The organism is Kitasatospora sp. NPDC098663, assembly GCF_044760075.1.
GTDB lineage: Bacteria > Actinomycetota > Actinomycetes > Streptomycetales > Streptomycetaceae > Kitasatospora.
This window is the reverse complement of the sequence record NZ_JBIWAP010000010.1, coordinates 57672-113236: the sequence shown is the minus strand read 5'-3', so window position 1 is coordinate 113236 and position 55565 is coordinate 57672. Positions and strand designations below refer to the sequence as shown.

Genomic DNA, 55565 nt, shown 5'->3' with positions numbered 1-55565 from the left:
CGGCCGGTCCGCCAGCGACGGGCGGCCTTCAGCTGGACGTGGACGGCGGGTTCATCCAGCCCCATCAGCGCGGCCGCGGCGTCCGGTTCCAGGCCGAGGAGCTCGTGCAGCAGCGCAGCATCGGCGACCCGGTCGGGCATGACGCGGTGGAGGGCATCCAAGGGGGAGGCCGGCGCGTCCTTGCGGGCCAGGGTGACGGCCTCGCACAAGGCCTGCCAGGTGAAGGCCGCGGGATCGTCGCGCAGCGCCCACGCCCAGTCCGCCTCCGTCCTGCGGAGAACGAGCGCAACGACCTGCTTGGCGAGGCCGGCGTCGCCAAGGCGCGCCCACGCGTACATCTCGTAGTGACCGTAGTGCAGTTCGACGAAAGCGGCGTAGCCGACAGGGGCTAGGGACACGAGGGCTCCGTTCGGCGTCGATGTCGGGAGGAGCATGCCCGGCCGCAGCCGCGGGGGCGCGAAGGCGCGGACGGGGGCGCAAAAAAGGGTGAGCGCGGCGGCCGGTCCGGGTGCCCGCAGGCACCCGGACCGGCTTGCGGGGGCGGGCTCAGAAGCCGCGGACCCAGATCCACTCGAAGCCGGTACTGCGGCACATCCTCAGTACACCGAGGATCAACGCCGTGCGCGCCCACTCCGCCTCAACGGGCGACAGAACTGCCCACGCGAGCACCAACGGGGCGAGGGCTGCGTGCAGCTGTACCGCACCGCGGATAGCGCGCACTCCGCGCAATCCCGCGAAGGGGCCGCCGCCCCTGATAGCGTGGGCGAACACTTCGGGCAGAGCCCGTCCAGGAGCAGGTCGGTCATACATAGGTAGGCGTACCTCCATGGCTGGCCTGACAGCCTCGTCCGGTGGTGATGACACCGGGCGGGGCAACCCCCGTGTGGGGTAGGGCCGTTGCGAAGAAACGTAGCGCGCCACCTGGTCGCCGGTCGCCCTGGAAGGCCCCACGCAATCCTCCCCGTTTCGCCGGACACACTGACGCCGAACAGGGAGCCGGTTCCACATCAAACTGATCAAAATTGGTCGCAGGAGGGCGCCGCCCCGAAGCCCCAGCTCTTCTCCGAGAATCCGATCACCGTCGTCGGCCCGGCGGTGATCTGCGAACACTCGGGGCCTGCCAGTAGCGCACGCCTGGCAAGATCCGAAAGAGGGGCCTTAGGAGTCCGATGAAGATCTTGAAAGCGCGCCCGGCTTGCACCAGTTCGACCTGATTGATATTTACCGGCAATCTGGGGTGAATCAGGCAGTCGGAGCAAGATCTTCAGGAGACTCCTAGGCGGCATCCACCGTGACCCGCGTTCGCGGAACACAGCGGATGCCCCCATCCGGTGGGGCGGTGGAGCCGGTCGTTGAGAGCGGCTCTGTGGAGGCCGAGAGATGGGTTGTGCGGACGGTGTAGCGGTGCAGCGCCCCGTCTCACCGGCGCGAGGAGCATGGCGTCGAGGTGACGGCGCAGGGGATGGCCAAGGTCCGTCGGGCGATGCCTGGTTCGGCCGGGTGAAGCGCGGTGTCGGCCCGGCTTGCACAAGGGTGGCGGGGTTGCCCGGGGGACAGGTGTTGGGCGGCTATCAGGGCCCTGTGCACCGCCGTTGGGCACGATCGTCGGCCACGGGTTCCGGGCGGTACCGGTGCTGCCGGGGAAGGATCGCGGCAGCACCGGGCTGCGCTACAGCAGGACGGGCAGCGACTCCAGTCCTCGGATGAGGCGGGAGTGGCGCCACCGCAGCTCCTCGGCTGGCACGGCCAGCCGCATGCCGGGGAAGCGCTTCAGTAGGACCCGCAGCATGGTCTCGATCTCCGCGTGGGCGAGCGGTGCGCCGAGGCAGCGGTGGACGCCGTGGCCGAAGGCGAGGTGCTGGGCGGCATCGGGGCGGTTGAGGTCGAGCCGGTCCGGGTCGGTGAACTTGCGTGGATCGCGGTTGGCGGCTCCGGGACACACGAAGACCGGGGTGCCGGCAGCGACCTCGGTTTCGTCCAGCTGTGCCGCTTCGGGGGCGTGGCGCCAAGTAGCGATGCTCACGGGCGAGTCGTAGCGCAGCAGTTCGTCCACAGCGGTCGGGATGCGGTGTGGGTCGGCCCGCAGGTGCTCCAGGTCGTCCGGGTGCTGGAGCAGTGCGAGGGCGGCGTTGCCGATCGCCGCTGTGGTGGTCTCGTGGCCGGCGACCAGGAGCAGCAGGCCCAGGGAGACCAGCTCCTCCTCGCTGAGGCGGCCGCCGTCGCCGTCGCGTACGGCGATCAGCCTGGAGAGCAGGGCGGTGTCTGGGGAGTTGCGCTTGGCGGCGATCAGTTGGGTCATGTAGTCGGCGAGGGCGTGGGAGGCCGCGTCGATCCTCGTGTGGTCGCCGGTGGCGAACAGGTCGGTGGACCAGATGCGGATCGCAGCGCGGTCGGCTGGCGGGATGCCGAGGAGCTGGCAGATCACGGTGACCGGGAGCGGGCTTGCGAGGTGCGCGATCAGGTCGGTCTCGTCGCCTGGCTCCCACAGTCCCACCAAGTGCTCGGCAAGGGTGTGGATGTAGGGGCGCAGGCCGTCCACGGTGGTGGGTGTGAACGCCCGGGCGGCCAGGCGGCGAAGGCGGGTGTGCGCGGGCGGGTCGGTGTGAAGCATGGTGTGAGCGACCGCGGGGTGGAGCGAGCGTCCGGATGGGCGGTCAGCGAAGTAGGCCGAGGTGTCCTTGGACAGGTTGGCGGCGAATGCCTGGCGTGCCTGCTCGTAGCCGGTGACGACGACCGCCGCCCGGGTGCTGCCGTCCACGGGGATCTGCAGGACGGGGGAGCGCTCGCGTAGAGCGGCGTAGGTCGGGTAGCGGTCCTGGTAGAACGTCGGGTCGGAGAAGGGGGAGGCCATGTGCTCTTCTGGTCTTCCTAGGCCGTCTGGAATGCCGGGAACTGATGGTCGGCGGCGTGGCGGACGATCGAGTTGTTGGCGTAGTGCTGGGAGACCGAGCGTAGCCACAGGGTCTCGGCGCGAAGGTCGCCCTCGCGGGCGGTGGCTCCGGAGGCTTGGGGAGCGGGATCTGCTTGGAAGGGGGCGTCGGCTCGGGCGGCCCGAACCGCGCCGGCGATCACGGCGGCCTCAACAATTGCCTCGCCGGTTTCGGTCCCGATGTGCCGGGTTGTGGCGACGATTGCCGTGGCGGCCTGCTGGACCTCGCGGGAGCGGTGTTCGTCCAAGGTGAGGATCCCGTCGCAGACCTCCACGACCCTGCGGTGCAGGATGAGGTCGGCCTCGGTGGCACTGCCGATCGTTCGCAGCACCACGTTGGGGCACACGTCCGTCAGGTCGCGCCAGAGCGGTGCGAGATCGGTGATCGACTGACGTTCCCAGCGGTGACGGAGGAACTGGGTCAGCGGCCACAGAACGGCCGGCATGGTCAAGCCTGCCGTGATGAGCAGAACGCTGACGGCGGGCGCGGTCACGCCGAACGCGCAGGACACGGGCGTGACGAGGCTCGTGCAGCGATAACCGCCCGGGGTCGCGTTCCAACCAAACAACGCAGCGATGGCGTTGACTGCCTTGTAGGTGGCGTATACGAGGGCCACGACGCAGCCGGCGGCGGTCGTACGAAGGCCGAGCCGCTGGCTGGCCCGGGTTGCCCTGCGAGACCTGGTCCACGTCTGGGTGAGGCAGTCGTAGACGGCGTACGAGAGGAAGGCGATGTACGCCGCAGAGTAGATGTGAAGGGAGGCGGGCGCCGGGTCAAGGCCCCCGTGGGCCTTGGCCGTGCTCCACATCATGGCGCGCGGGGTGAGGGCGAAGGCGACGGCCATCGTGGCGACAGCCAGGCCAAGGAGGCGGAGCCGCCAGCGAACTCGCCGACGAGCTTCGGCTGCCTCGTAGTTGAGGTAGAGGAGCACCGAGGAGACGCTGGCTCCGGCTGACAGGGTCGCGGAGTTGCTCACCAGCCGGGAGAGGTCCAGCGCAACCGCGTCCTCTATCGCCCGGATAGTCGGCTGGTAGGCACTGAAGGCCAGCGCGAAGCACGCGAGGAATGCGGACAGGCTCAGAGTTCCGGCGGGGCGTTGGCCCGGTCGACGCCTGAATGCCCAGTAGAGCGAGGCAGCGAGCAGCATCAGGGGCATGCCGCCGAAGATGGCGCTGATCATTCGTTGTTCCTTGCAAGTCAGGCGAAAATTGCATCCCAGCGCTCATCGGCGGCGCTGGGGCGAGCGGCGGGCATGACGGTCCCGCGGTACATGCGCTGAAGGATGAGGGTGGCCATCATTTCCGCCTCGACTTCCGCGTCGGTCTCGTACGAGGTGCGCGCGGACACTCCGAGGACGCTCCAGTCCATCAGGCCGGCGAGTTCCTCGTCCGACATCAGGTCGGCGAGGTCGATTTCCCCTGTGTGGTCCCAGAGGATGTGGCCGAGTTCATGTGCGACGATCTGCCGCCGGTGCAGCGGCGAGGCACTTTGCTCGTAATAAATGACCTCGCGGTCCGCGTACCTTTTGCGCAGACCGCACGAGAAAGCGCCGCGCATGTCAACGGCCTCACAGGCGATGGTCCGTCCGACCAGCGAGGCAACTGCGGCGATCAGCTCCTCCGCACCGAACCGGTGAGATAGGTCCAGGCGTCCGAGCCGATCCTCGCAGGCATCCCGCAGGGAAATGGCATGCACGATCCCTCCCAAAAATGATCAAGGAATCCACTGGCGGTACGGCGAGGGGGAGACCCTGCGCCGCAGTAGCCGGATGATCGTAGGCAGAAGAGTGAAGATCATTTCTCAATTGATCTTGAAGGGTTCGATCAACCGGTCGGCGATGCCTGGAGAGATCCCACTCCTTGCTACGGAGCGTGCACGGGTCGGCCCTCTCCGCCCGTGGGATTCCAAGACAGACCGCACGGTCGGTTTGTTTTTCCATCACCGAAAGTAAATGGCATCATGGTCATGACAATTTAGGGTGAGCTGCGTCTCAATTTACATATCGACACTCGAGGGGGTGGCGGCTTTGATCTGAACGTCATCTATGCGCATAGATAATGTTCAAAAATAAATCACCCGATGGCTGGGGATTCCTACGAGGGGGGGATTGGCGGCAGGCCTTGGGATTCTCGGGCCATGTCGAGCATGTCCGTGATCCGCGCCATGTTCTTCGCGCTGAGGCCCTGGCTGCGCAGTGCGATCGACTGGACTCCGGCGTCCCTCATGGCGTTCACGAGATCTCGCTCGGCGAACACCTGCTCGGGATTGTCGGTGACCCAGTAGGTCGGTGGTACGTCGAAGAAGGCGGCGAGGGCTCTAAGGGTGTTGATCGTCGGATTGGCCTTGGCCCCGCTGCGCAGCTGCTTGATGGTGCTCTCGCTGACATCGGTGCCGGCGGCGGCCTCGGCGATCGTGTACGGCCCGCGGCCGGCGGGGTGGCGGTGCTTGAACAGGTAGTTCAGCCGCTTGGCGATCAGCGCCGGCCCCTGGTCCTTGTCTGTCTGCTGGGCCATCGTGCCGCCTTCCGTGTCGGATCGTCCCACTCGGATACTTTAGTGCCTGCCGGTCGCCCGGCATGCATCCCCCGGGGTGATTCAGTGTTCCCAGTCGGGCTTTTTGGTGTACGTTGATTGCGCCAAAGGGTTACTAGGGTGTCGAAACTGCTGGTGGGGGCGCTGTGCCACGTCCGTCAAGGGCGTGGACGATCCCGCCGACCAGTCGCACGGGTTGGCGGCAGCCTCCTCGGGCGCCCTCGACGGAGGCCTGAGAGTTGGCGCTCCCGGGTTCCGCGTACCGCGAGGATGTCGACGGCAGTACGCACCAAGGCCCGTCTCCACTGGTCAGGTTGGGGTTAAACGGGGTGGATGTGTGCCCCCGAGTCGCCCTATGGTTCTGGTCCCGCCGGGAAGGCCGGCGGGGCGCGAGAAGGGGGGAACGGTTGCGTAGCCACGGCCGGAAATGAGACCGGCGCCCTGGAGCTACCAACTCCGGGACGCCGGGCCAGCGCCCCGGAGGGCGCCGATTCACTACCACGCGTGCGGCGGGACTTCTTTTGCACGAGAGACCACCGCGCGCGCTCCTACGAACCACGGAGTATCGCATGCTTGCCATGCCGAAGGAAGCCCATTACCCGGCACCGAGCCAGAGCCAGCAGCGGCTCGCGGTCCAGCTGGCCGACATGATCCCGGGAGCGGTCACCATCCGCGTCAGCCTGGCCGATCCCCGACGCCAGTGGCCCCACCCCTACACGGTGGCCCTCAACGCCAACGGCGAGCAGCTCCCCCTGAGCCGGGCCACCATCAAGGTCGCCGCCCGATGGGTGCTGCGCACCTGGCCGGAGGCGGACTGGACCCGCCCGCACGCCCTCGACCTCACCACCGGACAGCTCAACGTTGGCACGCGTGCCGCGGTCCGGGGCCGCTGACATGGCCCGAATACGAGCGATCAAGCCCGAGACCTGGGTGAGCGAGACGCTCGCCGAGGTGGCCATCCCGGCGATGGTCACCTTCCTCGGCATAACCAACCACGCCGACGACCACGGCCGCCACCGCGACAACGCGGCGATCGTCTACGGCCTCATCTGGCCGATGCGCGAGGAGATCGGCCGGGCCGACGTCGAGAACCACCTCCAGCAGCTCGCCACCGCCGGAGCCATCTGCCGGTACACCGGCTGCGACGGCCGCCGGTACTTCCACTACCCGACCTGGCGCAACCACCAGAAGATCGACAAGCCCAGCCTGTCCCGGCTGCCCGCCTGCCCGCACTGCGAGCCGGAGCGGTGCGGCGTCTGCAAGGGCCCCTGCATCCAGCGGGCCACCCTCGCCGCCGCCCCGGCAACCGCAGCCGAGGACGCCGCGAGTGCTCCCCGAATGTTCGGCGAAACCTCGGCGAACACTCCAGCAGCCCCCGACCAGGGAACCGAGCCCTTCCCGTCGCCCCCCGCGCAGACGGCTCCCGCCGCCGCCGAAGCGGTGGACCCGGCGATCGACGCCGATCGCAAGCCCGTTCCGGCCCCCCGGAAAAGCGCAGGTCAGGCGGCATCTGGCGAAGCCTCCCCGAACCTTCGCCGAACCCTCCCGGAGCCCTCGGCGCCTGGATCTAGGATCTTGGATCCTGGATCTTCTTTCCCTACGGGGCGCCAGGCGCCCGACCCGGGCACCGTCTCGGCCAACCAGCTGATCGGCGAGTACGTCGCCGCCTGCACCGAGCGCCCCCCGGGTGACGTCCTTGGGCACCTGGGCCGCCTCACGAAGAAGCTCATCGACGAGGGCATCGCGGCCCAGCACGTCCGGGCCGGGCTGCAGCGGTTCGCCGAGATCCAGGGCCACCCGTCCCGGCTTCCGAGCCTGGTCAACGACGCCATGAACGCACGAAGCGTCGGTTTGGCCCGGCCGGGAATCCGGCCTAACGTGCCCGCCCACCAGGCGTGGACCAACCCGGTCGACGCCGTCGCCGCCTACGCCGAGGAGCTGTGATGCGCACCCACCGCGACCCGCAGACCTTCGCCGATGGCCCCTCGGTGCTCGACCAGATTGCCCGGATCCTCGCCACCCGGGGCATCAGCCAGGCCAGGGTCGACGCCCTCCCGGACGAAGCGGAGCCGTACTCGGCGGAGGAGGCGCTGTCGGCCGGGATGCCGCTGCGCTACCGCGACGCGGTCGCCGAGCACCCGCAGGTCCTGGCCTGGACCCGGCAGGTCGCCGACCAGGCCGCCGCCCCGAGCCTCGGCGCCCGCCACCAGGTCACCACCGGCCCCAGCCTGCTGATGGCCGGGGTCGTCGGTTCAGGCAAGACCCACGAGGCGTACGGCGCGGTCCGGATGCTGGTGCAGGCCGGCATCGGTGTGCGCTGGCGCGCGACTACCGCCGCCGACCTCTACGCCGAACTCCGCCCTGGCTCCGACACCGACGCCGAGCGAGTCCTCGCCGCCTACAGCCGGGAGCCGCTGCTGATCCTCGACGACCTCGGCGCCGCCAAGTCGAGCGAGTTCGTCGAGGAGCAGACGTACCGGCTGATCAACCGCCGCTACAACCACATGCTCCCGACCCTGATCACGACCAACCTGCCGATCAAGGACCTCCGGACCTGTCTCGGTGACCGTGTCACCTCCCGGCTCGCCCAGATGACCACCCGGGTCAGCTTCGAGCCGGTCGACCGCAGACGCCTCCAGCGCGCCGCCTGAGCCACCGCCACGGCGAGCCGCTCAACCTTCACCGACCCAGCGCACCTCTCCGCCGACGCCGCCCTGCGCGCGGAGAGCGATCGGAGCAACCCCGCATGACCACCACGACCAGCCCTGTCCGCCACCGCTCCCTTGGTGATCACACCTGGCAGGACCAGGCCGTCTGCACCCCGACCGAGTACAACCTCGTCGACCCCGAAGTGTTCTTCCCCGGACCGGAGGACGCGGCCACAATCGTCACCGCCAAGACCCTGTGCGGCCAGTGCCCCGTCGTCCGCGCCTGCCTGGACGCCGCCCTGGAAACGAACGACACCCACGGCATCCGGGGCGGCCTCACCGAGGCGGAGCGCGAACACCTGCACACCAAGATCGCCGACCGCCTCGACTACAGCCGCGTCAACGCCACCCTGGCCGGACGCGACATCCACCTCACCAAAGCCGAGCGCCGCGCCGTCGTCCTCGCCGGATACCGCCACGGAGTCCGGGTCGAACGCCTCGCCTGGCTCCTCAAGATCACCGACGAGCACGCCCTCAAGCTCTACCGCGAAACCCGCCGCGCCATCCGCCACCGGCAGATCGCCGAAGACGCAGCCCGCGCCACCACCGCCAACGAAACCGCCGACCAGCTCGGCCGCGACGACTTCGGGACGGCCGCATGAGCACCACCGTGACCACCTCGACGACCGCGCGCGTCACCGGCTGGGACCGGGCCGTCGTCATCGCCCTCGGCGCCGCCGGGTGCGCCCTCTCGTACGACGCCCTCCAGCAGATGGCCATCGCCATCCACGTCCGAGGCTTCCTCACCTACCTGTTCCCGCTCGTGATCGACGGGTTCATCGCCTACGGCGTACGCGCCCTGCTGGTGATGCGCGACGCCCCGCTGCCCGCCCGCGCCTACGTGTGGACGCTCTTCGGAGCGGCCACCGGAGCGAGCCTGTGGGCCAACGCCCTGCACGCGGTACGGCTGAACGAGCAGAGCACGACCATCGGCCTGCGGCTGGGCGACACGGTGGTCGCGGTGCTCTCCACCATCGCCCCGCTCGCCCTGGCCGGTGCCATCCACCTCTACATCCTCATCGCCCGCGGACAGGTCAGGCCCGCTGACCCGGACGGCCACGGTGACCGAACGGCCGAGGCTGACCCTGGTCAGACCATCGCCGAGGCCGACCTGGCCGGGCGCCCGGCCGTGTTGACCGGCGGTCAGGACAGCACCGGTCACCCCGCCGCAGGTCAGCCGGTCAGCCGCCCGGTCACCGCATCGAGGCCCCAGCCGCAGCCGACCCAGGTCACCCCGGTCAGCCTGACCAAGCCCGCTGACCTGGGCGGTCACCCGGACACCGCCGTGCCGGTCACTACCCCGCCGGTCGCTGACCCGGCCGACCCGGTGACCGGTGACCGCCGAAGTGACCTGGACACCGAGGACCTGCTGAAGATCGCACGGCAGGCGGTCAAGGAGGAGGACAAGCTGACCCGCAAGGTGGTCGCCCAGGCGATCCGAGGTCAGCAGATACCGCTGTCCAGCGACACCCTGACCCAGCTGATGGCCCAGCTCCGCGCCCAACACGGTCAGCCTGTCACCACCAACCGGGACTGACCGACACCCGACCGCCGGGGTGACCGACCAGGCCACCCCGGCCGGTCACCCACCCGCACCACCACCTACCTGGAGCACACCGCCATGCGCACCACCCCCGCCACCTGGGCCGAGGCGGACTCCTGGCTCGCCGTCCTGCACCAGCGAGGCCACCTCCACCACGTCGAAACCGGCCCCGACGGCACCCGCAGCGTGCAGCGCGGGCGGCACTCCCACCCCTGGACCTTCCACCACCCCGTCCTCGCCCTCGACTTCGTCGAGGACCTCCTCCTCGCCATCCGTCAGTGCGACAGCGAGGCCGGCCGGTGACCACTACCGAACGCGACGACACCACCCGGGGACCAGAGGGTGACCCCAACAGCGCTCCTGGCGGAGCAAGTTGTGGGGTAAGGAGTCCTTACCCCACCCGCGCCCCGAAGGGGGCGCAGGCACCCCGGTCGGTGGCAGACCCAGGGGGGCCTGCCACCGACCGGGGAGTCGGTCCAGGGGTGCCGACCACGAGGGAGGACGAGCAGCAGCCGATCGCCCTCCGCGCCGCGCCGCGCCGCCGCCTGCGCCAGAGCATGCCGCGCACCAACCGCATCTGCCCCCGATTCAGCGACCCCGAGTGGGCCCTCCTCCAGCGCGCCGCCGTCCGAGCCGACCTCGCCCCCGGCGGCTACACCGCAGCCGCCGCCGTGGCCGCCGCCGCCAGCACCGACCCGAGCGCGGCCGTCGCCGACTACCGGCGCGGCATCCAGGAACTCATGGAGTCCAACCGCCAGCTCGGCGCGGTGGGCAACAATCTCAACCAGGTAGCGCACTTCCTCAACGCCGGCGGCCAGCCGGGCGCCGACCTGCGCCGGCTCCTGGCTCGCGTCGAAGCCTCCATCGACGCGGTCGACGACGCGGTCGACTGGCTGGTCCGCCGGTGATCCCCAAGATCCGCACCGGCACCGACCGCGCTTTCCCGCTCATCGACTACCTCTTCGGACCCGGCAAGCACGAGGAACACACCGACCAGCACCTCGTCGCCTCCTGGAACGGCTTCGCGCCCGACCCGGGCCCCAACCCGGAACGGCACCAGGTCGCCAAACTCGCCAACCAGCTCGACCAGCCCGTCAAGGCCCTCGGCAAGCAGGCCCCGGCCACCAGGATCTGGCACTGCTCCGTCCGTACCGCCCCCGGCGACCGCCACTTCGACGACACCGAGTGGGCCACCATCGCCCGCCGCATCGTCCACGCCACCGGCATCGCTCCCGAAGGCGACACCGCGGCGTGCCGCTGGGTCGCCGTCCGGCATGCGCCTGACCACATCCACATCGCCGCCACCCTCGTCCGCCAGGACGGGCGCCTGGCTGGCCTCTCCTTCGACCGCCGCAAGGCCCAGGCCGAGGCCCGCCTCATCGAGAAGGAATACGGCCTGCGGCAGCTCAACCCCGGCGACGGCACCGCTGCCAAGAACCCCACCAGCCAGGAGCACTTCAAGGCCGAGCGCACCGGCCGCACCGAAACCCCACGCGAGACCCTGCGCGAAGCCGTCCGCCAAGCCGTCGCCGGAGCCGCGAACGAGGAGGAGTTCTTCGCCCGCCTGCGCGAAGCCGGCCTCCGCGTGAAGCTCCGCCGCGCGCCCTCCGGTGACGTGCTCGGCTACAACGTCGCCCTGCCCGGCGACCGCAACGCCAGTGGGGAGCCCATCTGGTTCCCCGGGTCCAAACTCGCCCCCGACCTCTCCCTCCCCAAGATCCGCCGCCGCCTCGACGCCGCACCCGCCACCGGCGCCCCCGCGCCGGACGACCACACCGCCCGTGCCGGCCGCTCCGCTCCCGCGCGCCGCCGCCGGGACGCAGCCCACGTCGCCGAGCGCGCCGCCGCTGTCCTCGACCAGGACGACGACGAGGCCGCCGCCCACCTTATCGGCGCAGGTGAACTCCTCGACGCCCTCGCCCAGACCTCCCCGGCCGCCACCCGCGCCGAACTCCGGGAAGCCGCCCGCGCCTTCGAACGCGCCACCCGCAGCCACGTCCGCGCCGAGAACGCCGACATCCGCGCCCTGCGCTCCGCCGCCCGCGGAATCGTCCACGCTGGCGGCGCACTTGGGCGTGGAGAAGACGGCGGCGCCACTGCTATGGTCCTGTCCACCCTCGTCCTGGCCACCCTGGCCGCAGCCCGCTGGCACTCCGCGAGGGGCCACGCCCAGCAGGCAGCCGCCTCCCGCCAGGCCGCCGACCACCTGCGCGCCGCCTACCAGCAGGCCGCAGCCACCCCCATGCGCACCATGCGCGAGATCGGCCGCGCCCTCCCGCAGGGCGAGCGGTTGCGTTACGACACCACCATCCGCACCGTCCTCGGCAACGCCGACGGGAGCCCGAAGGGCCCGGCCCGCGAGCACGACGCCCTGGCCGCCGTCCTCGCCGAAGCCGAGAAGGCCGGCCACGACCCCAAGGCCCTCCTGAAGAAGGCCGTCGATCGACGGGAGCTGGAAACCGCCCGGAACACCACCGACATCCTCGTCTGGCGCATCCGCCGCCTCGCCAACCTGCCCGCCAACCCCGAACACCCCCACGCCCGTACGGCCACCGACACCCGGGCCCGGACCGCGCCGGCACCGGCCCGCCCCGCGCAGCCGGCACCGGCCCAGCCCCCGGCTGACCCGCACCGCCCGACGCCACGCCGCTGACCCCGAAATCCCTCGACACCCGGTCCCACCAGGTGTTACCCAAGTACCCCGAACGGAGACCCCGTGACCAGAACCGCCGAGCACACCACCACCGCCCCGGCCCCGATCACCACCCCGGTCCCGGCCGCCTCCGACCCGCTCCTGCAACTGGAGTACGAGACCCAGCCACCCAGCGGCCCGGAGACCGTCCGTCTCGCGCAGTGCCCCTCCGAACTGGCGCTGCGCGGTATGCCGGTGACCTGCTCCAGCTGCCGCGCCCGCCGGGACTGGCTGCTGATCAACCACCGCCGCCACGTCTGGATCGGCTGCCGCTGCGGGGCGGAGTGGCTGGAACCGGAGCTCACCCGGCGGGACTTCGACGCCATGATCGCGGACCCGACCTGGACCCGGTACGGCAGCCTCACCGAGGCCAGAATCGTCCTGGGGTTCGACGGCATGTTCGCCGGGCTGTACCTGGAGTAATGAGCGGCGTTGCATCCGGTGCAACATCTCGCGTGCGCTGCACATCGTGCTGATCTGCGGCTCCCCGGGGAACTGGTTGAGGCTGGCCCCCCGTTTTGCGCCCCGGCCAGGGCGGCCGTCCCCGACGCAACGATGCTGAATCGGATGCAACCCGGAACGGATATGCCGGACCGGTCCCGGACGCCCCAGGGGCTCTGAAGCCCAGTGTTGGCTTGGTTCGTGATGGATCAGGCAGGTGCGGCGTAGCGTGGGGTGCGGCGTACGAGCTTGGTAGTGCCTGTGGGACTGGTGTAGGTGCTGACCCTGTCGCCGTACTCGCCCAGTCTGGTGGCTTCGTCCGTCTTGTACGCGAGCGCGTCGCTGATGCCGAGGTCTCGTAGTGCGACCAGCACTCGATGGACGTCTTCTTCGTCGTTGCAGTCTTCGGTGAAGACGACCACAGGTCGGCGGGTGGGGTCTCCGTCGAAGGGGTTACCGAGCGTGGCGACCTTGGCGACTGGCCCCAACTTGCCTTCATGCACAGCCTTTTCGACCAGATTCCATCCGGCATCGAGCGCGCGAACGGGCAGGAACCAGAGCCACTTTCCGTACGGTTTCACGGACGGCCTGCCGCTCGGAAAGGCTCCACCGCCAACAGTGGCCCAGAGCCACGGGTCGCTGGTGACGGCCGAAGGGCGGGCTCGGTGGCGTCGATGGGCCGTGCGAGTGGTGTGTGCGTGCACGAACGCAGCCTATGCCGTAGGACCTCTTGTTCGTGCTCCATCTTGTGCGTGTGGCGCTGACGGAATGTGACGACGTGCGGGTTCGCCGGGAGCAGGCATTGACCGCCTGCTGCCTGGCAGTAGCGGCTGAGACAGACGCCGGGCTGGAGAGCGTACGACGGGCAGCCATGTTGATGGACTGTCTTGGCGTGCTGCGCGCCGCCCACCCGCCTGGTCGGGCAGCGCAGTTGGGGATGAGGGAGTTCCGCCGGGGCCTACGTGGCCCGCTCGCTCCGCTTCTGCCGCCGCAGGGCGACGTCGATGACCGTTTCGGTGAGTTGCGGCTGTTGGACGCTGCCGGGTTGGTCCGTGACGCACTGGAGGACCTGTGCCGGGAGCATCTTGTTCCGCAGACGGCGCTGGACCGTCACTGGCCCTGGGCACGTGTGAGGGCGGAGCAGGAGGAGCGGCGTCTGTTCGAGGTGATGCGCCGGCTGGAACCGGAGGAGTACCGGCAGGCGCGGGCCCTTCTGGCGGAGTGCCCGGCCGGGCCGTTGAGGGTGTTGCGCAAGCGGTGGGATCGGTTGTGGATGCGCTTCGACTTCTTCGAGGCGGTCAGCGATTGGCCGTGGTGTCAGCTGGAGGGTTGGTGGTATCCGTGTCTGAAGTGCCGGTGGCCGATGCGGGTGGTGGAGACCGGCCAGGAGGTAGAGGTGCGCTGCGAGGCGCACCGTGCCCGGGGGGTGCACTACCGTCTGTCTCTGGAGCGGGGTGGGCGTGGGGTGGCGCCGATCCTGCTGGGAACGGGCAGGGCGTCGGAGCCGGTAGTTGGTCTTCCCGCCAGCGTGGATCATCTGGCGCTCAGTCGTCCGGTGTGGCGGTACGGGGTGCTGCCCACCCTGCTGGAGATCGAACTGCGTGACCGGTTGAAAGGCCATGCCCACGTACAGGTGGAGATGTGGCCGGGCGAACCGCGTCCCGACGAATACGATTTGAGGATCACGGTCGCGGTCCCCGGGCGGCCGGTCCGGACCTGGCGGGTGGACGCCAAGGACTGGGCGTCGGCTGACGCTCTCGCCAAGGCGCTGCTGGAACGCGAGCCGAAGCGCTATGTGCTCTACATCGTCCTTCCTGACCACCAGGCCCACGAGGTGGCGTGTCTCAACACTCGGCTGACCGGGCGGAGGACGAAGGTACTCACGCTCACCCGCCTCGTCGAGCAGGTCAAGCGAGCTGCCAGGGGGGCGCGGTGAGGGACAGGGCCGAGGAGGAGTGGGCGCTGCGGAAGCTGGGGCTGGCCATTCCACTGGCGCTGGCGGACGAGTACTTCGGGTTCGTCGACCCCAAGGGGCAGCGGATTGTCCCGCTGGATCAAGCACACGTCTTTGCTGCCGCGCGCACCGATCTGTGGGATCGCTGGACTCAAGTGCCCCGCCAGGTGAGGCAGATGGCGGGCACCTACTGGCACGTGCGGCCTCCCGCGCTGGCCGACCGGAAGGAATTCGAACAGCTCGCGTGCTGGTGGGCCTGCCAGCCGGACAGCTTCTACCGGATGCCGGAGGGCGTAGACCCGCGCAAGGCGACCCACCTGCTCGTTGCCCACGCGCAGCGACCGCTGGAGCTCGCGCGGGGCCTGTTGTGCGAGGCGGAGTCGATCTACTACGGCAGCCGCGGCCCGCAGCCCGTAGCTACTGCCGGGATGTGGGCGTTCGGCAAGGACTCCGTCGTGGCGATCCCGGAAGGGGAGGGCGAGGACGGAGTCACGCCGCTACGAGTGCGCACCTCCCCGTACCGAGAGGAGGTCGTCCTGTCGCGCCGCCGGATGCTTAGGGCGGTGGGCCGGCAGATGGCCGCGAACGCGCGCAACAGCTGGAAGCCCGGACTGATGGGCAGGTTCTTCGGACGGCTGCTGGACCTGGATGACCGCAAGGTCACCCGGCTGCGGATGCCCGCAGGCAAGGTCACGGTCGTCAACGCGCCGACCGGAGTCGGGAAGTCCGTGCTGCTCAGGGCTGCGGCGCCCCTGCTGGCCCAGACCCGAACCGGGTCGGTTGCGGTCGTCGTCGGCCAGATCCACGAGAGCCTGAGCAACACCGAGCACATGCGCGAAGCCGAGGGCGAACTCGCCCGGCATGCCCTCGATGAACAGATCCGGCGTGACGACGACCTCGTGCGCAAGACCGCCGCCGAGTTCGCCCTCGCCCACCCCACGCTGAAGGTCGTGCCGCTGGTCTCCGGCTCCCGGCTGGCCGAGCAGGCCGGCCGGGCCCTGGTTCAGGGCCGCGAGCAACGGTTCGAGGAACTGGCCTACGGCTGCGACCTGTCGACATGGCTCACAGACGGGGAGCCGGTGCGGCGCGGCGCGGAGCCATGCCTGTCCCTGAGGCCGGCCGACGCCACAGACGACCGCGAGGGACCGAGCCTCGCACACGCCTGCCCGCGGCTGGGCGTCTGCGGCAAGTACGCGTTGATCCGCGAGGCCGTGGACGCGGACGTGATCGTCACCAACCATCACAATCTGCTGGTCGGGGCAGTGCCGGTACCCGTGGAGACCGACAAGGGCGTGCTCGACCGCATCAGTCTCCTGGAGTTTGTGATGCGCCGGTGCCAGCTGTTGCTGGTCGACGAGGTCGACCGGATGCAGCAGAGCTGGTGCGAGATGGGCACGGACGAGTTCACCCTGGCCAGCCGGGGATCCCACAAATCGTCGCTGCTGGTGGAGGTCGACCGGCAGCGCGAGGGCCTGGACGCGGCCAGCGACCGGCGCCTGGTCCCCGTCCTGTTCAAGGCCCGCAGCCTGGGCGAGCAGTTCCTCAACTACGTCCTGGAAGGCGACCTATGGCTGGACCCCGCCGAGCACGATGACGACGACCGGCTGAACTCCGGCTGGCACGTGCCCGGAGCCTGGGACCGGTGGCTGCTCGACAAACTGCTGCACGTGGACGTGACCCAGCCGATCGACCAGGACGTCTACCGCGACTTCCGCAAGATCTTTCCCGACCGGAAGAAAAAGAAGAGCAACCCCCCACCGCCCCGTTACGCCGACCTGGCCGCGCTGCTGGACAAGGCCGTCAGCCGCGACGCCAGCCGCGACGTCCTGCCTCTGGCGAAGACTCAGATCGACAGAGCGCTGGGCAAGCTGGGAGTCCCCAAGCACGAGCGCCGCGAGATCACCAACGCTCTACTGGTGCGTGCCTGGCTCGGCAGCCTGAGCCAAGCCCTGCGCCACCTCAAAGCCGCCCTGGCCGGCATGGGGCGCCGAGAACAGATGACGGCGGGCCGGGACCTCGCCAAAGCCCTGGGGACATTCAGCCGCAACCCCGCACTGCCCTTCGGGCCACTGGGCTACCAGCTGATCGGCTTCAAGGTCGAGAAGGACCAGCGCGGCGGCGGGCGCCTGTCCGTACAGGCCCTCAGCGGCGATCCCCACACGAGCACCGTCCAACTCGGCGGAACCATCGCCCTGGCCACCGCCGGAGTGGAACGCAGCGTCCTGGCCCTGTCCGCGACCGCGTACTTCCCCGGTGCCGCCAAGGAACACCTGCACACCCTGCCCGCCTACGTGATGACCGACGCAACACCCGGGTCGGTCACCGCCCTGCCCGGCAACGTCTCCGACACCCCCAACGGCTGGAACCCCATCTCCATCGGCGGCCAGGACCAGGCCAGCAAGCCGGCCCGGCTTCGCGACCTCGGCGCCCGCCTCTGGACAGACCGCCTCTCTGAACACCTGAGGTATCTGGAGAACCACGAACCCGACCGGGTCCGCGCGATGGTCGTCTCCAACGCCTACAGCCAGGCCATGGTCCTCGCCACCGGCATCGCCGACGTGATCCCCGACCCGTCCTGGATCGCCGTGGTCATCCCAAAGGACGGGCCGCCCGGCGGCGTCGCCGTGCCCCCCGGGGTGGTCATGATCACCGTCGACCAACTCGAAGACCTCCCCTTCACCCACCCCAAGGTCAAGGTGATCTGCGCCCCGATGCGCCTGGTCGCCCGAGCCCTGAACATCCTCGTCCCCGGCACCGACCGCTCCGCCCTCGCCTCGGTCTGGGTCGCCACCCGCCCGCCCGCCGACCTCCACTCCCCGACATCGATGTACGCCAGCATCGGCGCCGCCGGCATCGCCGCCGGCCGTACGGGCCCCGACCCCGCCCGCATGCTCGACAACCAGCGCCGCGCCGCCCACAAACGCCTGTACCAGCTCCTCGGCGCCAGCCCGATGCTCTCCCGCCTCCCCAAGTTCCTGAAGATCGAAGTCCTCGCAGGGATCCTCGTCGACATGATCCAGCTCGCCGGACGCGCCCGCCGCGGCGGTACCCCCGTACAGCTCTACCTCGTCGACAACGCCTTCTTCGCCACCCACTTCGGCACCGACTACCCCTCCCTACTGCGCGCCTACTACGACCAACTCACCGAAAACCAGCAGCACCAGCTGCGCCGTACCTACGGCTCCACCCTCACCGCCTGGCTCGACCTCGCCCACTCCACCGACCAGCCCCACCTGGTCCACGTCCCCCTGCCCCGCGCCACCACGGCCGAGTACGAAAGACCCTGATGAGCACCCAGACCCGGCTGTCCCTGCTTGCCTCTCACGTCGACGAGAAGCTCCTCGGCACCACCTACCTCTACCCGCTGCCCGACAAGATCGACAAAGCATGGCCGGCCCTGCGGCAGATGTACCGCGGAATCACCGGATCCAAGGGAAACCTGCCCTACGCGGGACTGCTCACCGTCCTTCGCGCCACCGGCTACACCTGCGCGGCCCTGTACCCCCAGAGCAAGGAACACCCACCGAAGTACCTTGCCACCAGCCGCCCCATCGACCGCGACGACCTCCACGACGCGATCGTCCTGTGGGAACAGGCACTACTGCAGACCGAACGCGACCGCTTCTCCTTCGCCTACCAGAGCGACATCGCCGACCTGATCGCTGGCACCGCCCCCGAAGAAACCCTGCTGTGGGAGCACTTCAACCCCACCGGCGGCTGCATTGACGCCCCCGGCTGGGTGTGGAGGGCGGCCAGCTGGGCCGTCGCCAGCAAGCTCGCCGCCGAACCCTGGCAGATCGACGGCAAGACCGTCCGCTTCCGTCCCGACCTGGACCGCAACCTCCTGGTCTGGGACACCGACCTGCTGTGGACGAACACCTGGGGCGCCGCGTACGGCGACAAGGACACCGGCAGCCCCGGCGAGGAAACCCCGGAGTGGAAGACCCGCACCCACTGCGCAGTGCTACGCCTGGAGGTGGCCGTCAAGTCCTACCCCGGGCTGAACGTTCCCGTCGCCGCCATCCAGCCGGTCGTATCCCGTCTGAGTAACACCCTCCGCAGCGCCCGCACCGGCTGGTTCGCCCCCCGCGCCGCAGACGGACCCCTGCTCAGGCTCGCCTTCGGAGGCCGCGGCGACCACACCCACGTCGACCACACCACACGCCTCGCCCTGGACGCATGGACCCGTCTGCACGGCGAAGACGTCTTCCCACGCGCCGCCGACGAAACCGACTTCCTCGCCCCCAGCGCCTGCGACCTCACCGGGAAACCCGGCGACCTGCGCGCCCTCATCCCCTTCTCCGGCACGTACTCCATCGGCAAGGGCGACGGCATGCACTCCAGACGCGAAGTCGCCCGTTACGCCAGCGCCGCCCTCGACCAACCGCTACTGCAAGCCGAACAGGTCGCCGGGCGCGCCTTCGGCAGCCGCCGCAGCACTGACCAAGGCCGCGACAGCGTCCTGCTCGACGATCCCCGCCTGGGCGAGATCCTCCTCACCGCTGGCCGCGAACGCCTGCGGATCCTCGTCCTTTACCGCCACCAGGATGAGCGCACCCGCATGCAGCGCCTGCTCGCGTACCACTACAACCGCCCAGACCTCGCTGCCACCGGCATGCCCGAGGGCACACCGGTGCCGCTGAACGACCACGTCGAGGCGTTCCTTCAATCGGCGGATGACCTCCTCCGGCACGGTGATCATCACAAGCAGCGTCCCACCCTCGCTCGGCACCTCCAAGGACTCGATGCCCCCGAAGGCACAAGGCTGCTTGCCCTGTGCGAGACCGAGTACGACGCCAAGGCATGGGCCCGCCAGCGCCGCGAATCCCGTAAATCCGATTCGACGGTCGTTGACCCCTACGAGCTCGACGCCAAGCCCCACGCCGTCCGCGAACTGGCCAACCTCGGAGTCCTCACCCAGTTCCTCACCCCCCACAAGCCCGGACGGCGCAACCCCCGCAAGAAGGAACGCGAGGCCACGACCGATCTCGACCTGCTCGGGCGCGAACTCGAAGGCGACCACCGGGGCCACATGGCCATCGCCGACCTCCACCGATCCGCTGGCCTGATTCACCCCCGCCTGACCGACGCCCTGACCTTCGGCCCCAACGGGATCAAGGAACCGCTCGTCCACGTCGGCCTGCACCTGCGCCAACAGCTCGGCGACCGTCGTGGTCCCGCCACGGAGCAGCCGCGCCTCATCTGGACCCTCGTCGCACTCGTACCCGGCCCCGAAGGATTGTGGCAGTCCCTCGCCTACCTGCCCGATGCGGATTCCCCCGGAGGGCTCTGGCTTGACTACGCCACCGCCAATACCCTTCACCGCGCCCGCCGCCTGCCCGAGGGCCGACGCCGCGACGCACAACTGCCCCGCTCCATCGACAAAGCACTGTGGGAACTCGGCCCGTTCGCCAATGCGGCCACCGGCTACAACTTCTACGTATCCGGCGACGAAGCCCGCAGCATCTGGCCGCTATTGGCCAACCGACACCACGGCCGCACACCCGAACCCGACGGCACCCTCGACAAGCGCACCGCCTTGCCAGGCTTCAGTCTCCCTCCCGGCCACCGCCCCCGAGCGGTTCTCCGTGTTACCGCCGGCACCGAGCACGTCGCAGTTCCAGCCCTCGTTGAACGACTTGAGAAGACGGACGAAGGGGAGACCGAATTCCAAGAGCGGAAACTCTCCACGGGAATCTTCCGCATGAAAGGCACCACTCGGAACTTCATCCTCTGCAACCTGCCTGAGCAGTACAAGGGAGGCTCACGCCACGCCCGCGCTGGCGAGAAATACACCCGCTGGGCCAGCATCTCGGCAGAGGAGCAGGCGGAAAACTGGTACAGCCACACTGCCACGGAGATCAGTGTCCTTCACCTCCCAGACGGTCATGACCCGGTCACCTACGCCGTGGCCGCCGCCCGCCTGTGCGACCATGCCCTCCACTGGAACTACCGCACCCGCTACCCGGCACCCATCCACCTCGGCATTCAGATGGACCAGGACCACTGGGAGTACAGACGGACCGTCGACGCTGAATCGGAGACCGAGGGCTGAGCCACCGACGAACGGGAGCGCGGAAGGAATACAAAACGCCGGAATAGGTACTCTCCGCCGGTATAGGCAGGAAACGCGAAGGGATCGCCACTCGGTGTCGGGCGGCGGTCCCTTGCGCTTGGTCAGCGCTCCGGAGTCGGAGGCGGTGTCGGTGAGGGGAGTCGGCCGGAGACGGTCAGCCGGTGGAGGCTGAGCCGGATGGCGGCCGGGCGCAGGCCGAGGCTGTCGGCCAGCGTCTCGGGTGCGAGGCCGGAGGCTTGCTGAAGGTGTTCGAGGACGGCGCGGTCGGTCCGCTCGTCGGCCGCGCGCATCGTGCGGTAGGCGCCGAGCGCGCCGCCGGCGAGGGCGAACAGGCCAATGGCGCACACCGCGTAGGCGTTGGTCAGGGCGGCCGGGACGGCGGTGGCGGCACCCAGGGCGGCGAGGGTGCTGCAGGCGATGAGCGCGCCGGGGCGGCGGATCGGGCGATCGGTCATCGGCGGGCAGTCCTTCCTGGGGCTGGCTTGGTCACGGGCGTGTCGGCATCGTGCCGCGGAAGTCGCAGCCGGGGAACGGAGGCGAGGGCATTGGAGAGGTGGGCACGGCGGACTCCGTCAGCTGCTGGTGTCGGTGGCCGGGCTGGTGTGCAGGTCGCTGCGGTGGCCCTGGCCGATCGGCTTCCAGCCCTGGAAGGTGGAGGGCTTCCAGCGGGGGCGGTCGGGGATGCTGGTGTCGTCGGGGGCGGGAAGGGTTCCGCGGTTTCGGCGGTTGCGGGCGGCGCCGACGCTGATGCCCAGATGCGCGGCGACCTCGGCGTAGCCCCAGAGCTGCTGGTCGTCGGCCATGCGTGTGTCCTTCCTCCGTGCTTCGGTGACGAGCGTACGCGCCGCCGGCCAGGCGTACGTACGGCGAGGCCGCCCCGGTCTGGTCGGCGCGGGGCGGCCTCGTGCGGTGGTGTTCAGGAGTCGGCGAGGCGGTTGGCGAGTTCGAGGGCGGCTGTGGCAACCGTGAGGGCGGAGCACAGGCCGGTGACCTCGTGGAGGGTGGGGCGCACCAGGCGGGGCCAGTCGTCGGGGGCGGCGGGCCAGGTGGCGCGGTGGACGTCGGTGGTGGCGAGGCCGAGGCGGGCGGTGACGTCCCAGCCGGCCTCGGGGGCCTTCTCCCAGCGCAGCAGGATGCGGCCGAAGGGGAGTCTGGGCGCGGCGGCAGGAAGCCAGAGGACGTCGATCGGCTGGCAGGGGTCGGTGGGGATGCGGCGGACGAGCGCTCCGCTCGCCCACGGCGGCACGGGGTGCAGCGCGAAACGGTCGAGCGGCTGTGGGCGGGCGAGACGGTGGGTGGTGGGGATGCGGGTCTCCTTCGGGCGGGGGTGGTTCAGGGCCAGGCGAGTTCGTCGCGGACGGCGGCCGGGAGGTAGCCCTCTTGGCCGTCCTCTCCGATGTAGGCGGTGCCGTTGTGGACGATGACGTCCGCGCCGACGTAGTGGGCGAAGGAGAAGTCGGGATTGACGGCGAGGCGGACCTGCAGGTTGGGGTCGAGGTTCTGGAGCTGGGCGATCAGGTGGGCGACGGTGAAGTGCTGGGGCATTGCGGGTCTCCAAGCAGAGAGGGGTTGGTGGGTGTGGGCGACGGTCACGGGAGGTCGAGGCGGAGCGGCTCGCGCAGAACGGGCGGGGCCTTCGGGCGGGGCCGGGGGTGGGTGTCGAGGTGGCGTTTGCGGGACTCGTTGACGTAGCCCTTGCCGGGGCCTTTGAACTCCCAGCTGCCGCAGGTGCAGACGGTGCGGGAGTAGGCGCGGCCGGGGCAGTCGGGGGGCAGGGGCTTGGCGGAGCTGCTGTGCTTGTGGTCCGGCGGGCAGAGGGAGTCGTCGGAGTGGTGGTTGGTCAGCGGGGCTCGGTGGACGGTCACTCAGGTCCTCTCGGGGGCCGGGATCGTCCAAGCGGGAAGGTGGCGTCGGGGGTGGACGAGGACGGGTTCGTCGGCTGGCCACGGGTCGCAGCACTCCCAGGGGAGTCCCGGGTGAGGACCACGGTGTCGTGCGGGCCTTCGACCTCGGGCAGGCCGCAGACGCCGCATCCGCAGGCCGGGTCGTACGGGCCGGGGTCGGCCGGGTAGGGGCTGCAGGCGAAGTAGTCGGTGCGGCGCAGGCGCCCGGGGGTGGCGGCGGTGAGGGCGGAGACGATCAGGTCGCCGGGGCGGACCTCGTCGGCGCGGACGATCCGAAGGGCGGGGCTGGCCAGGAGGAGGCGGGCGGCGCGGTGGGTGGTGGCGGCGGTGACGATGAGCGGGTGGAAGGCGACGTGGTGGGTGGTCATGGCGCTGCCCCTCGTGGTGGGCGGCTGTCCCGGCGCGGGCGGGGCCAGCCGGTGGTGGTTCAGTCGGCGAGGCGGCAGGAGCGCTGCGGCAGCGGCCCGTCCTCGGGGCCGAGGAGGATCAGGCCGTCGTCGGCCAGGCGGCCGAGGGACCTGGCGACGGTGCGGTCGCGCAGGCCGAGGGCGGTGCCGATCCGGCGGACCCGGGTGCCGCCCGGTGTCTTGGCGAGCTGGGCGAGGACGCGGGCATCCCGGCGCAGGTCGCTCTCGTGGACATCGTCGAGGGTGAGCAGCAGGCCGCTCACGGCGAAGCCGAGGCTGAGGGCGAACGTGGTGGAGACCGGCGGGACGAGGAAGGCGTTGGTCAGGCCGAGCGCGGAGATGACCGGGCCGGGGGCGCGGGTCAGGACGGTGGTGATGGCCAGGGCTGTTTCCTTTGCCGGAGTCGGTGGCGGCGTGGGCCGGTCAGGCGCGCTGGCGCGGTATGGGCGGGGCTTCGCCGCCGTGGGCCTCGATCAGGTCCCGCACCAGGGCGACGGGGACGTGCAGGTACACGGATTCGATGGGCTCGTCCTCGTCCTTGTCCTCGTCCGCTCCGGGTTCGAGGTGCTCGCGCCAGCGGGTCCACGGTTCGGGGCGGCGGGTGGGGAAGCCGACCTCCAGCGCGACGGCGGGCAGCAGGAACGGGTCGGCGGGGTCGGGGGAGAGTACCGAGAGGCGGAAGCCGTCCGCGCACGCGATGTGCGGGTCGGCCAGGGCGCGGCCGAGCGCGTCGCGCGCGGTGCCGTGGGCGATGCAGTGGTCGAGGCGGGGTGTGGGCAACAAGTTCTCCGGGAGCGGTAGTTGGCCGGTGTCAGCGGGTGGGGTTGGCGATGAGTGCGGCGAGGAATCCGGCGACGGCCTCGGAGGGAGTGTGGACGCCGAACTCCTGGGTCCATGGGGCGGCGTCGGCGCCGGTGGGCTGGACCTGGATGCGCCAGACGATGCCGCGCTTCCACGCGCCGGGGTCCTCGGGCAGCCAGGCGACGTAGACGCGCCCGTCCGGGCTGGTGCAGTGCACGTTGGCCTCGGGGGTGTCAACCATCGGCCAGCCGAGGCCGGAGAGCAGGGCGAGGACCGGCTCCGCGCTGTGGTCGGACGCGAGCCAGGAGCGCTCTTCGGCGGACGGGCGGACGGGGGCGGGCAGAAGGCTGCTGGGGGTTTTCACGGGGACCGGTCCCTTCGTTGACCTGCGGTTTCGGCGACATGATTACGTTGACATGCAGCGTCCCGAAGTTCGTAGTCGTTTACCGGGAACGGCCCTCTGCCGTGGGCGAACTGGGCGGGAATGGATCGGGTCGCCCGGGTGCTGAAGCAGGGTTACGGCGCTACGCCGTGCGGGATCACGAGGGGGGATGAAGGCGATGGTGGCGGACAGAGGCCGGGACATGGCGGGGCTGGAGCGCAAGATCCGCAGCGCGGGGCGGGTGTGGATGCTGGGCGACGTCACGGCGATCGGCGAGGGCCAGTGGGCCGTGGCCACGACGAGCCGCGCCGAGCGGCGGCAGGACGAGGCGATGCAGGCGCGGCTGGCGGACGGACGGCGGGTGGAGCTGACCGCGGAGGAGCTGGCCCGCGTGGTGGGCGCCACCGACCCGGGTGCCCACCGCGATCCGGAGGCGAACTGACCTGCGGCTAAAGCCTGTTCGCCACCGGCTGTGCCACGACGGCAGCCGAAGGCGGGGCGGGTCGGTCGGCGGGAATCCCGAGGGGGTGGGGTGCCCGCGAGCTGCGGGCGGTGGCGGCCCGCACGCGCTCGGCGGTGGGGCCGTCCTCGGCGGTGAGCGCGAGTTCGCGGGCGTCGATGACGTGGCGGATCATCTGGACGGCCGTGTTGCTCTCGGCGTAGGCCGTGCGCAGGGCGCTGGCCGAGGCGGTGATCCGGTCGAGGTCGTAGAAGGCGGGGACGTGACCGGGCCGGGTCAGGGCGTGCAGCCGGTCCTGGTGCACGGCAATGGAGTTGGACACGACGACGAGGTGGGAGCGGTGGTGCATGGCCGCGCGCAGCATCGCGTCCTCGACGGGCAGGCGGGGCGCGGCCTTCTCCAGTTCGGCGATCGGCCGTCCCCAGGCTTGCTCGATCATCGCGTACGCGTGGTCGAGGGCAGTGGCGTCGGACACGGTGTCCTCCGAGACGTGGGTGGGGTGGTCAGCGGGCAGGACCGGCGAGGGCGACCCGAGGGGGTGCCGGCGGCGGCGTCGAGGTGGTGTAGGCGAGTGCGGCGGCCGGGGTGCGGGTCGCGGTGACGGAGCGGGAGGTGGCGGCCCGCACGCGCGCCACCTCCAGTGGGCTCGGCGCCGTGGGCGTCGCGACGGCGCCTGCGGGCAGGCGCGCGACCTGGTCACGCCGCAGGTACCGGTGCGCCGGTGACGGGTCGAAGGCGGCGGCGGTGAGCGTCTCCAGCAGGGGTGCGGGCACGTGTGAGGAGGCGGTGGCGTACCAGCGGCGCTCGGGCGGTCCCGATTCGAAGAGCCACCGTGCGCTGGTGTCGTCCATCTCCTCGGCGTGCGGCAGGAAGCCGGGGCGCGTCGACCGCGTGACGAGCTGATCGGGGCTCTGGATGACGATGGGCTCCGCCCACCGCCCGGCCACCCGGTGCGGGGCGGGCAGGCCGGCGCCGAGGTAGGCGTCGGGGCCTTGGGTGTAGGCGTCGGCGAGGGCGGTGGTGAAGTCCTGGACGATCTCGTAGGGCACCCGGTCGTCGAAGGTGACCAGCCACCTGGGCATCGCGGTCGTTTCCGGACCGGCGCTGATCTTCCAGAGCGTCGAGCCTGGGCCCTCGGGCAGGAACGCCAGGCGGGCCGTCAGGTCCGGTGCGGTGACGTAGGCGTTGCCCAGCTCGTCGTTGCTGGCGGCCCACCCGGCCCTGAGCAGCGGGGTGATGGCATCGGTGGCGTCGGCCTCCGCCCCCGCGAGGTAGCGCGGCTGGACGCGGTACTCGCGGGGCTTCTCGGGGGTGTATGGCATGAGGGGTTCCTTCGGGTGGTCAGCGCCGACGCGCGCTGCCGGGCGCTGGCACCGCAGCGGCAGGGGCGGCAGGGCCCTGCGGCGGGCTGGAGTACGGGCGGCGGGCCGGGACGCCGCCGAGGGGCCGCTCGACGGGCTCGGGGGAACTGAAGGCGAGGGCGGCGCGCAGGAGTGGGTAGAACGGCACGCCGATGGTGAAGTCCGCACGCCAGGAGGGGCGTTGTGGGTCGCCTGCGAGCACTCTCCACGATGGCGGGACCAGGCCGGCGACCTCGGCGTCGGTCGGATGGTGGCCGACGCGGTGCCGGTAGCGGGCGGTGGCGTCCGGTGCGACCTGGTCGTGGAAGCCCTTCGGCCCGGGGGCGGGCTGCCAGCCGCGGTCGGCGAGGACGGACGCGGGCGTGCCGGGCAGGTGGTGCGGTCCGCCGCGCAGGTAGTCGCGGTGCCCGCTGCGCAGGCCGTCGACGAGGACGGCGGTGAAGGCGGCGGTGATCTCGGCGGGCGTGCCGGGGCCGAACGCCGCACGCCACAACGGCTTTGAGCCGGGCGCGGGGTAGCCGTGGACGGCCCAGGCCGCCGGGTGGCCTGGCGGGCCGGTGCCGGTGATGGCGGCGGTGCGGCAGGGACTGGTGAAGCGGACACTCCCGTCCGGCGCGCGGGCGCGGCTCCAACCAGGGGCAGAGGCGAACAGGCCAGTGACGAGGCGGTGGTCACCGGGGCCGGCGAGACGCAGCGGACGAACAAGCAGAGGGGCGGCGGACGACAACGGGGGCTCCTGAACACGGCGGGGAGCGGACCCGCACACCGCCAACGGCGGTGAGACGGCGTGCGGGCCCGGGACGCTGAGGTCGGGGAGCTGCTCTGAGCTGGGAGTCCACGGTGGTCACCGCCCACGCGCGGAATGGGAGGCCGCGGTTGCGGCACCGGGGCGTGGCTGAACAGTGCGGAGGGGGCAGGGCTGCGGCGCAGTGCCGCAGCGGTGCGTACGGACTGCACGGGGGAGGCCAGGGTGCGCGTGGCGGCCGGCACCGCCGGGGCCACGGTGGTCGTGTGCCGCTGGTCCCACTGCTGGAGGGCGGAGTAGACGGGGCCGAGTGCCCGTCCGGCGTCGGTGAGGATGTAGGGGGCGCCGTGCACCCGGTTGCCGGTGCGGGCGACGAGGCCGTCCGCCTGCATGCGGCTCAGCCTGGCGGCGGCGGACTGCTCGGACGCGCCGAGCCGTTCGGCGAGGTGGGGCAGGCGCAGGCTCCCATGCTCGGAGAGCAGGCGGACGGTCTCGGTGGTGTCCGCCAGTTGCAGGCGGTGCAGGGCGTCCTCGATCCGGTCGTACCGGCCCTGCGGGGTGTGGCCGACGTGGTCGGTGGACCACTGGGCGAGAGCGCGGTAGATGGGGCCGAGCGTGCGGGCAGCGGGCGAGAGCCGGTAGGGCGCCAGACGGTCGAACTCGCCGTCGCGGACGACCAGGCCGGCCTCGGACATCGCGGCCAGGCGCTTGCTGACGTACGACTGGGAGATCGACGGAAAATGCGGAGTGACGTCCGAAACGCGCATCTCCGGGCCCCACTTGGCGATCGTGTGGACGACGTGAGTGGTCCACCTCGGGGCGAGACGGCGAAGGACAGCCTCGGACCGCTGCGCGTCGGAGATGCTCATGGCGGTCGGCTGGGAGGACACGGCGGCGAGGGTCTGGGACATGGCGGTGGTTCCTGGTCAACGGGAGCGGGTCGGCTGGGCGGATACGGAGGGGGCAGACGGCGCAGGCCCGGCGGCAGGTGGTGCGGTGGGGCCGGTGGCACTGCGGGAAAGCGCGGCGGACACGCGCTGGTCGGCGGCGTGCGAGGCGTCGAGGAGGGCCTTGCCGGCGGGCGTCAGCGAGAGCAGGTGGCCGGGCCGGTAGGACGATGAGCTGGTGTCGGCAACGACGAGGTCCTCGGCCATCAGCTCCTCGACGGTGTGTGGCCAGACCGACGGACTCTCGCCACTGCTGTCGGACATGAACTTGTAGCCGTAGACGGCGCTTTCGCACAGCCGCAGATCACCACGGTCGATCGCCGCCAGGGCCTCGAACTCCCGGACGAGGGGGTCGTACCCGGCCGACGCGCTGGGCAGGTCGGGCCCTTCGGCCGACACCGGAGTGACGCTGGCCGTCGCGTGCTTGAGAGCAAGCCGACTCTCCGGCGCAGGCAGGCCCGCCTCGGCGCACCGCCCGTAGGCGTTGACCGCGCTGCTGAGTTGCTCGTAGGCCGCTCCCCGGCGGGCGGTGAGCAGTTCGACCTGGAGGCCGGCGGATTGGATGATGCCGTTGACGCCGCGCATGGTGGCGTGGTCGCCGCGGGCGATCGGTTCCAGGCGCTCGATGACCGTCTGGGCGCGGGCGGTGAGTTCCTGGTGGAGCTGGTCGACCTCGCGGGCCGAGGACGCGACCATGACGGCAAGGCGCCCGAGAGGGTCCGAGCCGGGGTAGCCGGCGCTCAGCTCCCAAGCGTTGTGGGCGCCAAGGCGTTCGTAGACGAGGTGGGCGCCGGGGTGGGTGAGCTGGTCGTGCGGGTTCACCGGACCGTCTCCATCCGCGCGAGGAGGGAGCGGACCAGGGTGGGCAGGCTGTCGGGGCCCTCGCCGCCGAGGCGAACCACGCTGACCGACTCGTCGAGGAGACGGTGGGCGTCCTCGGTCAGGGCGCCGATGATCTCCGTGCACGCCTCCGTGAACTCCGCGGAGGCGAGCAGGGCCTGGCCCAGGATCTGCAGGTAGAGGCCGGGCGGGAGGGCGGCCTCGGCGGCGAGGGCCGTGATGGCCTGCCGGTCCTGAGGGGAGTAGGCCGACAGGTCGAAGACCGCAGCCTCGCCGGGGGTGGTGCCCGTGGCGCCGTCCGGCAGCCCGGCCTCGACGACCAGGAGGTCGACGGCCTGGGTGAGTTCGGCGAGCGACTCGCTCAGCCAGCCCAGGGCGGAGGCGTAGGACGCGAGGGCGAACAGGGTCGCGGGGGTGGTCGGCAGCCTGGCGTCCAGCAGGTCCTCCAACCGGCTGGCGAGAGCGGTGATCACCTGAGGCCCGGCGGTGAGCGGCCCGAGGACGGGGTGGAGGTGGGAACGCGAGGGCGCGGTGTCGTGCCGGGCGGTGACGATGACGGAGACGGCCTGGGCGGCCTCGGCGAGCCACACCGCGAGATCGGCGTGCGTGGGGGCGGGGGTGGTCATCAGCGGGCCTTTCGGGCGGCGGCACCGGTGGCGAAGCCAGGGGATGCGGTGGTGTAGGCGGGGCCGGCGGCGGCCACCGGCGCGGGGCGTACGGACCGGGCGCGGGCGGCGCGGACGCGGGCTTCCTCGGCCGCGCTGGTGCCGGACGGCAGGTTGAGTCCGGTACGGCCCAGGCGGTTCTGCGCGGAGCGGTAGACCTGGTAGTCGAGCCGGGGACCTGCGGCGACGAGATGGACCTCGCGCCGGTGCTGGGAGGCGGCGGGCGCGTCGCGGAACTGCACGACCAGGCGGTGGCTGGCCCACTGGTCGCCGACGCCGAGGTAGACCTTGTGGAAGCCCTCCAGCCGGCCCTCCAGGCGGGTGGCGACGCGTTCGCCACGGACGAGGTCCTGCAGACTCAACAGGGCCTGGTCACGGATGGCGTCCGGGAGTTGACGCAGGTCGGTGAGGGCGTCGGGGTGGGCGGAGAAGGCGAACTTGGCGCGGCTCACAGCGACCGCCCCCGATCGGGCTGTGCGACGGCTGCTGCGGCGGGTGCGGATGCCAGCACGGCGGCGACGGTGACGGCGGCCGGTGCCGTGGTGCTGCGGGCGAGGGCGGCGCGGGTACGCAGGGCGTTGCGGTGGTACTCGGGCGGCTCGGGCAGCGGCGTGTCCTGCTCCTCCTGCCAGTCCTCGGCGGCGGTGTAGTCGGCGAACGCGCCTTCGCGGACCGTGTAGGTGCCCTGGCCGGGCTGGGTCTGCTCGACGAAGACCCGCACCGGCAGCTCGGTGGCCTGCTTGTCCGTGGCCATGGTCCACGCCTGGTCCGGGTTTTCGTCGGCGGCCATGACCTCGATGAGGGCGTAGCGGTCGCCGGAGCGGTGGATCTGCTCCTCGACCCGGGTGGTGAGGTCGTCGGCGGGCTTGAACGGGTTGTGCACCCTGGTCGCCTCGGGCGGGCAACCACGGTCGACGAGCCACTTCTGCGCGAACGCGACGTTGGCGTGCGCGGAGCTGTCCATGGTGAACGTGCCCTGGGCCTGGTCGCGCTGGACGTCGAACGTGGCGATGTTCGGCAGGTTCCGTGCCTCGCGCCACGTGGCGGAGGAGTCGAAGGCGACGACGAAGGTGCGCTCCCCGATGTCGTGCCGGGCCAGGAGCTGGTAGTCGCTGCCCCAGGTGTCCCGCCACTGGTCCTCGGTCTGGTCGTCAGCCGGTTCCAGGCCGTCGATGTCGAAGTCCAGATAGGTGGTCATGCGGCGAGTCCCAGCTGGTCGGGGGTGGACAGGATGCGGTGGGCCAGCCGGGACGGACTGGTGGTGCACGCGGCGAACGGGCCGTCCGGGGCACGGAGCTGGAGCAGGGCGTGGTCCAGGTGGTCGCGGTGCCACGTCGAGGGACCGCTCTGCCCGGCCTCGGCGGCGGTCAGCTGCTGCCACGCGAGCCACAGCGCGTGGAGGCGGGCGACGGCCTCCGGGTGCTCGTGCTACTTCGCGCACCAGGGACGGGTGGAGCCGATCTCCCGGCCGTAGACGGGCAGCAGGATGTGGGTGACCCAGAACGAGAGCTCGGCCAGCTCGGCTGCGTATTGTGCGCCGCCCATCGCGAGGATGAACAGCGAAGGGGCGGCGACGGGTTCGGCTCCGGCCGCCGGGTCCGGCTCGGTTGAGCCGGGCCCGGTCTCGTCGTCGGCTTCGGAGCCGAGGCGGTCGAGGATGACGCCGTGCTGGCGGACCTCGGCCATGGTGCGGTTCAGGGCGCTGACGAGGTCGTCGAGGTCCTCGTCGGGGATACGGATCGGCTCGGGCTCGGGGGCGCCCGGCATCGGGGCGGACTCGGACATGGCACATCCAGGTGGTTCGGGCGGACGGGGAGGGCGAGGCAGGGAGGTCTTCTGGTCACGGCGGGCTCCGGTGAAGCGGCTGTCGGGGAGATGGTCCGCAGGATCGGCGGTTTGGTACGGCCGCCGATTCGTGCTAGGCGCAGGCCAGTTGGGCGCCGCGGGCCTGGATCAGGCGCACGCCGAGGGCGACGGCGTCGGCGAGGGTGTCGGTGAGCGGGTGGCCGGCGGCGGCGAGCTTGGCGGGGTGGTGCAGCCCGCCGGTGTGCAGCACCGCGTGCGCGCCGTTGGCGTGGGCGGCCTCGGCGTCGTCGACGGCGTCGCCGACCAGCAGCACCCGGTGTGCCTGGCCGGTGAGGCCGAGGGCGTCGAGGTGGGCGGTGAGCGGGGCGGCCTTGGTGCCGCCGGAGGGCCCGATGCGGCCCTCGATCCGGGTGAAGAAGTGGCCGATGCCGGCCTCCTGGACCTCGCGCACAAGGGTGTCGTGCGGGCACAGCGACAGCAGCGACTGGGTGTGGCCGGCCTCGCGCAGGGCGGCCATCAGCTCGGCGGCGCCCTCGCGCACCCGCACCGGCTGGACACGCAGGTGCTCCAGGAAGGCGTTGTCGCTGGAGATCCACTCATGTTCGGTGATCGTGCGGCCGAGCAGGCGGGCGTAGAAGTTGGGGATCGGCACGGTGTGCTTGGCCCGGTAGGTCTCCCGGTCGACCGGCTCGCCGCCGAGAGCGGGCAGGGTCGCGTTCAGCGCATCGACGTGGTCGTCGAGGTCGTCCTTGACCGTCCCGTTCCAGTCCCACACCACGTGCATGCGGGTGGAGGCGGTTGCGGCGGCGAGGAAGGGGGTGGTCACGGTGGTGTCCTTCGGGGTGAGCGTGGTGGTCAGGAGGAGAGGCGGTCGTTGAAGCGGTGCAGCAGATACAGCGCGAAGGCGGCCCCGGCGAGCGGGACGGCGGCGACGAGCAGCGGGGCGGGGGCGAGGGAGGCCAGGGCGGTGCCGGCGGCCTGGCCGATGCCTACGCAGGCGATCAGCCAGGCGAACGCCTCGGTCGGTTCGCCCTTGGGGCTGATGCGGTCGACGGTGAGGAACGCGGCCGTCAGCAGCGGCGCGAGGAAGGTGCCGGGCAGCACGGCACCGAGGACGGCGACGGCGGGTGCGGGGTCGGGCAGTAGCGGCAGCCATCCGGCGGCGAAGCCGATCGAGGCGGCGACCAGGTGCCGGGAGGGGGCGCCGGGCCAGGCGTGGCGGCCGTAGGCGAGGCCGCCGAGCATGCTGCCGATGGACAGCGCGGCCGGCATCACCCCGGCGAGCCATCCGGCGTGGTGGCGCTCGGCGGCGGACAGCGCCAGGACGTTGACGGCGCCGAGCGCGACACCGGTGCCGATCAGCGCGGCGAACAGCACCCGAAGTCCCGGCACCCGCAGCGGACCCGTCCAGTGCACCGCTTCGGTGAACTCCGCAGGCGCCCAGGTACGGGAGGGGCGGGCGGTGACGACCAGGCCAGTGCCCAGAAGACCGAGTGCCGCGGTCGCCACCAGCGCGGTGGTCGCTCCGGCACCGGCCGCGAAGCCGCTGGCCAGCAGGGGACCTGCGACGAACACCAGGCCCTGGGTGCTGCTGTCCAGCGAGAGCGCGCTGCGCTGGTGCCCGGCGTCGGGCAGCAGCACCGGCCACAGCGCCCGAAGGCCGGCCTCCAGGGGAGGCGTCGCCAGACCCGCCACCAGCACGGTGAGCGCGGCGAACACCGGGTGGCGCACCGGACCGGTGCACGGCAGCAGCAGGAACGCCGTGCTCGCCGTGGTTGTGGCGGCGATGAGGACCCGGGTCTGGCCGTGGCGGTCGACCAGGCGACCGAGCAGCGGCTGCCCGAGCGCGCAGGCGAGGCCGTACAGGGCGCCGAGCGCTCCGGCGAGGGCGAGCGGGCCGTCCTCGGCGCGCACCAGCAGCAGGATCGCGATCGGCGCCATGCCGGTGGGCAGGCGGCCGATCAGGGTGCCGCCCAGCAGGCGGGCGACGTGCGGCGCACCCAGGACAGCGCGGTAACTGCTGCTGTCCTGGGCCGGGCCGCGGTCGGTGGTGGTGCTCAAGGAGAAACGTCCTTCGGTCGTACGGCCGGCGGCGCGCGGGCGCGGCGGACCGGGGCATGCGCAGGCATGACAGCCCCCTCGATTCGGTGCGACTGCGGGGAGAAGAGTCCACGGATTCCGGGATTTGGTACGGCCGGGAAAAGGAGGTAGAAGCCCCCTCACCTGGTACGGCAGCGCGAACAACGCGGAAAGGGCGATGCCAGCAACTCCAGTGCCTTGGAAGCCTGTTGGGGGATGACACCGTTGCCGAGGGCAGTGAGCTGGGCCGGGCGGCCGAGGCCGGGGGTGGCGGTCACCCAGCCCGCCGGAAGCCCTTGCATCCACTCGACGAACTCCGCCCGGAGCTTGCCGCCCTCGTCGGTGGCCGCCGGCGCCGGACGGGTGAGCATCTCCCATCGGGCGACGGCTGCGGCGTAGGGTCCCCACCGTCCGGGATCGGGCCGTCCTGCGGCGCCTGCGGCCACAGCGGCAGCTTGACCGCCTCCGGCGCGGGCCGCCTGCGGGAGTGCGAGGCCGGGTTCCGGGGCGAGGAGGGCCGCAGCGAGGCCGCTGCCGAGGGCAGGGTCAGGTCGCCGCCGCCGTGCCTCTGGTTCGGCGAGCCCTTGATCCCGTCCGACGCCTTCGGAGTGGGCAGCAGCCACTCCACCTCGTCCGCCAGGTTCGGGCCGTGGCCGCCGCGCTTCCTCTTCGATGGGTGCTGGCTGCCGCCGTTGGTCGCGATGTTGCTCGTCGGGGTCTTGAGCAGCGCCGTGGTCGGCAGGCCAGGCGGTGAGGAAGACCCTGGCCCGGTGGTGGGGTGCGCCGACGTCGGAGGCGCGAAGCACGAGCCACTTCGCGTCGTACCGGAGCTGGGCCAGGGTGCCGAGTACGGCGCCAAGTGCTCGCAGATCAGGCTGAGTTGGGTCGTCTCCCAGACGCCACGGGCAGCGTTCCACGTCGCCAGCGGAGGCGGCGACGGCGGGGGAGGTGAGCAGTCCTCGTACATTCTCGACCACCAGGAGGTGTGGACGCAGGGCCTCGACGGCGCGGGCCACGTGCAGCCAAAGGCCGGATCGGGTTTCGGGGTTGAGCCCGGCGCGGCGGCCGGCGACCGAGACGTCTTTGACAGGGAAAGCCTGCCGTGAGGACGCACACCCGCGGAACGTTGGCCCAGTTGACCGTCGTGATGTCGCCAAGGTTCGGCACACCGGGCCAGTGGCGGGACAGGATCGCGGACGGTCCGGGCTCGGTCTCGGCGTGCCAGGCGACGGAGCCGCCGAACGCGGCCAGCACCCCCAGGTCGAGACCGCCGTACCCGCTGCACAGACTCCCGACCAGCGCGCCGGGACCGGGGACAGGGGCGTCTGCGTCATCGCAGGCGCCGGTCGGCGTGAGCGGCGGCTGCGGCGGGGGCTGGTGCGGGGCCGCCCAGCTCCGCTGGAACAGGCGTGGCGGCGGTGGCCGATCGGCTCAGCGCGGCTTGCCGGCGAAGGTCGCCAGGCGGTGACGAGAGGTGCTGGGCAGCCTGGTTCAGGGTCCGAGTGCCGTGGCGGAGTTCGTCGCGGGCCGTCTCGACGGCGTCCTCGATCACCCGGACCGCGTCCTTGCGGCCCTCCCGGGCCCAGGGGAGGTGACGGATCTCGGTGGTCTTGCCGAGGAAGCCGAGCTGCTGGGCGACCGTCCCGAGAGCGGCGGAGGCTTCGCCGAGACTGCCGATGGCTTCGGCGTACGCCATGGCGGCGCGGATCGCGTGGCCGGGCGCTGGCTGCGCGGCGGCGCGGCCGGAGAACTCCTCTCCCAGCTCCCGGATGAGGGCGCCGAGTTCGGCTATCTGCCGGCCGACCTGCACGGCGTCGGGAATCTGGGCCGGTCCGGTGGCGGGGAGCAGCGCTTCCTGCTGCTGCAGGGCGTTCGCCCGGGTGCGCAGGGCGAGCGATTCGTCGAAGGAAGTTTTCACGGGTGGTTCCTGGAGGAGTGGTTGGCGGTGGTGGAGGGGACGGAGAGAGATCGGTTCAGCGCGAGCGGGCGGGGGTTCGCTGGGTCGCTGCGGCGACGGGCGGGGCGGTCCTCGGGACGGAGGGCGGCTGGGGGCTTCGGGACAGTGCCGCGCGGACCCGGGCCTCAGGGTCCGAGCGCCCTGCCGGGTCGGCCTTCTCTGCTGCGGGTGAGGGGAGATTGTTGGCCGTGTGCCAGCGGGCGCGTACCTCATCGAGCGGGCCGAGGGCGTGCAGGGCCTGGCCGATGAGACGGCCGGGCGCCATGGCCGAGCCCTCGGCGAGTGCTTTGATCGCGGCGGCGGCTCCGGCGGCGGTGCGGACGACGGAGGCGCGGATGACCTGGTCGCCCAGCCACTCGGCCGAACCCGCCCCTGGTCCGCAGAAGAGAGCGTCGAGCTGTTCGCGCGAGATCGTGCCATCAGCCAGAAGACCGCGCCGCTGGACCTCCCACAGGGCGGTCACCTCGTCGATCGGCTCACCCCGGTGGTGGAGGGCGCCGAGGCAGCGGTAGACCTGGCCGTGGCCGGCGTCGGCGAAGTCGCCGGGCCGCAGCCAGTCGTAGACCTCGGCCATCGCCGCCGGCTGGCTGACGATGACGGCCAGGAGGAACCGCTCGTCCTCGGCCTCCTCTGGCCCGACCGGCGAGGGAGGAGCGGTCGGGCCCGAGGAGGGTGGCGGGATGGGCCGGGGCTCGGCGCCCCAGCGCCCGGCAAGGTCGCCGAGCACACCGGTGAGGACGTCGGCGTGGTGCAGGACACCCTCGACCTCTTGTGCTTCGGCGTCGATCCGGGCGACGTGCTCCAGGCGGACGGCGTGCTCCAGCACCGTGCGGTGGATGGATCCTTCGAGGACCATCCGGCCGTACACCGGGGCGTTCTGCGGGCGCGGGCACGCGGCGATCAGGGTGTGCGCGTACGAGGTGCTCAGCCCGCGCACCTCGCGGCCGGCCTCGGCGAGGGTGTCGGTCACCCACGACAGCGGCACCGTGCCGTCAGCTTCCCGGACGGGCCGCCGCTCGGTGCCCAGGGTCCGCATCGCGGTGAACAGGGCGCGGTGGGCCGGGCGGTAGAAGTCGGAGGGCGTCAGCCAGGCCAGCGTGTCGAGCTGGGCCGGGTCGAGGAGGACCGCGCCGAGAAGGGCTTGCTCGCCCTTGAACAGCGCGTCCATCACCGCTTCCCCCTCCGCTTCTTCGGGGCGGCAGCCTGGTCGTCCCGCAGCCGGGCGACCTCGCGGTCGGCGGCGGCCATCGCGGTGGCGAAGCGGTCCAGCTCACCGGTGAAGACCGGGTCGGTGGCGAGGATCGAACCGGTGCCGGTGATCAGCCACCACTGGCCGCCCCGCCGGACGACCGGCGCTCCGGCCAGCGGAGCCGAACAATGCTGGTTGGAGGGCGAGTTGGTGTCGGACATGAAGACCTTCCGGGAATCGATCGGTGGTTCAGCGGCTGCGGCGGGCGGTTGCCGGGACGGCCGCCGCGACGGCATCGGCCGGGACTGGCGGCGGCGCGGCGCTCGGCGGCCAGGAGCAGCGGTGCGCTGCTCTGAACCCCAGCGCCAGGGAGATAACTCGCAGGGCGGCGGCGGTTGTTGTGGTTACGGAGGGGTCCTTGGCGTGGGCGGGTGGGCGTGGCACACCCGGTTGGAGCGGAGGAGGGGAAGTGGGCGTGGCGGCGCCGGCCGAAGAAGGGCGGACCCCTGGTCGGCGCCGCCGGGCGGGGCGGTCAGGCGGAGAGGGTGAAGTCGTTGCGGCCGGTGGTGCTCTTGGCGAGGGCGCGCTCGGTGATGGCCTGGGTGGCGCGGGCGGAGGCCGGGCCGATCTCCTTGGCGGAGCGCTCCTTGTACCAGGGCTTGATGTTGAGCATCGCCACGCGCATGCCGGTCGCGAAGAGCAGGATCTTGCCCTTGGGCAGGGCGCGGATCTCGTCGGGCGGCAGGATGCGCTCGGTGCGCATCGACACCGACGTCGACTTTCCGCTGCCGGAGTCGGAGACGGAGACGGTCTGCACGTCGTGCTCGCCGATCTGCCGCGACAGCTTGTCCGCGAAGTCGGCGTCGTCGATACCCGAGCCGATGACCTTGACGGTGGCCGCGCTCCACAGGGCGTCCATGCCGGCATCTCCCCAGCACCGCTGGCCCTGCCGGTAGCTCTGCAGGATGGTGATCGGGATGACGCCCCGGCTGCCGAGGTGGGAGTAGAGATCCGGCAAGTCGCTGATGCGGCACACGTTCGCGGCCTCATCCAGGACGCACAGGGCGGGCGGGTCGAGCCGTCCGCCGGAGCGCTCCGCCACGATGACGGCCGCGCGCATCACCGCATCCGCCGCAGCGGCGATGATCGCCGATGCGCTGCCGCCGCCGTCCTTGCTGAGGAGGAACAGCGTGTCGCGGGAGGAGGCGAAGTCGAACGGCTTGAACTCCGCAAGGTCGGGCGTGGGGGTGACCCAGGCGGCGATGTCCGGGTCGAGCAGGCAGCTCGCGTACTGGCGCGCCGTCTCGTAGATGCCATCCCTGGTCTCGGTGGCGCCGGTGACGGTGCCCTGGAGCTGGGCGGCGACCGCGTGGTGGCCGGCGTCGGTGAGCAGGTCTACGGGGGTGCGATCGGAGGGGGAGGCGAGCCAGGCCAGCACGTCGGTGATCGGGCGGCGGTGGCTCGCCGCAGCCAGGAAGAGCGACCCGAGCGTGTTGCTTGCCGCGGTCGACCAGAAGTCGGAGCCGCTGGACTCGTCCACGCTCGCGGTGACGAAGTGCCCGGCCAGGCGCTTGGCTCCGGCGAGGTCGCGGGCGTCGGCGAGGATGTCCCACCACATCTCGCGCGGGTGGTGCGCGATCTGCTGGGGGTCGAGCGTCCAGATCGTGCCGACCTTCGCACGGGCGTCGACACACGCCGTAAAGGCGTCGTTGGCGGCCTTGTTCGACGTCAACAGGACGGGTCCGGGGGCTGCCAAAATCGCGGGGATCGCGATGCCGCTCGTCTTGCCGGAGCGGGGCGCCATGATGGCGACCATCACGTCCTCCCACGAGGCCCGGACCTCGGCTTTGCCCGGGGAGAGCGTGCCGATGGGGATACCGCGGTCGGCCGGGGCGATGTCCTTGGCGTCCCTCAGGCTCGGGCGCAGGCTGCGGGCCTTGGCGGTGATCTCCTTGTCCAGCAGCGGCGCGATGTCCGCAGACCGGGCCATGCCACTCTTCGAGCCGGAGCGGTGGCGCAGCCACAGGATGAGCGCGGTGACGGCGAGCGCGAGGGTGAGCGCGCCGGGGACGATGCGGGTGCCGGCCAGGACCGCGGCCGGGCCCAGGTCCGGCCACAGCCGGTCGGGGTGGAGGAGGGCCTCGGAGGCGTGGAACGGCGCCCACAGGCCGGACCCGACAAGGTAGTTGGTGAGGTTGCCGGTCAGCCAGGCGATGCTGCCGAAGGCGAGGGCTGCGCCGACGACGGCGAACAGGAGGTAGAGGAGCGCGTCCGTACCGGAGGTGGTCGACGGCGCGCCGGTGCGCGGGGTGGGCACAAGAGATCCAAGGGGGGTGCGAGCGGGTGGCGGGCGGGGCGCGCTCGGCTCTCGTACGGATCACCACGGGACTGCTCTCCTTCGGGGCGGGGTTGGCGGAACGTTTCAGCGGGTGCGGGCGGCAGGCCGGACAGGCGCCGCCGCGGGCGTGCCGGCCTGTGTGGGGGCGGCCTCGGCAGCGGCGGAGGGCCCGGTGCGGCGGGTGGCGGCGTGCCGTTGTGTCTCGGTCTGGACGATGCAGTTCTGGCCGACGTACCCGACGACCAGGTGGGGGGCGATTCCGACCCGGTACCCGGCGTCGTCCAGGAGGGTGGCCGCCGTGGAGGCCACAGCGGCCTGGTCGGGGCCGGGAGTCTCCGGGGGCAGGCTGTAGCAGCAGGAGCTGTGCTTTTCGGATGCGGTGAACCCGCACTGGCGCAGGACGTCGTGGATCTGCTCCGGGGCGCCGGTCCGGCAGAAGGCCCGGACTACGTCGTCCGAGCGGTGGACGATCTCGACGTCGGTGCCGAACACGTCGGCGAGGGTGCGCATCTTCCTGGTCCTCCTTCGTTCGGTCAGCGGGTGGGCCGGGGCCGGCCTGCGGTGGTCGGGCCCGGCGCGGGGACCGGCGGGTCTGCAGGGGTGACCCTGCGGGCGGTGGTGTTGGGGGAGGTGGCGAGGGCTGCTGCCTGGCGGCGGGTGTCCGGCGTTCCCGGGTTGGGCGCGGGCGCGCCCATGACGTCGTGCAGGAGTTCGCGGGTGCGCAGGACGGGCACCATGTCCGGATGGTGCGTGGGGCTGGGTTCGGCGGGGCAGGCCGGGATTCCCGCGGTGGCGGCCTCCAGGTCCTCCCGGACGGTGAGGAGCGCTTGGTGCGCGGTGGCCAGGCGCGTCCACATGTCGTAGGTCAGGTTGTAGCCGGGCGGGTCGAAGTCCACCCGGGCTCCGGCCCAGTCGGCTGAGGCTGCGACCAGCTCGGTCAGCTGCGTCAGCGGCCCGGTCAGGGCGCTGGTCGTCTCTTCGAGGATCGCCGCCACCTTCCCGGGGCTGGTGTCCTCCTCCAGCCGAATGACCATGCCTGGCAGGGAGTAGGGGTCGGCGGCGGGCGGCGGGATGTAGCGGACCTGGAGCGGCCGGTCGGCGAGGGTCTGCGGGTCGCGGTGGGCCAGGCGGATGTTGTGCTGCATGGCGGCGCCGACCGCTTCTCCGATCGACGGGTAGTGCTCGGGCATCGGGGCTCCCGGGGCTGTGGTGATAGGCAGGAACGTTTCAGCGGGTGCGGCCGGCGGCGCCTACCGCTGGGGCCGGCACGGGCGGAAGCCCAGTGGAGGCTGCTGCGACGGGCGCGCCCGCCGCGTTGGCGGCGGGGGCGGCGGTGCTGCGGGCGAGGGCCGCGCGGGTGCGCAGGTCGTCGGCGGCAAGGACGTCAGCGGTGCCGGCGGTGTTGGACGTGGCGAGCTGCACCTCGTCGAGCACCTCGGCGAGTTCGGCCTGGGTGGTGACGAGCTGGTCGGACGCTGTGCCGAACCGGTCGGAGAGTTCGTGCTGGTCGGGGTCGAGATCGGTGATCTGCTCGGAGGCGGTCTCCAGGGCCTCCTGGAGGCGGACGAGCATCCCGTCGTCCGGGTCGAGCAGCTCGTCGAGTACCCCGGCGAGTTCGGCGAAGTCGGCGGCGCCGCGGATCGCGTCGGTGAGGTGGAGGATCTGCCGGCCCGGGGTGTCGAGCGGCTCCAGGTGGAGCTTGGGGTCGAGGTCGACGCTGTAGCGGGCGGCGCGCAGCATCTGGGCGGCGTGGGCGGCGATGGAGGCTGCTTCGGGGCGGGGTGTGGTGGTGGGCAGGCGGTGTCGGCGGCCGTGCCAGTCGTCGATCTGTTGGAACCCGGCGTGCCGGAGCAGGGTGGCGGAGAGGTCGTCGCTGGTGCCGGTGGCGACGATGCTGCCGCTGGGCTCGGCGTTGATGGTGATGACGGGCATCCGGTGGTCCTTGGCGGTGGTGACGGTGCGGGTGAGGTGGCCGAGTTCGGCGGCGATGCGGGTGCACTCGGCCTGCACGTGGAAGGGGTCTCGGTAGGTGCCGTGGAGGTATCCGTCCTCGCGGACGACGGTGGCGACGACGTGCACCGACTGGTCGCCGTTGCGGATCGCGGCCCACCGGCAGCCGTGCGGGTCGCCGGCGGGGGCGAGCCCGGTCGCGGTGACCAGGCGCCGGGCGACGTCGGCCCACTGGGCGTCGCTCAGGTCCGGGTGGCGGGGGTCGGAGCGCACCGAGCACATCCACACCGGCTGCTCGGGTGCCCGGGCTCCGATCCGCAGGGCCGGGGCGTCGAGCACGCCGCCGTCGAGGACCTCCTGCGGGTCGCCGAACAGCGGCAGCTGCTTGTCGGCGCCGCGGTAGTCGGCGCCGATCAGCCGGGGGCGCAGGCTGCCGCGTGGGTCGTCCAGGCCGTACAGGGCGGGGATCAGCGCGGCCGTGGTGGTGGCGCGCTGCAGGTGAGCGATCACGAGCGTCCCCTTCTCGGACGGCGGGGCCCGGCGGGCGGGCTGACGGGGACAGGATCCGCAGATCCGCCGGTTAGGCCCGGCCGGAGATCGGTGGTAGCCGGTCGTCGGCCGGGCCCAGGCGGAGCGCTGTGGGGTGTCAGCGCCGCGCGATGAGCCGGTGGTCGCGGGTGAAGTCCTCGCAGGCCCACCGGGCGAGGCGCTGGTCGTTGTGCAGCCGGGCCCAGCGGCCGTCCTTGCGGATGACGGTGGCGACGAGGTCGAGCCGGTCGCCGGTGTTGCGCAGGTCCACCCACCGGCAGGCGTCGGGGTCGCCGTCCGGCTCGATGCCGGTGGCGTCGAGCACCTGCCACGTCAGCTCGAACCACTGGTCGTCGCTGAGCGCGCCGGTGCTGCGTATCGAGCAGTGCCAGGTCAGACGCCGGGAGGGGGTATGGCCGGTACGGGGCTTGCGCAAAGCCACCGGCTCGTCCAGCAGCGCGGCCAGGTCCGGCAGGACGATGTCCTCCTCGGCGGGCGGGCCGGGCGACCACGACGCCAGCAGGTAGGACTCGAAGCCGGGATCGTCGTCGTACAGCGCGGCGAGCAGATCGGGGGTGCTCTCGGTGCGCTTGACGGTGCAGTACAGAGGGGAAGTGGCCATGGCGCTGTGTTCCGAATCAGAGTGCGGTGAAGGTGAGTTGGGGACGGTGACCTGCGCCGGGGCGGGGCGCCGGCGGGTCAGACGAAGGGGTTCTCGGTCGGCCGGTCGGCGTCGACGGCCGCCTCCAACAGCTCGGGCAGGTCGCCCGGCTCGCACGCGCGCTGGTCGATCCACCAGCCGGCGCGGGTGATCGTGCGGGCCTGATCCTCGATCCGCTCCCACTGCGGCTCCGGCATGCCCGTGTCGAGGACAAGGGCGGTGTAGGCGGCGGCGAGGACCTGGTGGCGGCAGCGGACCCCCCAGGCGACGCCCTTGGCGGTGCCTTCCAGCGGCGGCATCCGGAACTGCTCGGACCAGGCGTCGGATTCGGCCTGTTCGGCGGCGCGCTTGGCTTCCAACCACTGCGCCTTGCCCGCTTCGTCCTCGCTCTGGGCGGCGCGCCAGCAGTCGGTGCAGTCCTGCTTGGCCAGCCACTCGGCGAAGCCGGCCCGGCGGTCGGCCGGACGGTCACCAAGATCCCTTGCCGATCCGTGCCCGCACTGGTGGGTGATCTGCCAGACCTTCTTCACAGCCATCTGAATTCTGTTCCTTGGTGATCGGGGGAGTGGTCATCAGGCACGCGCACCAGCGCGGTGGCCGCTGACGGCGGGCCGGGGCGTCGGCGGCGGCAGGGTTGCGTCGGTTGACGTCAGTGGCGCAGGCCGGGACGACCGGCGCTCGGCGGCGCGGGCGCAGGCGGTGGCTGCGCCTGCTGCCCGGTGCGGGTGGGCGCGACGGTAGGAGAGGTGGCCCGGGCGGCGCTGACGCGGGCGTCGGTGGCGGCCGTGATGCCGGAGGCCCGCACCGCCGGTTCGGCGAGGGCCGGGTGCGGGGTGTGGGCGGAAGCGGCAGTCTGGTTGACCAGGCCGGCCTGACAGTCGTACGCGAAGCCCTCGGCCTGCAGGTAGTCGATCGCCAGGGTCACTGCCGCCCGGCGCTCTGCCGGGTCGGCCATGGAGGAGGGAAGCCGGTGGTGGGGCTGCTGATCGGTGGTGACCGCGACGAACCCGGCTCGGTGAAGCAGCGACTCGGCTCGGTTCCGTCGGTCTTGGACGTCCTGCTCGGTGGGAACACCACGACGGTCGAGGTGCCCGTCGAGGGCTGCGTGCATCGGCGCGACATCGGTTCCGTGCTGCTGGTCGGGTCCCCCGGATCGGCTGTCGTACAAGGGCTCGACCTCGACCTTGCCGGCGAGGGGATCGAGCCAGCCCATGAGCCAGCCGTTCTGCGGTCCCGTCGTCTCGAGTTCCTCGTCGGTGTCGTCGAACGTGGGGCCGGCGAGCAGGAAGCTGCCGTCCGGGAGCCGTGCCTCGATGTGTTCGCCGGTTTCGAAGTCGATGGTGAAGCCGACTCCTCGCTTCGCCAGCGGAACGGTGACGGCCGCGAACCGGTCGGTCGGTAGCGGTGGACGGGTGCGGGCGGTGACGCCACGGTTGTCCTCGGAGAACCGGACGGGCTGAATGTGGATGGAGTGCATGCTGTGCTCCTAAGCGGCGGCGGGACGGTGCGGCAGGGGTCGGTCAGCGGGCGCGGGCGAAGGCGATGCGCGGGTCGACCGCCGCGGGCGGCGGGCTCACGGCGACAGCGGGCGGCACGGTGGCGGGCGCCTTGGGCGTGGCCTCGTCGACGCGGAACTTGTGCGTGGTGAACGGCTGGCGGACCGCTACGCGGTGGGCGGCGACGTCCTCGGCGAGCTGGGGCTGCATGGCGACCTGGAAGTGACCGCGCCGCAGTCCCGTGACGGTGTGGGCCACCACGTCGAGGGACTCCGCCCGAGTGCCGGCCGGGGCGAGGTAGACGTCCAGGTCCCGGTGGTGACGCCAACCATCGGTCTCCAGGAAGATGCCCGGATTGAAGGGCAGATCGTCGTTGACAGCGGCGACGATGCCCAGGCTTGGGTGCTCGGCGATGGCGACGTCCGGACCGGCGTCCTGGGCGGATGCACGCTGCGGCCCGGGGACCTCCGGCGTGGCGCGCGTTTGTCGAGCTTGGACCCGTTCCTGCCCGTTGGTCTTCTCGGGAGCCAGGGACATGTCGGTGTCGACGCGGTAGCCGGCGCCGGTGAGGAGCTTGGCGGCCCAGGCGGCGCGCTCAGGGGCTTCCTGGTGCTGGTCGGTGAGCGTGTACAGGCGCGGGTTGCCGGGAAGGCGCTGGAAGTCGAGGCGTTCCAGCATCCATTGGGCGGCCGGGTTCTGGGTGGGCAGGGAGGCGACGATGCCGTGGCTCGGGTGGTGCCCGATGGCGACGTCGGGCAGCTGGGTGGGTGCGGCGGCAGGCATGGTGGGGCTCCGCTTCGCTGGGTCGGACGGTGGACCGGTGGGTGGGGCGAGGTCTGTTCCGGCGGGGCACAGCGGTCGTCCTTCCTGGACAAGGGGGTTCAGCGGCGCGGTCCGGCAGCGCGCGCGGCGGCCGGTGCGGTGAGGACGGCCTCTGCCGGGTGGCCGGTGAGGGTGCGTACGGCGGTGGGGGAAGTGGCGAGCGCGGCGAGCACTCGGGCGTCGGGGCCGGCCGTGACCGTGGCCTGGGCAGTGGGCCGGGCGCGGCCGGCGTGGGCGGTGTGCCGGTCGGCGAGGTCGCCGCGCATCGCCCGGATCTCCCGCACGTAGCCGTCCGCCATGTCCGCGATGTAGCGCAGGCGGGCGGCGTAGTGCGGATCGGAGGCGCCGCCCAGGCCCTCCCACCAGGAGGCGCTCTGGTGGAGCACGCCGACGACCTGGTCGAGGACGCCGTCCCCGGGCGCGGTCAGCTCGCTCAGCGCGTCGGCCACCTCCCGGGTGTGCCCGGCCCCGGCGATGGTCTCTCCGACCTGAGCCAGCGACCGGGACGGGGGCAGCGTCGGCGGGAGGCGGTGGTCGATCAGGTCCGCTGGGCAGGTGAACCCGTAGCCGGCGGCGCGCAGGTAGTCGACGGCCCGCGTCACAGTGGCCTTGCGCTCGCCGGGGTCGACCATGGCGGCGGGAAGCCGGTGATGGGTCTCGTGCAGGCGCACGACGGGGACGAACCCGGCCCGGTGGAGGGCGGACTCCGCTCCCGCGCGGACGGCCTGGACCTGCTGGCGGGACGGTACGCCGAGGCCGTCGAGGTGCTCGTCGACGGCGGCCAGCAGCGCGGTCACGTCGCCCCCGTTGCGGGCGTCGGCCCCCTTGGGCCTGCTGTCGTAGACGACTTCGAACAGCTCGGGGTTGTCCGGGTTGTCCCGCGTCACGAGCCACGCCTGCGGGAAGCCGGGGACCTCGTGGCTCCCGTATTCGTATTCCGGCGGGGGCGAGATCGTCAGGCAGGTCCCGTCGTTCAGCTGGGCGACGACGATGTAGTCGTCCGCCCCGAAGTCGACCCCGGTCTCAAGGCCCCGCTGCGCGAGGGGACGGGTGACGTGGGCGTAGCGCCGGCCCGGACCGGTGGTGGCACGGTCGGTCAGGGTGTCCGGGCCGTGGACGTGGGCGGTGACACCGAAGCCGTTGTCGGCGAACAGGACGGTCAGTTGGTCGGGTTGCATGGGGGCTCTCCTGCGGGGTGTGCGCCCGGTGGCGTGGTGGGCAGGCGCTGATGATGCCGGGGAGAGGGAACTTGGACCGGCCGCGAAAGGGTGATAGGCGCGCGGCGGTGCGCAGCCTGGCACGGGCGGATAGGATTCAACACCCCTGGCAAAAAGGTGAGTTCAGGATTCTCGAAGCGCCGCCCGGTCAGGCGGCCATGCGGAAGTCGGTGTCGTACAGCTGCTTCTCCCTGGTGTGGAGGAGGTGCTGCACGATGAAGGACAGGCTGGCGACCTTCCACAGGCCCCGGCCGCGGGTGAGGGCGGCGATGGCCTGGGCCTCGACGCCGGTGAGGCCGAGCAGGGCCATGGCGGCGGGGATCTGGTCGGGTTCCTGGCGGTAGATGATCCGCGTCGAGCAGTCGGCAAGCAGTCCCTCGGCGAGGACGCGCCCGCGCGAGCCGGAATCACCGGCGGACAGCAGGTCGGAGAGCCTGTGGACGATCAGCAGGTTGGCGATTCCCAGGCCCCGGGAGAGCTTCCACTGCTGCTGCATCCGTTCCAGCAGGCCGACGTGCCGCATGACCCGCCACGCCTCGTCGTAGATCACCCACCTGCGGCCGGCGGACGGGTCCGCGAGGGCGGCTTCCATCCACGCCGACGCGCAGGTCATCGCCAGGACCAGGGCGGTGTCGTCGCCGCTGCTGCCCAGGCGGGACAGGTCGATGGAGAGCATCGGCGCGTTCGCGTTGAACGTCACGGTGGACGGGGCGTCGAACATGCCGGACAGGTCGCCGTGGACCAGACGGCGCAGGGCGTGGGCGAGGTCGTCGGTGGCGTGGCCGAGGCTGCCGGCCTGGTCGCCTAGGGCGGCGTCGAGGCGCTCAGGTCGGCCGAGGACGTGGGCGATGTCGCCGAGCAGCGGCACCGTGCCCGCCGCCTCGGCGTCGGCGACGACCAGGTCCAGGGCGACGTCGAGGCCGGTGTGCTCCATCGGCAGCAGGTCGCGCTTGAGCACGGTGGCCGCCAGGCTTGCCAGCAGGAGGAGGCGGCGCTTGCGGACCTCGCCGCTCCAGTCCTCCTCGCCCACCCCGGCAGGCCGCTGCGGGGCGTCCAGCGGGTTCAGCCTCCCCGGCAGACCGGGCCCCAGGGCGATCGTCTGCCCGCCGAGGGCCTGGGCAAGACCGGACCACTCGCCCTTCGGGTCGGATGGCACGTAGATCTTGTACCCGTGGGCGATGGACCGGGTCGCGATCGACTTGGCCAGCGCGCTCTTGCCCATGCCGATGATCCCGCACAGGAAGGCGTTCGGGTTCGTGAACCCCTCTATTCGGCCGGAGTTGTAGAGGGTGAAGGGGTCGAACGTGAACGAGCCCTCAGCGTGCATGTCACGGCCGACGAAGACCCCCTCGGCGCCGAGGCCGGCCTCCGCGAGGAAGGGGTAGGCCCCACCGGCGACGGCGGTGGTCATGCGGTGCTTGGGCAGGCGGAGCCTGCTGCCCCGGGCGGAGGCCGGACCAGGGCGGCCGGAGGCCGGGTAAGTGGGCTGGAGTTCGGGGTCGGCGCCCTGATGCTCGCGCCGCACGGCGGGCAGGGCCGCGTGGCGGGCCTTGGTGCGGGCCTCGGCGAAGTCGGCACGAGCAGAGCGCTGTTGGGCGCGGGAGCTCTTGCGCGGGACGAACAGAGGGCTGGCGGTGGCGCGGTTCCTGGGCATGATCACGGATTCCGGGGTGCGGGGTCAGCGGCGGACGAGGCCGGTGAACGGGGTGTGCAGGTCGGCGGGGGTGGTGCGGCGGCGCACCAGCTGAGCGGTCTCTTGGTGGCGGCGGCAGATGCTCAGCTCCGGCGCTCCCTCGGGTAGGCGGTTACGGCAGGCGTCGGGGCCGGGGACTTCGCCGCTGCCGGGCCGGGGCGAGGCGTGGTAGGCGGCGTGGAGGTGGTCGGCGGCCTGCCACAGGCGGGTGCGCGTGGCCTTGAGGTGGTCGCCCTCGATGGGCAGCAGCGGTGCGGTGCGCTGGGCGTGGGCGTCGAGGAGGCCGTGCAGCGCGACCAGGTGCTCGTGGAGGGAGTTGAGTTCGGCGCGGGAGGCGACCAGCGGGCCGGTGGGGATGTTGAGCGCGCGGTGGAAGTCGATCGCGGAGGTCGCGTACGGGACGAAGTCCTGCGCGACGGGGGTGGTGGCCGGCATTAGGGGTGCTCTTTCGGAAGGCGGGAGGGCCGGCATCAGGCGGCGAGGGCGAACGGCAGCGCGCTGGCGGTGAACGCGCTCGCCTGCTGCCAGGTGAGCGGGCGCAGGTCGAGCTGGGCGCCCACGGCGGCTGTCTCCACCACGGCGCAGGCGGAGCGAAGTTCGTCCTCGGTGTCGGCGGAGACGGTCAGCAGGCCGGTGAGGGCGACGTCGGCGTGGCCGGCGATCAGCTGCCGCTCGCGGTCCTGGATGTCCTGGTACTCCACGGAGTCGGCCTCGCTGGAGACCTGGCCCTTGCGGGCGCGCTCGGCCGAGTCCGCGATCACGCTGGCCTTCTTGCGGCGCACGTCGCGCAGCGCAGAGTCGAGGTCCTGCGGCTCGTACGCGAGGGAGACGGTGCGGCGCACGCCGGAGGCGAACATGACCTGGTGCAGGAAGCCCGGGTTGACCTGCGTCCGGGGCCAGTTCTCCGCCCAGTACGTGGTGTGGTGGGCGGAGTCGGTCGAGATGTGGTCGGCCTTCTCCACCACGACCACCGGGCCGGCGGCGCCCGGGTCGGCGGACGGACGCCCGTCCGCAGACCAGCGGTCCAGCGCGGCACGGGACTTCGGGTCGTAGGCGGTGCGGGCGACGGCGGCGATCTCGCCCGCGGACAGCCAGCCGGCTGGGGTGAGACCGGCGGTGCGCGCGGACTGCTCGAACGCGGAGGTGAGCTGGGCCAGGACCGCGAACCCACCGGTCAGGCCGCCTCCGGCCTGGGAGATCAGCCGCCGCGCGCCCTTGAAGTCCAGGGCGATGGCGACGTAGCACTCGTGCGGGGCGGCGGCCGGACCAGCGCCGCGGATCAACTCCCCGTACAGCTCACCGGCGAGCGGGGCGTCGGGGCGGCCGTGCTCCTCCCAGTACCGGCGCAGCGCGTCACCGGTGTCGGGGACGGTCCGCTCGATCACCTGGATGCGGGCGACCTGGCCGGTGCGGGCGAGCGCCGCCAGGGAACGTCCCCACCCGCTGACGTTGGCGTTCTGGGTGCCGGGGTCGAGGAGGGCGTACGCGCGGGAGGAGACCTTGACGATCGCGGTGAGGGTGCCGGCGTGCGGGTCGTGGACGGCGCCGTAGCGGCCATCGGGGGCGGTGACGACACGCAGGCTTGCCGCGTTGCCAGGCAGGTGGAGCAGGCCCTCGCGCACCGGGCGGGAGGAGGGGCGGGCGAGCCACAGCAGCTGTCCGCGCAGGCGCCGCAGGCCGTAGCGGGCGGCGACGGGGGCCCAGTCGGCGAGGGTGCGGCCCCGGTAGCGGATGAACACCAGGGCGGCGACACCCGCCCACACGGGTATGAGCTGCAGGGCGCCGGTGACGCCCCGGGTGACGAGCACGGCGAGCAGCAGCAGGCCGGTGGCGGCGCAGGTGATCAGCTGCGGCGCGCTCAGGCCGAGCAGGATGCCGCGCTTGGAGCGGTGGGGGAACTTGACGGACGCAGGAGTGTCGGGTGTCGAGGAGGACATCGGGATTCCAGACGGGGTGAGCGTGCGGGCGGCGGGCGGGGGCGCGGCGCTCTTCTGGACGTCATCGCAGGTCCTCCTTCCAGGGGCTCGGGGGCGGGGCCCGGGGTGGGCGGCGCTCTGCCGCCCACCCCGGGGTACGGGGCTCCGGTCAGGAACCGGGCTGGGTGGGCCGGTTCGGGAAGACGAACCGGACCGGCTCCGGAGCGGATGCTCCGGCAGGGGACGGTGCCAGGGCGGCCGGTCCTCCAGGTGCCGGCGCGGAGGCCCCGGGCGTGGGCGGGCTCGCGGCCGAGGGCACGGCAGTTCCGGACGGCGAGACCGTGCCCGCCGCGACAGCGTCCTGGAGGGGCGGTGAGGCCGGGGACTCCTGACCGCCGCCGGACTGCGGCTGCCCGCCACCTGCGCCGGGCGAGGCCCGGGTGACCAGGGCCGGGATGCCGGGCCGGGTGACCAGGGCACGTCCACGGTCGCCACCGGCGTTCGTGTCCTCGCCGAAGCGGAACTTCGTCGGCTGCTGCGCGGGGCCGGCGTCGATGCCTTCCTTGCTGATCCGGCCGGTCGGGTCGATGCCGGAGGCGGCACCGCCACCGCCCATGCCAGGTACCTGGGCCGGGCCCTGCGGCGCCGGGACACCGGTGCCCATCTGCATGGCCAGGGAACCGGCGGTCTTCGCCGCCCCGGCCGCGACCGCCATGCCGGCCATGCCGGTGCGGTGCGTGTCGTCGTGGCCGCTGCCGTCTGTCGCCCAGTGGACGAACTTGTAGACGGCGTACGGGCACAGCAGCACCATCACCATGATCACGACGCCGGCCATGGCGTCGGACAGGGCGGCCATGCCGTCCTTGGCGTCCGTCTTGCCGAGGGCGGAGACGCCGACGAGGAACACCACCGTCATCAGCAGCTTGGAGACGATCAGGGTGGCGGTGGCCTCGATCCAGCCGCGCCGCCACCGCTGGGCGACCTCCCAGCCGCCGCCGGCCCCGGCGAAGGCGGCGAGCACCACGAGGATCAACACGCCGACCTTGCGGGCGACCATCACGCACCAGTAGAGGAACGCGCCGATCGCGCTGCCGACCGCGACCAGGGCGGGGATCGCCCAGCCGAGGGCGAACATGGGGCCGAACTGGTTGATCTTGATCATGCGCCTGACCGCGTCGGCGACGCTGGTGTGCGCGGCTTGGAACAGCCCGGCCGACAAGGCGTCGACCACGGTGACCGCGACGGCGGTGAAGCTGATCGCGCCGAAGGCGAACAGGACGCCGGTCATCGTGCCCCAGCCGGCCTTGGCCAGCGCCCGCTCGTCCCGCCGCCAGGCGGCCAGGATCAGCTGCGCGCAGAAGGTGCCCACGGTCAGGATCAGCCCGATCGGCAGGATCAGCTGGTAGTTGTCCCTGAACCATGGCGCCGACAGGTCGATGGCCGTGGTCTCGTCGACCGCCTTCGCGCACAGGTCGACGGCGCTGGCCGCCAGCTCGCCCATGCTTTTGGCGATCCACGCGCCGATGCCATCGGTGATCGACTTGCCCGGGTCGCTGACGAAGTTGATGCCGTCGACGACGTCGCAGACCTGGGCGACCATGGGGAGATTGCAGATATCCACGAGGAACTCCCGCCGGTCAGGGCGCCACGGCCGGCAGCACACCGGCCAGAGCACACGGGCGGTCAGGACGGCACTGCACGGCCAGGGTCGCCGAACGGTCCTCGGCACCACCGGCCGGGGAGCCGTTCCAAGCGATCGACTGCTTCCCGGAGACGGTCACGGCGTAGACGTACGCCTGCGTGATCGCCCCCGGATCGGCCTGCAGCGCCCTGGTGAACCGGTCCGGGAAGTGCGCCTCGTCCGCGGTCGCGGTGGCGAACTGCCCGGAGTCGGCCATCCGCCCCCACAGCACCGGCGAAGGCACCAGGCGATCGACCGAGTCGGCGTCGACGTACTGCCCCTCGCCGGTCAGCCACCGGTGGAGGGAGGCCACCAGCTCAGGCTGCGAGGACGAGCGGGTGTCGTACGACCACAGCGCCACCGCCGCCGCCTTCGCAAACGCGATCGGATCGTGCGTCGAAGGCGGACCCGGCAGCCCCTTCGGATGTCCGCCCGGCGTCGCCGAGGCCACCGGGCCGGAGGCTGCGGGCGAACTCGCAGCCGTGGAAGCCGGGTTGGCGGCGTCACGGCCGTCCCGGGTGAGGTAGGCGAGAAGGCCGGCGCAGCTGATGAGCAGCATCAGGACGATCGAGCCCAGCAGCGCCCGGCGGCGCACCACCGGGCCGCCGAAGTCCCCAGAACGGGCAGGGGGGTTGAGGAAACGTTTCTGCGTCACTTGATCTGGCCGCCGAGTCCGGAGAAGAAGCTGACGACCCCGTTTGCGGCGCCCAGCAGCAGGGCGGCGCCCGCGCTGACGAGGACGCCCTTCTTACCGTTGGCCTCGGCCTGGTGGCCGCCGGAGTGGTGGCCCCAGGCCCACACCCCGGCGCTGACTGCGAGGGCTCCGACGACCGCCACGATCCCGAACAGATTCAGGCTGCCCATCACCTGCTTGAGGACCGAAAGGCCAGGCAGACCGCCCTCGGCGGGGGCGATGCCGGGATCGTAGGCGAGCTGTACGACTGCGTCCGCGAGATACAAGGGAAGCTCCAGAGCAATTCAGGGCACGCGAAGGCAGCCCGAAGAAAGGGGGGGAGGAGAGAGGGGAGGCGAGGGCGCGGGTCAGACGACCCGACGGACCGCGAGGATCTCCGGCCGCCACGAGGCCAGGGTCGAGATCTTGACCACGTCACCGGTCTTCGGCGCGTGCACGATCAGACCGTTGCCGATGAACATCCCGACGTGCTCCGGCACGGCGGCGGTGCCGCGCGTGAACAGCAGGTCGCCCGGCTTGAGCGAGTCCACCGAAGCGGCGCTGCCCTGCGTGACCTGGTCGTACGTGGTCCGCTCCAGCGAGACGCCCGCCGAGCGGTAAGCCATCTGCATCAACGAGGAGCAATCACACCTGCCCATCGGATCCGCGCCGTGCGAGTTCGCGCAGGTGCCGCCCCACTGGTAGGCAGTGCCGAGTTGGCCGAGCGCCCACCGGATCGCCGTCTGCACCGGCTGCGGTGCGTCGGCCGGGATCGTGTACCCGCCTGGCAGCGAGCCGGCCGGAATCGTGCCGAAGTCGCTGCCGTCACCGCCCGCCGTGGGCGTCCCGCAGCCGCCACCCGTGGTCGGGCTGGCACTCGCGCCGGCCGTTGGCGTCGGTGCCGGCGGCGGGTTCGGCGCGGGCGAGGCACCGGCGGCAGGAGCGAGCAGCGGCGCGAGGGCCTTCTGCAGTGCCTCCGCCAAGGGCTGCCACTTGGCGTAGGCGTCGGGGAAGCCGGAGCGCTGCACCGCCTGGGCGGCCTGGGTGACGGTCATCGACTCCCAGCCGTTGACCTTCTGCAGCGCCTCGTAGAACTTCGTCGAGGCGTACACCGGCTGCATGATCTGCTCCGGCGTACCCCAGCCTTGGCTCGGCCGCTGCTGGAACAGCCCGAGACTGTCCCGGTCTCCGCCGTTGACGTTGCGAAGTTCGCTCTCCTGCAGCGCCGTTGCCAGGGCGACGACCTGCCCACGCACCGGGATGTGCATCGCGACTCCGGCGGCCTGGATCGTCCGGGCGTTGGGGATCTGCTCGGCGGGCTTGCTCAGCCCCGCCACATTCGGGGCGCTGAGCGGACTGGAGCCCTTGAGGATCGCCTCGACCTGCGCCGCCACCGCCGAGGAATCCACACCCTGTGAATTTCCGCCGGACGGACAGGAGCTGGACGTGGTGGCTGAGGCGTTGGCCGCGCCGACGATCGCGACCGGCAGGCCCAGCACCAGCGGCCCGCAGGCGACGACGCCGACGAGCGCGCCGACCGTCTTCTTCACGACGGCCCCCGGTCGCCAGACATCGGCCGGACGGGAAGCGGGGGCGGATGAGGGCACGACTGTGCCAGGGCATGCTGCATCGCAGCGGCTCCTCGGGGATTCGTAGGAGAACGCGGTGCCGGCCTCTCGTGCGAAGAAGTCGCCGGCACCGCGCCGGTGGTGAAACCGCCCTCGTTCAGGGCGGGCCCGAGTCACGGGAGTTGGTAGCTCCAGGACGCCGGTCTCGGGTCACGCGCGGCAGCCGGCCGCGCTCGTAATCTCAGCCGGAACACGACGGCACTCCTCGGGATCGGGGGAAGGGGAGATGCTGCCCGCGTGGCTCCGCGAGCACAGGGCAACACGGATCAACACGTGCCAGGCCAGGCCCGTTTGGCCTGCTGCCCGGTCGGCATGGCCAGACAGTAGACGCGAAAGTCGGCCGCACCAAACGACCCCCGACCAGGCCCGGAACCCCCGCCAACGCCTGTTAGGTACGGCCGTCGATCACGGCTACCTTCCTCGGCATCCCCGCTCCCGGCGGCTGCCGCCGGGCGCCGCCCGGAGCGGGCCCAACCACGCCCCGAAGGAAAACCCGTGACCTACACGCTGCACCGAGGCGACGCCCTCACCGTCCTCAAGACCCTCCCCGACGAGTCCGTCAACGCCGTCATCACCGACCCGCCGTACAACAGCGGCGGCCGGACCAGCTCCGAGCGCACCAGCCGCGACGCCCGCGCCAAGTACGTACAGACCGGCTCCGCCCACGACCTCCAGACCTTCCCCGGCGAGAACCGCGACCAGCGCAGTTACCGCGCCTGGCTCACCGAACTGCTCACCGAGGCGTACCGGGCGAGCACCGAGCACTCGGTCGCCATGGTCTTCAGCGACTGGAGGCAGGAACCGACGACGAGCGACGCGCTGCAGATGGCCGGCTGGACCTGGCAGGGCACCATCCCCTGGATCAAGCCCGCCAGCCGCCCGCGCAAGGGCGGCTTCAAGCAGAGCGCCGAGTTCATCACCTGGGGCGTCAAGGGCACCCTCGACAACAGCCGCGCGATCTACCTGCCCGGCCACTTCATCGCCAGCCAGCCCCGCAAGGACCGCGTCCACATCACCCAGAAGCCGCTGGAGATCATGCAGCAGCTCGTCCAGATCTGCCCAGAGAACGGCGTCGTCCTCGACCCGTTCACCGGCAGCGGCTCCACCGGCGTCGCCGCCCTACGCGAAGGCCGGCGATTCGTCGGCGCCGAACTCTCGCCCCACTACGCCGACGTCGCCGAACAGCGGCTGCACGCCGAGCTGACCCAGGACGACCTCGTCCTCGCCGGGCCGGAGGCGTGAGGGTGAGAACCGTCGCCCGGCCAAGGAGCCGAAGACGCGAAAGGGCGGCCGGAGCACCTAGACTCCAGCCGCCCTTCCTGTCTCCTCAGGACTCCTCGACCGCCCGCCGAATCAACGGCACCGCCTTCTCCACGTCCGCCGACGAGACGACCCGCACCTCTAGGTCCCCCGTCCCCAGATGCCCGATGCCGCGCACGTCGCGGGTGAAGCCCTCCTCCAGCTCCACCGTGTCCGGGTCCAGCCGCAGGTACACCAGCAGCGCCCGATGCGACGGCGACGGGCGGAAGACCACCGACGCCACGTTCAGCAGCCGCTTGTAGGCGATGTAGTGCTTGAGCACCACCACCTCCAGCTCGCCCACCGCGGTCAGCGCCTCGTCAAGCTCGCCGTACAGCTCCCGCAGGCACTCCGGCACCTCCACCTGCGAGGGCCCCGCTGGCACCACGACCACCTCCGGCTCGTCACCCGCTTCGTCGGCCGCGCCGGACGGCACCGGCGCGGCACCCGAGGCGGAGAAACCCGGAACGGTCTCGACCAGCTGCAGCGTCAGCAGGTCCGGCCCGAAGATCCGGTAGCGCACCAGGTCAACGCGGTGATCCCGCTGGTAGAGCGACGCCGCGGCTCGGTCATGGCGCGAGAACTCGCCCGCGACGCAGATCACCCGAGGCCGCTGCCACTGGACCGCCCCCGCAGCCTCGGCGCCCAGCTGTCTGCGCACCAGCGCCTCGAACTCGTGCCGGTGCGCCAGCAGCCAGACCAGGTACGATCCCGCCTGGGCGATCACTCCGGCATCGCGCCCGCGCTTGAACTCGATGACCACCGGCACGCCGTCCTCGTCCAGCCCCAGCGTGTCGATCCGCCCCTGGTGCCACGGCCCCGTCGAGTACTCCGACGCCAGGAACCGCACCCCCAGCATTTCCTCCAGCGCCCCCTCGACCCGCCGCTGCAGCTCCCGCTCCCGCGCCACCGTCGAACCCCGCAGCTCGACATCCCGTCCATCAGCACCCCGCCGAAACACCTTCAGGTCGGCCACCCACGCCCCCTTCGCACGACCGTACGGAGAGATCAATCGAAATGAGGAATGATGTATTCCACTTCAAGGCATCCATCGTGGCCCACCCCCTGGCCAGGTGGTTTCAGGACGACCGTGATCCGAGTGATAGATGGATGCTCACCGCACTCGCCGAGCGCGTCACCGCGTTCGCCGGCGTCGAGGTGGAGTTCGTCCGGACCGCGGTGACCTCGGAGCAGACTGAGCGGTACCAGGACCTCGGCACCGCCCTGGCTCCTCCGCTGGAGGAT

60 protein-coding genes and 4 pseudogenes (2 of these 64 cut by a window edge) are annotated in these 55565 nt (G+C 71.7%); 15 read left to right on the top strand and 49 right to left on the bottom strand.

The window, feature by feature from the left end; translation table 11 throughout:
- The 5 genes from ACIQVZ_RS13455 to ACIQVZ_RS13435 all read right to left on the bottom strand — a co-directional run.
- Positions 1-398, bottom strand: the 5' portion of a protein-coding gene (locus ACIQVZ_RS13455; protein WP_402449655.1) for a hypothetical protein. The gene continues 22 nt to the left of window position 1, outside the view; 398 of the gene's 420 nt are visible here — the first part of the coding sequence; its start codon is at positions 396-398; its stop codon lies beyond the left edge, outside the window.
- 1271 nt (positions 399-1669) lie between these two features.
- Positions 1670-2851, bottom strand: a complete 1182-nt coding sequence (locus ACIQVZ_RS13450) for a cytochrome P450 (RefSeq protein ID WP_402449654.1) — start codon at positions 2849-2851, stop codon at positions 1670-1672.
- A 17-nt stretch (positions 2852-2868) separates the two neighbouring features.
- On the bottom strand, positions 2869-4110 hold the full coding sequence (locus ACIQVZ_RS13445; protein WP_402449652.1) for an MAB_1171c family putative transporter: 1242 nt from the start codon (positions 4108-4110) through the stop codon (positions 2869-2871).
- Between the two features lie 17 nt (positions 4111-4127).
- Entirely contained in the window at positions 4128-4625 is a 498-nt protein-coding gene (locus ACIQVZ_RS13440; RefSeq protein ID WP_402449649.1) for an ImmA/IrrE family metallo-endopeptidase, read from the bottom strand.
- Positions 4626-5023: 398 nt separating this feature from the next.
- Entirely contained in the window at positions 5024-5473 is a 450-nt protein-coding gene (locus ACIQVZ_RS13435) for a helix-turn-helix domain-containing protein (protein ID WP_402449647.1), read from the bottom strand.
- Positions 5474-6030: 557 nt separating this feature from the next.
- Between ACIQVZ_RS13435 and ACIQVZ_RS13430 the strand changes: the two genes are divergently transcribed.
- The 9 genes from ACIQVZ_RS13430 to ACIQVZ_RS13390 all read left to right on the top strand — a co-directional run bounded on the left by ACIQVZ_RS13430 (position 6031) and on the right by ACIQVZ_RS13390 (position 12827).
- Positions 6031-6354, top strand: coding sequence for a transcriptional regulator (locus tag ACIQVZ_RS13430; protein ID WP_402449646.1), 324 nt, complete (start codon positions 6031-6033; stop codon positions 6352-6354).
- A gap of 1 nt (position 6355) precedes the next feature.
- Positions 6356-7405 (top strand): hypothetical protein, encoded by a 1050-nt coding sequence (locus ACIQVZ_RS13425; protein ID WP_402449644.1) that lies wholly within the window; start codon positions 6356-6358, stop codon positions 7403-7405.
- Complete coding sequence (locus tag ACIQVZ_RS13420; protein ID WP_402449642.1) at positions 7405-8112, top strand: ATP-binding protein; 708 nt, start codon at positions 7405-7407, stop codon at positions 8110-8112. Before ACIQVZ_RS13425 ends, ACIQVZ_RS13420 begins: the two co-directional genes overlap by 1 nt.
- Positions 8113-8207: 95 nt before the next feature.
- Positions 8208-8771 (top strand): WhiB family transcriptional regulator, encoded by a 564-nt coding sequence (locus tag ACIQVZ_RS13415; RefSeq protein WP_402449639.1) that lies wholly within the window; start codon positions 8208-8210, stop codon positions 8769-8771.
- The gene (locus tag ACIQVZ_RS13410; protein ID WP_402449637.1) at positions 8768-9706 is read left to right on the top strand and encodes a DUF2637 domain-containing protein; all 939 of its coding nucleotides are present in this window, start codon (positions 8768-8770) and stop codon (positions 9704-9706) included. Before ACIQVZ_RS13415 ends, ACIQVZ_RS13410 begins: the two co-directional genes overlap by 4 nt.
- An 84-nt stretch (positions 9707-9790) precedes the next feature.
- Entirely contained in the window at positions 9791-10015 is a 225-nt protein-coding gene (locus tag ACIQVZ_RS13405; protein ID WP_402449635.1) for a hypothetical protein, read from the top strand.
- A gap of 179 nt (positions 10016-10194) precedes the next feature.
- Positions 10195-10620 carry a MobC family plasmid mobilization relaxosome protein gene (locus ACIQVZ_RS13400; RefSeq protein WP_402449633.1) on the top strand — a complete coding sequence of 142 codons (426 nt, stop codon included), beginning with the start codon at positions 10195-10197 and terminating at the stop codon, positions 10618-10620.
- Positions 10617-12365, top strand: a complete 1749-nt coding sequence (locus ACIQVZ_RS13395; protein WP_402449631.1) for a relaxase/mobilization nuclease domain-containing protein — start codon at positions 10617-10619, stop codon at positions 12363-12365. The genes ACIQVZ_RS13400 and ACIQVZ_RS13395 overlap by 4 nt, the downstream gene beginning before the upstream one ends.
- A 63-nt stretch (positions 12366-12428) precedes the next feature.
- Positions 12429-12827 (top strand): hypothetical protein, encoded by a 399-nt coding sequence (locus tag ACIQVZ_RS13390; RefSeq protein WP_402449629.1) that lies wholly within the window; start codon positions 12429-12431, stop codon positions 12825-12827.
- 227 nt (positions 12828-13054) lie between these two features.
- Here ACIQVZ_RS13390 and ACIQVZ_RS13385 read toward each other — a convergent pair whose 3' ends face one another.
- Positions 13055-13426, bottom strand: a complete 372-nt coding sequence (locus ACIQVZ_RS13385; protein WP_402449627.1) for a putative phosphothreonine lyase domain-containg protein — start codon at positions 13424-13426, stop codon at positions 13055-13057.
- 173 nt (positions 13427-13599) lie between these two features.
- On the opposite strand from ACIQVZ_RS13385, the gene ACIQVZ_RS13380 reads away from it, so the two are divergent.
- Genes ACIQVZ_RS13380 through ACIQVZ_RS13370 form a run of 3 tightly spaced genes read left to right on the top strand, consistent with a single transcriptional unit; the run spans position 13600 to position 20854 of the window.
- Complete coding sequence (locus ACIQVZ_RS13380; protein ID WP_402449625.1) at positions 13600-14781, top strand: hypothetical protein; 1182 nt, start codon at positions 13600-13602, stop codon at positions 14779-14781.
- Positions 14778-18086, top strand: coding sequence for a hypothetical protein (locus ACIQVZ_RS13375; protein ID WP_402449624.1), 3309 nt, complete (start codon positions 14778-14780; stop codon positions 18084-18086). The genes ACIQVZ_RS13380 and ACIQVZ_RS13375 overlap by 4 nt, the downstream gene beginning before the upstream one ends.
- Positions 18086-20854 carry an RNaseH domain-containing protein gene (locus tag ACIQVZ_RS13370; protein ID WP_402449622.1) on the top strand — a complete coding sequence of 923 codons (2769 nt, stop codon included), beginning with the start codon at positions 18086-18088 and terminating at the stop codon, positions 20852-20854. The genes ACIQVZ_RS13375 and ACIQVZ_RS13370 overlap by 1 nt, the downstream gene beginning before the upstream one ends.
- A 122-nt stretch (positions 20855-20976) precedes the next feature.
- Here ACIQVZ_RS13370 and ACIQVZ_RS13365 read toward each other — a convergent pair whose 3' ends face one another.
- The 9 genes from ACIQVZ_RS13365 to ACIQVZ_RS13325 form a co-directional block, all read right to left on the bottom strand.
- A complete protein-coding gene (locus ACIQVZ_RS13365; RefSeq protein WP_402449620.1) occupies positions 20977-21330 on the bottom strand; it encodes a hypothetical protein in 354 nt (117 codons plus the stop codon).
- Positions 21331-21447: 117 nt separating this feature from the next.
- Positions 21448-21678 carry a MarR family transcriptional regulator gene (locus tag ACIQVZ_RS13360; protein WP_402449618.1) on the bottom strand — a complete coding sequence of 77 codons (231 nt, stop codon included), beginning with the start codon at positions 21676-21678 and terminating at the stop codon, positions 21448-21450.
- A gap of 113 nt (positions 21679-21791) precedes the next feature.
- Positions 21792-22121 (bottom strand): esterase, encoded by a 330-nt coding sequence (locus ACIQVZ_RS13355; RefSeq protein ID WP_402449615.1) that lies wholly within the window; start codon positions 22119-22121, stop codon positions 21792-21794.
- Positions 22122-22207: 86 nt separating this feature from the next.
- Positions 22208-22420, bottom strand: coding sequence for a hypothetical protein (locus ACIQVZ_RS13350; protein ID WP_402449613.1), 213 nt, complete (start codon positions 22418-22420; stop codon positions 22208-22210).
- Positions 22421-22464: 44 nt separating this feature from the next.
- Positions 22465-22740, bottom strand: a complete 276-nt coding sequence (locus ACIQVZ_RS13345) for a hypothetical protein (protein WP_402449611.1) — start codon at positions 22738-22740, stop codon at positions 22465-22467.
- Complete coding sequence (locus ACIQVZ_RS13340; protein WP_402449610.1) at positions 22737-23147, bottom strand: hypothetical protein; 411 nt, start codon at positions 23145-23147, stop codon at positions 22737-22739. The genes ACIQVZ_RS13345 and ACIQVZ_RS13340 overlap by 4 nt, the downstream gene beginning before the upstream one ends.
- Positions 23148-23206: 59 nt before the next feature.
- Positions 23207-23449 (bottom strand): hypothetical protein, encoded by a 243-nt coding sequence (locus ACIQVZ_RS13335; protein WP_402449608.1) that lies wholly within the window; start codon positions 23447-23449, stop codon positions 23207-23209.
- 160 nt (positions 23450-23609) lie between these two features.
- Entirely contained in the window at positions 23610-23966 is a 357-nt protein-coding gene (locus ACIQVZ_RS13330) for a hypothetical protein (protein ID WP_402449606.1), read from the bottom strand.
- A 31-nt stretch (positions 23967-23997) separates the two neighbouring features.
- A complete protein-coding gene (locus ACIQVZ_RS13325) occupies positions 23998-24351 on the bottom strand; it encodes a DUF317 domain-containing protein (RefSeq protein WP_402449604.1) in 354 nt (117 codons plus the stop codon).
- A 196-nt stretch (positions 24352-24547) separates the two neighbouring features.
- Here ACIQVZ_RS13325 and ACIQVZ_RS13320 point away from each other — a divergent pair, with 196 nt between their 5' ends.
- On the top strand, positions 24548-24811 hold the full coding sequence (locus ACIQVZ_RS13320; RefSeq protein ID WP_402449602.1) for a hypothetical protein: 264 nt from the start codon (positions 24548-24550) through the stop codon (positions 24809-24811).
- Positions 24812-24818: 7 nt separating this feature from the next.
- On the opposite strand, the gene ACIQVZ_RS13315 is transcribed toward ACIQVZ_RS13320, so the two are convergent.
- The 33 genes and pseudogenes from ACIQVZ_RS13315 to ACIQVZ_RS13155 all read right to left on the bottom strand — a co-directional run bounded on the left by ACIQVZ_RS13315 (position 24819) and on the right by ACIQVZ_RS13155 (position 52943).
- On the bottom strand, positions 24819-25304 hold the full coding sequence (locus tag ACIQVZ_RS13315; RefSeq protein WP_402449600.1) for a hypothetical protein: 486 nt from the start codon (positions 25302-25304) through the stop codon (positions 24819-24821).
- A gap of 28 nt (positions 25305-25332) precedes the next feature.
- A complete protein-coding gene (locus ACIQVZ_RS13310; protein WP_402449841.1) occupies positions 25333-26151 on the bottom strand; it encodes a DUF317 domain-containing protein in 819 nt (272 codons plus the stop codon).
- A 19-nt stretch (positions 26152-26170) separates the two neighbouring features.
- Positions 26171-26917 (bottom strand): DUF317 domain-containing protein, encoded by a 747-nt coding sequence (locus ACIQVZ_RS13305; RefSeq protein ID WP_402449839.1) that lies wholly within the window; start codon positions 26915-26917, stop codon positions 26171-26173.
- A 293-nt stretch (positions 26918-27210) separates the two neighbouring features.
- Positions 27211-27804 (bottom strand): annotated as a pseudogene (locus ACIQVZ_RS13300) (winged helix-turn-helix transcriptional regulator); the annotation flags it as partial.
- Positions 27805-27861: 57 nt separating this feature from the next.
- A complete protein-coding gene (locus tag ACIQVZ_RS13295; protein ID WP_402449597.1) occupies positions 27862-28704 on the bottom strand; it encodes a hypothetical protein in 843 nt (280 codons plus the stop codon).
- Positions 28701-29348, bottom strand: coding sequence for a hypothetical protein (locus ACIQVZ_RS13290; protein ID WP_402449595.1), 648 nt, complete (start codon positions 29346-29348; stop codon positions 28701-28703). Before ACIQVZ_RS13290 ends, ACIQVZ_RS13295 begins: the two co-directional genes overlap by 4 nt.
- A complete protein-coding gene (locus ACIQVZ_RS13285) occupies positions 29348-29839 on the bottom strand; it encodes a hypothetical protein (RefSeq protein WP_402449593.1) in 492 nt (163 codons plus the stop codon). The genes ACIQVZ_RS13290 and ACIQVZ_RS13285 overlap by 1 nt, the downstream gene beginning before the upstream one ends.
- Complete coding sequence (locus tag ACIQVZ_RS13280; protein ID WP_402449591.1) at positions 29836-30585, bottom strand: glycosyl hydrolase; 750 nt, start codon at positions 30583-30585, stop codon at positions 29836-29838. The genes ACIQVZ_RS13285 and ACIQVZ_RS13280 overlap by 4 nt, the downstream gene beginning before the upstream one ends.
- Positions 30582-31172: pseudogene (locus ACIQVZ_RS13275) on the bottom strand (DUF4913 domain-containing protein). Before ACIQVZ_RS13275 ends, ACIQVZ_RS13280 begins: the two are co-directional and overlap by 4 nt.
- Before the next feature lie 133 nt (positions 31173-31305).
- Positions 31306-32019, bottom strand: a complete 714-nt coding sequence (locus ACIQVZ_RS13270) for an HAD family hydrolase (RefSeq protein ID WP_402449588.1) — start codon at positions 32017-32019, stop codon at positions 31306-31308.
- 29 nt (positions 32020-32048) lie between these two features.
- Positions 32049-33254 (bottom strand): MFS transporter, encoded by a 1206-nt coding sequence (locus ACIQVZ_RS13265; RefSeq protein WP_402449586.1) that lies wholly within the window; start codon positions 33252-33254, stop codon positions 32049-32051.
- Between the two features lie 158 nt (positions 33255-33412).
- Complete coding sequence (locus ACIQVZ_RS13260; RefSeq protein WP_402449860.1) at positions 33413-33643, bottom strand: hypothetical protein; 231 nt, start codon at positions 33641-33643, stop codon at positions 33413-33415.
- Positions 33644-34054: 411 nt separating this feature from the next.
- Positions 34055-34441, bottom strand: a pseudogene (locus tag ACIQVZ_RS13255) (DNA cytosine methyltransferase); the annotation flags it as partial.
- Positions 34428-34526: pseudogene (locus tag ACIQVZ_RS13250) on the bottom strand (DNA methyltransferase); the annotation flags it as partial. The pseudogenes ACIQVZ_RS13255 and ACIQVZ_RS13250, both read right to left, overlap by 14 nt.
- Before the next feature lie 76 nt (positions 34527-34602).
- Positions 34603-35190 (bottom strand): hypothetical protein, encoded by a 588-nt coding sequence (locus tag ACIQVZ_RS13245; protein WP_402449584.1) that lies wholly within the window; start codon positions 35188-35190, stop codon positions 34603-34605.
- Positions 35191-35245: 55 nt separating this feature from the next.
- Positions 35246-36397 carry a DnaB-like helicase N-terminal domain-containing protein gene (locus ACIQVZ_RS13240; protein WP_402449581.1) on the bottom strand — a complete coding sequence of 384 codons (1152 nt, stop codon included), beginning with the start codon at positions 36395-36397 and terminating at the stop codon, positions 35246-35248.
- The gene (locus ACIQVZ_RS13235; RefSeq protein WP_402449579.1) at positions 36397-36639 is read right to left on the bottom strand and encodes a hypothetical protein; all 243 of its coding nucleotides are present in this window, start codon (positions 36637-36639) and stop codon (positions 36397-36399) included. The genes ACIQVZ_RS13240 and ACIQVZ_RS13235 overlap by 1 nt, the downstream gene beginning before the upstream one ends.
- 311 nt (positions 36640-36950) lie before the next feature.
- A complete protein-coding gene (locus tag ACIQVZ_RS13230; protein ID WP_402449577.1) occupies positions 36951-38735 on the bottom strand; it encodes a type IV secretory system conjugative DNA transfer family protein in 1785 nt (594 codons plus the stop codon).
- Positions 38736-38840: 105 nt separating this feature from the next.
- Positions 38841-39266, bottom strand: a complete 426-nt coding sequence (locus ACIQVZ_RS13225) for a hypothetical protein (RefSeq protein ID WP_402449575.1) — start codon at positions 39264-39266, stop codon at positions 38841-38843.
- 23 nt (positions 39267-39289) lie between these two features.
- Positions 39290-39946, bottom strand: coding sequence for a hypothetical protein (locus ACIQVZ_RS13220; protein WP_402449574.1), 657 nt, complete (start codon positions 39944-39946; stop codon positions 39290-39292).
- 37 nt (positions 39947-39983) lie between these two features.
- Positions 39984-41216: a hypothetical protein gene (locus tag ACIQVZ_RS13215; protein WP_402449571.1), complete on the bottom strand. Its 1233-nt coding sequence runs from the start codon at positions 41214-41216 to the stop codon at positions 39984-39986.
- Positions 41217-41352: 136 nt separating this feature from the next.
- Complete coding sequence (locus ACIQVZ_RS13210) at positions 41353-41856, bottom strand: hypothetical protein (RefSeq protein ID WP_402449569.1); 504 nt, start codon at positions 41854-41856, stop codon at positions 41353-41355.
- A 77-nt stretch (positions 41857-41933) separates the two neighbouring features.
- Positions 41934-42431, bottom strand: a complete 498-nt coding sequence (locus ACIQVZ_RS13205; protein WP_402449567.1) for a hypothetical protein — start codon at positions 42429-42431, stop codon at positions 41934-41936.
- Between the two features lie 113 nt (positions 42432-42544).
- Complete coding sequence (locus tag ACIQVZ_RS13200) at positions 42545-43372, bottom strand: hypothetical protein (RefSeq protein WP_402449565.1); 828 nt, start codon at positions 43370-43372, stop codon at positions 42545-42547.
- A gap of 43 nt (positions 43373-43415) precedes the next feature.
- A complete protein-coding gene (locus ACIQVZ_RS13195; protein WP_402449562.1) occupies positions 43416-44174 on the bottom strand; it encodes a hypothetical protein in 759 nt (252 codons plus the stop codon).
- A 98-nt stretch (positions 44175-44272) separates the two neighbouring features.
- Positions 44273-45391 carry a hypothetical protein gene (locus ACIQVZ_RS13190; RefSeq protein ID WP_402449560.1) on the bottom strand — a complete coding sequence of 373 codons (1119 nt, stop codon included), beginning with the start codon at positions 45389-45391 and terminating at the stop codon, positions 44273-44275.
- A 187-nt stretch (positions 45392-45578) separates the two neighbouring features.
- Entirely contained in the window at positions 45579-47084 is a 1506-nt protein-coding gene (locus ACIQVZ_RS13185) for an ATP-binding protein (RefSeq protein WP_402449558.1), read from the bottom strand.
- 24 nt (positions 47085-47108) lie between these two features.
- Positions 47109-47558 (bottom strand): DUF6238 family protein, encoded by a 450-nt coding sequence (locus tag ACIQVZ_RS13180; RefSeq protein WP_402449555.1) that lies wholly within the window; start codon positions 47556-47558, stop codon positions 47109-47111.
- 35 nt (positions 47559-47593) lie between these two features.
- Positions 47594-49060, bottom strand: a complete 1467-nt coding sequence (locus tag ACIQVZ_RS13175) for an SCO6880 family protein (protein WP_402449553.1) — start codon at positions 49058-49060, stop codon at positions 47594-47596.
- Positions 49061-49208: 148 nt separating this feature from the next.
- Positions 49209-50660 (bottom strand): ATP-binding protein, encoded by a 1452-nt coding sequence (locus tag ACIQVZ_RS13170; RefSeq protein WP_402449551.1) that lies wholly within the window; start codon positions 50658-50660, stop codon positions 49209-49211.
- 16 nt (positions 50661-50676) lie between these two features.
- Positions 50677-51279 (bottom strand): hypothetical protein, encoded by a 603-nt coding sequence (locus ACIQVZ_RS13165; RefSeq protein ID WP_402449836.1) that lies wholly within the window; start codon positions 51277-51279, stop codon positions 50677-50679.
- A gap of 92 nt (positions 51280-51371) precedes the next feature.
- Positions 51372-51680: a DUF6112 family protein gene (locus ACIQVZ_RS13160; protein WP_188308008.1), complete on the bottom strand. Its 309-nt coding sequence runs from the start codon at positions 51678-51680 to the stop codon at positions 51372-51374.
- Between the two features lie 81 nt (positions 51681-51761).
- Positions 51762-52943, bottom strand: a complete 1182-nt coding sequence (locus ACIQVZ_RS13155; protein WP_402449549.1) for a C40 family peptidase — start codon at positions 52941-52943, stop codon at positions 51762-51764.
- Between the two features lie 573 nt (positions 52944-53516).
- Here ACIQVZ_RS13155 and ACIQVZ_RS13150 point away from each other — a divergent pair.
- The gene (locus tag ACIQVZ_RS13150; RefSeq protein ID WP_402449546.1) at positions 53517-54263 is read left to right on the top strand and encodes a DNA-methyltransferase; all 747 of its coding nucleotides are present in this window, start codon (positions 53517-53519) and stop codon (positions 54261-54263) included.
- An 85-nt stretch (positions 54264-54348) separates the two neighbouring features.
- Here ACIQVZ_RS13150 and ACIQVZ_RS13145 read toward each other — a convergent pair whose 3' ends face one another.
- Positions 54349-55296: a DUF5655 domain-containing protein gene (locus ACIQVZ_RS13145; RefSeq protein ID WP_402449545.1), complete on the bottom strand. Its 948-nt coding sequence runs from the start codon at positions 55294-55296 to the stop codon at positions 54349-54351.
- 41 nt (positions 55297-55337) lie between these two features.
- Here ACIQVZ_RS13145 and ACIQVZ_RS13140 point away from each other — a divergent pair, with 41 nt between their 5' ends.
- A protein-coding gene (locus tag ACIQVZ_RS13140) for a hypothetical protein (protein ID WP_402449543.1) crosses the window boundary here: on the top strand, positions 55338-55565 show its 5' portion. It continues 216 nt past the right edge of the window; the window shows 228 of its 444 coding nt (coding positions 1-228); the start codon lies at positions 55338-55340; the stop codon falls past the right edge of the window.

Coding starts and splice junctions, on each gene's coding strand:
- ACIQVZ_RS13450 (WP_402449654.1), bottom strand. CDS start 2,851: ATGGCCTCCCCCTTCTCCGACCCGACGTTCTACCAGGACCGCTACCCG.
- ACIQVZ_RS13445 (WP_402449652.1), bottom strand. CDS start 4,110: ATGATCAGCGCCATCTTCGGCGGCATGCCCCTGATGCTGCTCGCTGCC.
- ACIQVZ_RS13430 (WP_402449646.1), top strand. CDS start 6,031: ATGCTTGCCATGCCGAAGGAAGCCCATTACCCGGCACCGAGCCAGAGC.
- ACIQVZ_RS13425 (WP_402449644.1), top strand. CDS start 6,356: ATGGCCCGAATACGAGCGATCAAGCCCGAGACCTGGGTGAGCGAGACG.
- ACIQVZ_RS13420 (WP_402449642.1), top strand. CDS start 7,405: ATGCGCACCCACCGCGACCCGCAGACCTTCGCCGATGGCCCCTCGGTG.
- ACIQVZ_RS13415 (WP_402449639.1), top strand. CDS start 8,208: ATGACCACCACGACCAGCCCTGTCCGCCACCGCTCCCTTGGTGATCAC.
- ACIQVZ_RS13410 (WP_402449637.1), top strand. CDS start 8,768: ATGAGCACCACCGTGACCACCTCGACGACCGCGCGCGTCACCGGCTGG.
- ACIQVZ_RS13405 (WP_402449635.1), top strand. CDS start 9,791: ATGCGCACCACCCCCGCCACCTGGGCCGAGGCGGACTCCTGGCTCGCC.
- ACIQVZ_RS13370 (WP_402449622.1), top strand. CDS start 18,086: ATGAGCACCCAGACCCGGCTGTCCCTGCTTGCCTCTCACGTCGACGAG.
- ACIQVZ_RS13365 (WP_402449620.1), bottom strand. CDS start 21,330: ATGACCGATCGCCCGATCCGCCGCCCCGGCGCGCTCATCGCCTGCAGC.
- ACIQVZ_RS13360 (WP_402449618.1), bottom strand. CDS start 21,678: ATGGCCGACGACCAGCAGCTCTGGGGCTACGCCGAGGTCGCCGCGCAT.
- ACIQVZ_RS13350 (WP_402449613.1), bottom strand. CDS start 22,420: ATGCCCCAGCACTTCACCGTCGCCCACCTGATCGCCCAGCTCCAGAAC.
- ACIQVZ_RS13340 (WP_402449610.1), bottom strand. CDS start 23,147: ATGACCACCCACCACGTCGCCTTCCACCCGCTCATCGTCACCGCCGCC.
- ACIQVZ_RS13320 (WP_402449602.1), top strand. CDS start 24,548: ATGGTGGCGGACAGAGGCCGGGACATGGCGGGGCTGGAGCGCAAGATC.
- ACIQVZ_RS13310 (WP_402449841.1), bottom strand. CDS start 26,151: ATGCCATACACCCCCGAGAAGCCCCGCGAGTACCGCGTCCAGCCGCGC.
- ACIQVZ_RS13290 (WP_402449595.1), bottom strand. CDS start 29,348: ATGACCACCCCCGCCCCCACGCACGCCGATCTCGCGGTGTGGCTCGCC.
- ACIQVZ_RS13280 (WP_402449591.1), bottom strand. CDS start 30,585: ATGACCACCTATCTGGACTTCGACATCGACGGCCTGGAACCGGCTGAC.
- ACIQVZ_RS13260 (WP_402449860.1), bottom strand. CDS start 33,643: ATGCTCACCCGTCCGGCGCCGGCGGCCACCGACGAGGGCGGCAAGCTC.
- ACIQVZ_RS13240 (WP_402449581.1), bottom strand. CDS start 36,397: ATGGACGCGCTGTTCAAGGGCGAGCAAGCCCTTCTCGGCGCGGTCCTC.
- ACIQVZ_RS13235 (WP_402449579.1), bottom strand. CDS start 36,639: ATGTCCGACACCAACTCGCCCTCCAACCAGCATTGTTCGGCTCCGCTG.
- ACIQVZ_RS13225 (WP_402449575.1), bottom strand. CDS start 39,266: ATGCGCACCCTCGCCGACGTGTTCGGCACCGACGTCGAGATCGTCCAC.
- ACIQVZ_RS13220 (WP_402449574.1), bottom strand. CDS start 39,946: ATGCCCGAGCACTACCCGTCGATCGGAGAAGCGGTCGGCGCCGCCATG.
- ACIQVZ_RS13210 (WP_402449569.1), bottom strand. CDS start 41,856: ATGGCCACTTCCCCTCTGTACTGCACCGTCAAGCGCACCGAGAGCACC.
- ACIQVZ_RS13205 (WP_402449567.1), bottom strand. CDS start 42,431: ATGGCTGTGAAGAAGGTCTGGCAGATCACCCACCAGTGCGGGCACGGA.
- ACIQVZ_RS13200 (WP_402449565.1), bottom strand. CDS start 43,372: ATGCACTCCATCCACATTCAGCCCGTCCGGTTCTCCGAGGACAACCGT.
- ACIQVZ_RS13195 (WP_402449562.1), bottom strand. CDS start 44,174: ATGCCTGCCGCCGCACCCACCCAGCTGCCCGACGTCGCCATCGGGCAC.
- ACIQVZ_RS13190 (WP_402449560.1), bottom strand. CDS start 45,391: ATGCAACCCGACCAACTGACCGTCCTGTTCGCCGACAACGGCTTCGGT.
- ACIQVZ_RS13185 (WP_402449558.1), bottom strand. CDS start 47,084: ATGCCCAGGAACCGCGCCACCGCCAGCCCTCTGTTCGTCCCGCGCAAG.
- ACIQVZ_RS13180 (WP_402449555.1), bottom strand. CDS start 47,558: ATGCCGGCCACCACCCCCGTCGCGCAGGACTTCGTCCCGTACGCGACC.
- ACIQVZ_RS13175 (WP_402449553.1), bottom strand. CDS start 49,060: ATGTCCTCCTCGACACCCGACACTCCTGCGTCCGTCAAGTTCCCCCAC.
- ACIQVZ_RS13165 (WP_402449836.1), bottom strand. CDS start 51,279: ATGCTGCTCATCAGCTGCGCCGGCCTTCTCGCCTACCTCACCCGGGAC.